The organism is Streptomyces sp. NPDC096013, assembly GCF_044763565.1.
In the GTDB taxonomy this organism is placed as follows: Bacteria; Actinomycetota; Actinomycetes; order Streptomycetales; family Streptomycetaceae; genus Streptomyces.
The window spans coordinates 55,757-112,364 of the sequence record NZ_JBIWGK010000001.1; the positions used below are offsets into that span (position 1 = coordinate 55,757).

The 56,608-nt window shown below is 71.4% G+C and carries 47 protein-coding genes (2 of these 47 cut by a window edge); 26 read left to right on the plus strand and 21 right to left on the minus strand.

The features are described from left to right. A protein-coding gene (locus tag ACIRB1_RS00275; protein WP_328826604.1) for a Fur family transcriptional regulator crosses the window boundary here: on the minus strand, window positions 1–26 show its 5' end (the start). It extends 412 nt beyond the left edge of the window; 26 of the gene's 438 nt are visible here — the first part of the coding sequence; it begins with the start codon at window positions 24–26; its stop codon lies beyond the left edge, outside the window. Window positions 27–369: 343 nt separating this feature from the next. On the opposite strand from ACIRB1_RS00275, the gene mgrA reads away from it, so the two are divergent. The 4 genes from mgrA to ACIRB1_RS00295 all read left to right on the plus strand — a co-directional run bounded on the left by mgrA (window position 370) and on the right by ACIRB1_RS00295 (window position 4,453). Further along, window positions 370–1,413 carry an L-glyceraldehyde 3-phosphate reductase gene (gene mgrA, locus ACIRB1_RS00280; protein WP_352178384.1) on the plus strand — a complete coding sequence of 348 codons (1,044 nt, stop codon included), beginning with the start codon at window positions 370–372 and terminating at the stop codon, window positions 1,411–1,413. A gap of 52 nt (window positions 1,414–1,465) precedes the next feature. After that, the gene (locus ACIRB1_RS00285; protein WP_403463938.1) at window positions 1,466–2,467 is read left to right on the plus strand and encodes a Dyp-type peroxidase; all 1,002 of its coding nucleotides are present in this window, start codon (window positions 1,466–1,468) and stop codon (window positions 2,465–2,467) included. A gap of 192 nt (window positions 2,468–2,659) precedes the next feature. Continuing rightward, window positions 2,660–3,457: an NPP1 family protein gene (locus tag ACIRB1_RS00290; protein ID WP_403464869.1), complete on the plus strand. Its 798-nt coding sequence runs from the start codon at window positions 2,660–2,662 to the stop codon at window positions 3,455–3,457. A 102-nt stretch (window positions 3,458–3,559) separates the two neighbouring features. Next, the gene (locus ACIRB1_RS00295) at window positions 3,560–4,453 is read left to right on the plus strand and encodes an alpha/beta fold hydrolase (RefSeq protein WP_403463939.1); all 894 of its coding nucleotides are present in this window, start codon (window positions 3,560–3,562) and stop codon (window positions 4,451–4,453) included. On the opposite strand, the gene ACIRB1_RS00300 is transcribed toward ACIRB1_RS00295, so the two are convergent. Then, on the minus strand, window positions 4,410–4,916 hold the full coding sequence (locus ACIRB1_RS00300; RefSeq protein ID WP_352178381.1) for a hypothetical protein: 507 nt from the start codon (window positions 4,914–4,916) through the stop codon (window positions 4,410–4,412). The genes ACIRB1_RS00295 and ACIRB1_RS00300 overlap by 44 nt on opposite strands. Before the next feature lie 306 nt (window positions 4,917–5,222). Here ACIRB1_RS00300 and ACIRB1_RS00305 point away from each other — a divergent pair, with 306 nt between their 5' ends. From ACIRB1_RS00305 to ACIRB1_RS00325, 5 genes are all read left to right on the plus strand, one after another. After that, on the plus strand, window positions 5,223–6,593 hold the full coding sequence (locus ACIRB1_RS00305) for a lectin (protein ID WP_403463940.1): 1,371 nt from the start codon (window positions 5,223–5,225) through the stop codon (window positions 6,591–6,593). 54 nt (window positions 6,594–6,647) lie between these two features. Further along, on the plus strand, window positions 6,648–8,870 hold the full coding sequence (locus ACIRB1_RS00310; RefSeq protein WP_403463941.1) for an RICIN domain-containing protein: 2,223 nt from the start codon (window positions 6,648–6,650) through the stop codon (window positions 8,868–8,870). Window positions 8,871–8,896: 26 nt separating this feature from the next. After that, window positions 8,897–10,198, plus strand: coding sequence for a ThuA domain-containing protein (locus tag ACIRB1_RS00315; RefSeq protein WP_403463943.1), 1,302 nt, complete (start codon window positions 8,897–8,899; stop codon window positions 10,196–10,198). Window positions 10,199–10,342: 144 nt separating this feature from the next. After that, complete coding sequence (locus ACIRB1_RS00320) at window positions 10,343–11,056, plus strand: TetR/AcrR family transcriptional regulator (RefSeq protein WP_352178377.1); 714 nt, start codon at window positions 10,343–10,345, stop codon at window positions 11,054–11,056. Continuing rightward, window positions 11,049–11,792: an SDR family oxidoreductase gene (locus tag ACIRB1_RS00325; RefSeq protein ID WP_403463944.1), complete on the plus strand. Its 744-nt coding sequence runs from the start codon at window positions 11,049–11,051 to the stop codon at window positions 11,790–11,792. Before ACIRB1_RS00320 ends, ACIRB1_RS00325 begins: the two co-directional genes overlap by 8 nt. Window positions 11,793–11,832: 40 nt before the next feature. Here ACIRB1_RS00325 and ACIRB1_RS00330 read toward each other — a convergent pair whose 3' ends face one another. From ACIRB1_RS00330 to ACIRB1_RS00345, 4 genes are read right to left on the minus strand one after another with little or no spacing between them, the layout of a single operon-like run. Next, window positions 11,833–13,218 (minus strand): hypothetical protein, encoded by a 1,386-nt coding sequence (locus tag ACIRB1_RS00330; protein WP_403463945.1) that lies wholly within the window; start codon window positions 13,216–13,218, stop codon window positions 11,833–11,835. 36 nt (window positions 13,219–13,254) lie between these two features. Continuing rightward, window positions 13,255–13,725 (minus strand): hypothetical protein, encoded by a 471-nt coding sequence (locus tag ACIRB1_RS00335; protein ID WP_403463946.1) that lies wholly within the window; start codon window positions 13,723–13,725, stop codon window positions 13,255–13,257. Window position 13,726: 1 nt separating this feature from the next. After that, a complete protein-coding gene (locus tag ACIRB1_RS00340) occupies window positions 13,727–14,005 on the minus strand; it encodes a hypothetical protein (RefSeq protein WP_403463947.1) in 279 nt (92 codons plus the stop codon). After that, on the minus strand, window positions 14,002–14,424 hold the full coding sequence (locus tag ACIRB1_RS00345; RefSeq protein ID WP_403463948.1) for a hypothetical protein: 423 nt from the start codon (window positions 14,422–14,424) through the stop codon (window positions 14,002–14,004). Before ACIRB1_RS00345 ends, ACIRB1_RS00340 begins: the two co-directional genes overlap by 4 nt. A 126-nt stretch (window positions 14,425–14,550) precedes the next feature. Between ACIRB1_RS00345 and ACIRB1_RS00350 the strand changes: the two genes are divergently transcribed. From ACIRB1_RS00350 to ACIRB1_RS00360, 3 genes are read left to right on the plus strand one after another with little or no spacing between them, the layout of a single operon-like run. After that, window positions 14,551–15,948 (plus strand): hypothetical protein, encoded by a 1,398-nt coding sequence (locus tag ACIRB1_RS00350; RefSeq protein WP_403463949.1) that lies wholly within the window; start codon window positions 14,551–14,553, stop codon window positions 15,946–15,948. Next, on the plus strand, window positions 15,948–17,207 hold the full coding sequence (locus ACIRB1_RS00355; RefSeq protein WP_403463950.1) for a hypothetical protein: 1,260 nt from the start codon (window positions 15,948–15,950) through the stop codon (window positions 17,205–17,207). The genes ACIRB1_RS00350 and ACIRB1_RS00355 overlap by 1 nt, the downstream gene beginning before the upstream one ends. Window positions 17,208–17,210: 3 nt before the next feature. Further along, window positions 17,211–20,249, plus strand: a complete 3,039-nt coding sequence (locus ACIRB1_RS00360) for a hypothetical protein (protein WP_403463951.1) — start codon at window positions 17,211–17,213, stop codon at window positions 20,247–20,249. Between the two features lie 21 nt (window positions 20,250–20,270). Here the strand turns inward: ACIRB1_RS00360 and ACIRB1_RS00365 are convergent, their stop codons facing one another. Continuing rightward, on the minus strand, window positions 20,271–21,500 hold the full coding sequence (locus ACIRB1_RS00365; protein ID WP_352178368.1) for a SpoIIE family protein phosphatase: 1,230 nt from the start codon (window positions 21,498–21,500) through the stop codon (window positions 20,271–20,273). A 123-nt stretch (window positions 21,501–21,623) separates the two neighbouring features. On the opposite strand from ACIRB1_RS00365, the gene ACIRB1_RS00370 reads away from it, so the two are divergent. Both ACIRB1_RS00370 and ACIRB1_RS00375 read left to right on the plus strand, forming a co-directional pair. Then, window positions 21,624–22,190, plus strand: a complete 567-nt coding sequence (locus ACIRB1_RS00370; RefSeq protein ID WP_403463952.1) for an AAA family ATPase — start codon at window positions 21,624–21,626, stop codon at window positions 22,188–22,190. Then, window positions 22,187–23,050, plus strand: coding sequence for a fructosamine kinase family protein (locus tag ACIRB1_RS00375; RefSeq protein ID WP_403463953.1), 864 nt, complete (start codon window positions 22,187–22,189; stop codon window positions 23,048–23,050). The genes ACIRB1_RS00370 and ACIRB1_RS00375 overlap by 4 nt, the downstream gene beginning before the upstream one ends. Window positions 23,051–23,171: 121 nt before the next feature. Here ACIRB1_RS00375 and ACIRB1_RS00380 read toward each other — a convergent pair whose 3' ends face one another. Beyond that, on the minus strand, window positions 23,172–24,395 hold the full coding sequence (locus tag ACIRB1_RS00380) for a PP2C family protein-serine/threonine phosphatase (RefSeq protein ID WP_403463954.1): 1,224 nt from the start codon (window positions 24,393–24,395) through the stop codon (window positions 23,172–23,174). 231 nt (window positions 24,396–24,626) lie between these two features. Between ACIRB1_RS00380 and ACIRB1_RS00385 the strand changes: the two genes are divergently transcribed. Then, a complete protein-coding gene (locus ACIRB1_RS00385) occupies window positions 24,627–24,980 on the plus strand; it encodes a hypothetical protein (RefSeq protein WP_403463955.1) in 354 nt (117 codons plus the stop codon). A 39-nt stretch (window positions 24,981–25,019) separates the two neighbouring features. Here the strand turns inward: ACIRB1_RS00385 and ACIRB1_RS00390 are convergent, their stop codons facing one another. After that, the gene (locus ACIRB1_RS00390; protein WP_403463956.1) at window positions 25,020–25,904 is read right to left on the minus strand and encodes a LysR substrate-binding domain-containing protein; all 885 of its coding nucleotides are present in this window, start codon (window positions 25,902–25,904) and stop codon (window positions 25,020–25,022) included. Between the two features lie 115 nt (window positions 25,905–26,019). Between ACIRB1_RS00390 and ACIRB1_RS00395 the strand changes: the two genes are divergently transcribed. Then, complete coding sequence (locus ACIRB1_RS00395) at window positions 26,020–26,913, plus strand: MBL fold metallo-hydrolase (protein WP_352178362.1); 894 nt, start codon at window positions 26,020–26,022, stop codon at window positions 26,911–26,913. A gap of 144 nt (window positions 26,914–27,057) precedes the next feature. Here ACIRB1_RS00395 and ACIRB1_RS00400 read toward each other — a convergent pair whose 3' ends face one another. Genes ACIRB1_RS00400 through ACIRB1_RS00410 form a run of 3 tightly spaced genes read right to left on the minus strand, consistent with a single transcriptional unit; the run spans window position 27,058 to window position 30,667 of the window. Continuing rightward, window positions 27,058–28,602 (minus strand): hypothetical protein, encoded by a 1,545-nt coding sequence (locus ACIRB1_RS00400; RefSeq protein ID WP_403463957.1) that lies wholly within the window; start codon window positions 28,600–28,602, stop codon window positions 27,058–27,060. Beyond that, a complete protein-coding gene (locus ACIRB1_RS00405) occupies window positions 28,599–30,023 on the minus strand; it encodes a hypothetical protein (RefSeq protein WP_403463958.1) in 1,425 nt (474 codons plus the stop codon). The genes ACIRB1_RS00400 and ACIRB1_RS00405 overlap by 4 nt, the downstream gene beginning before the upstream one ends. Continuing rightward, the gene (locus ACIRB1_RS00410) at window positions 30,020–30,667 is read right to left on the minus strand and encodes a hypothetical protein (RefSeq protein WP_403463959.1); all 648 of its coding nucleotides are present in this window, start codon (window positions 30,665–30,667) and stop codon (window positions 30,020–30,022) included. The genes ACIRB1_RS00405 and ACIRB1_RS00410 overlap by 4 nt, the downstream gene beginning before the upstream one ends. A gap of 585 nt (window positions 30,668–31,252) precedes the next feature. On the opposite strand from ACIRB1_RS00410, the gene ACIRB1_RS00415 reads away from it, so the two are divergent. Continuing rightward, entirely contained in the window at window positions 31,253–32,047 is a 795-nt protein-coding gene (locus tag ACIRB1_RS00415) for an SDR family NAD(P)-dependent oxidoreductase (protein WP_403463961.1), read from the plus strand. Window positions 32,048–32,196: 149 nt separating this feature from the next. Here ACIRB1_RS00415 and ACIRB1_RS00420 read toward each other — a convergent pair whose 3' ends face one another. After that, on the minus strand, window positions 32,197–33,378 hold the full coding sequence (locus ACIRB1_RS00420) for a cytochrome P450 (RefSeq protein ID WP_403463962.1): 1,182 nt from the start codon (window positions 33,376–33,378) through the stop codon (window positions 32,197–32,199). Between the two features lie 346 nt (window positions 33,379–33,724). Between ACIRB1_RS00420 and ACIRB1_RS00425 the strand changes: the two genes are divergently transcribed. The 3 genes from ACIRB1_RS00425 (at window position 33,725) to ACIRB1_RS00435 (ending at window position 39,544) form a co-directional block, all read left to right on the plus strand. Then, the gene (locus tag ACIRB1_RS00425; RefSeq protein WP_403463963.1) at window positions 33,725–33,949 is read left to right on the plus strand and encodes a hypothetical protein; all 225 of its coding nucleotides are present in this window, start codon (window positions 33,725–33,727) and stop codon (window positions 33,947–33,949) included. Window positions 33,950–34,191: 242 nt separating this feature from the next. After that, window positions 34,192–36,735: a SpoIIE family protein phosphatase gene (locus ACIRB1_RS00430; RefSeq protein WP_403463964.1), complete on the plus strand. Its 2,544-nt coding sequence runs from the start codon at window positions 34,192–34,194 to the stop codon at window positions 36,733–36,735. 76 nt (window positions 36,736–36,811) lie between these two features. Continuing rightward, window positions 36,812–39,544, plus strand: a complete 2,733-nt coding sequence (locus tag ACIRB1_RS00435; RefSeq protein WP_352178355.1) for a SpoIIE family protein phosphatase — start codon at window positions 36,812–36,814, stop codon at window positions 39,542–39,544. Between the two features lie 64 nt (window positions 39,545–39,608). On the opposite strand, the gene ACIRB1_RS00440 is transcribed toward ACIRB1_RS00435, so the two are convergent. Continuing rightward, window positions 39,609–41,096, minus strand: coding sequence for an esterase (locus ACIRB1_RS00440; RefSeq protein WP_352178354.1), 1,488 nt, complete (start codon window positions 41,094–41,096; stop codon window positions 39,609–39,611). A 135-nt stretch (window positions 41,097–41,231) separates the two neighbouring features. After that, window positions 41,232–43,067 (minus strand): glycoside hydrolase family 15 protein, encoded by a 1,836-nt coding sequence (locus tag ACIRB1_RS00445; RefSeq protein WP_403463965.1) that lies wholly within the window; start codon window positions 43,065–43,067, stop codon window positions 41,232–41,234. A 188-nt stretch (window positions 43,068–43,255) separates the two neighbouring features. On the opposite strand from ACIRB1_RS00445, the gene ACIRB1_RS00450 reads away from it, so the two are divergent. The 4 genes from ACIRB1_RS00450 to ACIRB1_RS00465 all read left to right on the plus strand — a co-directional run bounded on the left by ACIRB1_RS00450 (window position 43,256) and on the right by ACIRB1_RS00465 (window position 47,604). After that, window positions 43,256–43,462: a hypothetical protein gene (locus ACIRB1_RS00450; RefSeq protein WP_352178352.1), complete on the plus strand. Its 207-nt coding sequence runs from the start codon at window positions 43,256–43,258 to the stop codon at window positions 43,460–43,462. A 69-nt stretch (window positions 43,463–43,531) separates the two neighbouring features. Next, window positions 43,532–44,935, plus strand: a complete 1,404-nt coding sequence (gene sthA, locus ACIRB1_RS00455; protein WP_352178351.1) for a Si-specific NAD(P)(+) transhydrogenase — start codon at window positions 43,532–43,534, stop codon at window positions 44,933–44,935. A 226-nt stretch (window positions 44,936–45,161) separates the two neighbouring features. After that, the gene (locus ACIRB1_RS00460; RefSeq protein WP_403463966.1) at window positions 45,162–46,634 is read left to right on the plus strand and encodes an APC family permease; all 1,473 of its coding nucleotides are present in this window, start codon (window positions 45,162–45,164) and stop codon (window positions 46,632–46,634) included. Between the two features lie 10 nt (window positions 46,635–46,644). Continuing rightward, the gene (locus ACIRB1_RS00465) at window positions 46,645–47,604 is read left to right on the plus strand and encodes a hypothetical protein (protein ID WP_403463967.1); all 960 of its coding nucleotides are present in this window, start codon (window positions 46,645–46,647) and stop codon (window positions 47,602–47,604) included. Window positions 47,605–47,610: 6 nt separating this feature from the next. Here the strand turns inward: ACIRB1_RS00465 and ACIRB1_RS00470 are convergent, their stop codons facing one another. The 3 genes from ACIRB1_RS00470 to efeU all read right to left on the minus strand — a co-directional run bounded on the left by ACIRB1_RS00470 (window position 47,611) and on the right by efeU (window position 52,342). Further along, window positions 47,611–48,771 (minus strand): HoxN/HupN/NixA family nickel/cobalt transporter, encoded by a 1,161-nt coding sequence (locus ACIRB1_RS00470; RefSeq protein WP_403463968.1) that lies wholly within the window; start codon window positions 48,769–48,771, stop codon window positions 47,611–47,613. 146 nt (window positions 48,772–48,917) lie between these two features. After that, entirely contained in the window at window positions 48,918–50,189 is a 1,272-nt protein-coding gene (efeB, locus tag ACIRB1_RS00475) for an iron uptake transporter deferrochelatase/peroxidase subunit (protein ID WP_352178940.1), read from the minus strand. Window positions 50,190–50,317: 128 nt separating this feature from the next. Continuing rightward, window positions 50,318–52,342 (minus strand): iron uptake transporter permease EfeU, encoded by a 2,025-nt coding sequence (efeU, locus tag ACIRB1_RS00480; protein WP_403463969.1) that lies wholly within the window; start codon window positions 52,340–52,342, stop codon window positions 50,318–50,320. Window positions 52,343–52,609: 267 nt separating this feature from the next. Here efeU and ACIRB1_RS00485 point away from each other — a divergent pair, with 267 nt between their 5' ends. Beyond that, window positions 52,610–53,215 (plus strand): phosphatase PAP2 family protein, encoded by a 606-nt coding sequence (locus ACIRB1_RS00485; RefSeq protein ID WP_403463970.1) that lies wholly within the window; start codon window positions 52,610–52,612, stop codon window positions 53,213–53,215. Beyond that, the gene (locus tag ACIRB1_RS00490) at window positions 53,212–53,898 is read left to right on the plus strand and encodes a phosphatase PAP2 family protein (RefSeq protein ID WP_403463972.1); all 687 of its coding nucleotides are present in this window, start codon (window positions 53,212–53,214) and stop codon (window positions 53,896–53,898) included. The genes ACIRB1_RS00485 and ACIRB1_RS00490 overlap by 4 nt, the downstream gene beginning before the upstream one ends. Before the next feature lie 472 nt (window positions 53,899–54,370). Here ACIRB1_RS00490 and prcB read toward each other — a convergent pair whose 3' ends face one another. The 3 genes from prcB to ACIRB1_RS00505 form a co-directional block, all read right to left on the minus strand. Then, window positions 54,371–55,225 carry a proteasome subunit beta gene (gene prcB / locus ACIRB1_RS00495; RefSeq protein WP_403463973.1) on the minus strand — a complete coding sequence of 285 codons (855 nt, stop codon included), beginning with the start codon at window positions 55,223–55,225 and terminating at the stop codon, window positions 54,371–54,373. Between the two features lie 72 nt (window positions 55,226–55,297). Further along, window positions 55,298–56,245 carry a YbhN family protein gene (locus ACIRB1_RS00500; RefSeq protein WP_403463974.1) on the minus strand — a complete coding sequence of 316 codons (948 nt, stop codon included), beginning with the start codon at window positions 56,243–56,245 and terminating at the stop codon, window positions 55,298–55,300. A gap of 91 nt (window positions 56,246–56,336) precedes the next feature. Continuing rightward, window positions 56,337–56,608 carry the final stretch of a hypothetical protein gene (locus ACIRB1_RS00505; RefSeq protein ID WP_403463975.1) on the minus strand. It continues 1,225 nt past the right edge of the window, so 272 of the gene's 1,497 nt are visible here — the last part of the coding sequence; its start codon lies beyond the right edge, outside the window; its stop codon occupies window positions 56,337–56,339.

The window sequence follows — 56,608 nt, forward strand, 5'->3', positions numbered from 1 at the left end:
GTGGTCGGTGGCTGGGATGCGGTCATGCCGATCAACCTACAGCCATAAACACGAATGATTCAAGAAAACAAACAGTTCAAGTTTGGTGACGTCACGGGGTGGGCGGTGTGGAGCGGTCCCGGGTGGTGCCGGCGACCGCGCGTTCCCGCGATACACCTTTGCGAACCTCGCCGGCGCCGGCTCCTCCGGCCGCACTTGGGCTGCCGGAGGCGGGCGGTGCGGTGAGTGGGCCGCCTGTGGATTCAGTGACGGCGCTGCTGAATCCGATGGCGGGGAACGGTTGGACGCGGAATTCGCGCAGGGGCACAGTAGGCATGTCGGCCACCGCCGGCCGCACCGCCCCCTCATGCACCTCGCGGAGAGCCCCGGATGAACCACGTCGCAGATCCTGAGCGCTACAACGGCACCATGCGCTACCGCCGCACCGGCCGCTCGGGGCTCGACCTGCCCCTGCTGTCGCTGGGCTACTGGCACAACTTCGGTGACGACCGGCCGTTCGAGACGCAGCGGGAGATCGCGCTGCGCGCCTTCGACCTCGGCATCACCCACCACGACCTGGCGAACAACTACGGCCCGCCCTACGGCGCCGCCGAGGCCAACTTCGGCCGGCTGCTGAAGCAGGACCTCGCGCCGTACCGGGACGAGCTGGTGGTCTCCACCAAGGCCGGCTGGGACATGTGGCCCGGTCCGTACGGCCAGGGCGGCGGCTCCCGCAAGTACCTCCTCGCCTCGCTCGACCAGTCGCTGAAGCGCACGGGCCTGGACTACGTGGACATCTTCTACTCCCACCGCCTCGACGCGGGCACCCCGCTCGAGGAGACGATGGGCGCGCTGGACACCGCCGTCCGCCAGGGCAAGGCGCTCTACGTCGGCATCTCGTCCTACGACGCCGAGCGCTCCCGTGAGGCCGCCGCGATCCTCCGTGACCTGGGCACTCCGCTCCTCATCCACCAGCCGTCGTACAACATGCTCAACCGGTGGATCGAGGACGACGGGCTGCTCGATGTCGCGCGGGACGAGGGCTTCGGGGTCATCGGGTTCACCGCGCTGTCGCAGGGGCTGCTGACCGGGCGGTATCTGGACGGCATCCCGGAGGGGTCGCGGGCCTCGCAGGGCACGTCCTTCGACGCGGGCTGGCTGACCGACGACATGGTGCGCCGGCTGCGCGCGCTGAACGACATCGCGGCCCGGCGCGGGCAGACCCTCGCCCAGATGGCGCTCGCCTGGGCGCTGCGCGACGAGCGGGTCACCTCGCTGGTCATCGGCGCGTCCCGCACCGAGCAGCTCGAACAGAACGTGGCCGCGCTGGACAACCTCGACTTCAGCAAGGAGGAGCTGACGGAGATCGACTCGTACGCCGTCGACGGCGGGGTGGATCTGTGGCAGGACGCGCGGACTGGGAAACTCGGCTGACGCTGGAGGTGCCGGCCGGTACCTCCCAGAACACAGCGGAGGCGTGGAGTACATGACAGTTGACGGCTCGGTCGAGGGCACGGACGGCAGCGTCGGCGGCGAGGGAACCATCCCGACCACGCAGGCGGTACTGGAGTCGCTGACCCCCAGCGCGACCTTCCTCGTCGTCACCGTGGAGCCCGGCGGCGAGGACGCGGTGCGCCAACTCCTGGAGGATCTGGCCGGGTTGACGCGGTCCGTCGGGTTCCGCGCGCCGGACGGACGGCTCAGCTGTGTGACCGGTATCGGCTCGGAGGTGTGGGACCGGCTGTTCGGCGGCCCGCGCCCCGCCGAGCTGCACCCGTTCCGCGAACTCGTCGGCGACCGCCACCGTGCCGTCTCCACCCCCGGCGACCTGCTCTTCCACATCAAGGCCGTACGGGCCGACCTGTGCTTCGAGCTGGCCACCGCGATCATGGGCCGGCTGAGTGGCGCGGTCACCGTGCGGGACGAGGTGTCCGGGTTCCAGTACTTCGACGTGCGGGACCTGCTGGGCTTCGTCGACGGCACGGAGAACCCCGTCGGGCAGGTGGCCCGCGAGGCGGTGGTCGTCGGCGGCGAGGACCCGGAGTTCGCGGGCGGCAGCTATGTGATCGTGCAGAAGTACGTCCACGACATGGCGGCCTGGAACGCGCTGCCGGTGGAGCAGCAGGAACGGGTCATCGGGCGCAGCAAGTTGACCAACATGGAGATGGACGACGACGTCAAGCCGGCCGACTCGCACCTCGCGCTGAACGTCATCACCGGCCCGGACGGCACCGAGCGGAAGATCCTCCGCGACAACATGCCGTTCGGCAGCGCGGCCCAGGGCGAGTTCGGCACGTATTTCATCGGGTACGCGCGGACGCCCTCGGTCACCGAGCAGATGCTGCGCAACATGTTCCTGGGCACCGACTCCGCGTCCCACGACCGCATCCTCGACTTCTCCACGGCCGTCACCGGAAGTCTTTTCTACGTCCCTTCGGCGGACTTCCTCGACGACCTTCCGGACCTTCCCGACCGATCGGAGGGGTGACCTCCGCGGACGGCCGACGAGCCGTTTCCGGAGTGCGGCGCGGGGGCGCCGGGGGGCGCGACAGAATTCAGCGATGGGCCAAGATCCGTACACCGCACGGGTGTTGACGTGCACACACCCGCCTGCGAAGGTCTGGACCTGGCGCATCCAGTAGCGCCCCCACAGCCAAGAACTGGAGTCGGCGTGCCTGAACTGACACCCCCCACCGACAGCACCGCCAAGCCCCGGAGCCGGCGCCTTCGCCGCTCCGCCGTCGTCACCGTCCTCGGTGCGCTGGCCCTCGTGGTCGGGCAGGCGACGGCCGCCCAGGCCTCCGTACTGACCGCGCTCCCGCAGAACGCGGACGGCCTGGAGCAGACCTTCTCCCCGGCCTACGACTACGACGGCGACGGCTGCTACGCCACGGCCGCCATCGGCACCGACGGCACCATCAACCCCGGGCTGAAGCTCGGCGGCGACGTCAACGGGCACTGCCACGACCTGGCGCAGCTGAACAACTCCAACACGTACTCCCGCGAGAAGTGCAACAACGGCTGGTGCGCGGTGATGTACGCCAGCTACTTCGAGAAGGACCAGGTCACCCTGGGTCCGGCGGCGATCGGACACACCCACGACTGGGAGCACGTCGTCGTGTGGATCAAGGACAACACGGTGCAGTACGTGTCGGTGTCGCAGCACTCCTCGTACCAGGTGTCGGCGGCCTCGGGGGTGCGTTTCGACGGCACGCACCCCAAGATCGTCTACCACAAGGACGGCATCGGCTCGCACGACTTCCGCTTCGCCAACACGAACGACGAGCCCGCGGAGAACGCCACCGGCAACTGGTTCTACCCGCGCCTGGTGGGCTGGAACGGCTACCCGGCCGGCCTCAAGGACAAGCTGCTGGCCGCCGACTTCGGCTCGGCCACCCTGAAGATCAGGGACGTCGACTTCAACTACGCCCTGTCCATCGCGAAGCCGTCCGGGATCTCCTTCGACCCGAACGCCTGACGGTCGGCCGGGCACCGGCGTCGGCGGGTCACCCGCCGACGCCGGTGTCACACTTCCGCCCCTCGCCGCCCTCTTGAGTGCAGACACTCACGGGAGGCGCTCATGACCAGGACCGAACCGGCCCGGACGACCACACAGCACCTGATCGAACTCTCCGCCGGGCCCGTCGCCTACGAGGACACGGGCGGCGACGGTCCCGTCCTGGTGCTGCTGCACGGGCTGCTGATGGACGCCTCGCTGTGGGAGGCCCCGATCGCGCAACTGGCCGCCGGACACCGGTGCGTGGCCCCCACCCTCCCCCTCGGCGCGCACCGCCACCCGATGCGCGCGGACGCCGATCTGTCGCTGCCCGGGGTGGCCCGGCTCGTCGCCGAACTCCTCGACCGGCTTGACCTGCGGGATGTCACGCTCGTCGGGAACGACACCGGCGGCGCGCTGGCGCAGTTGCTGATGGCCGAGGGGTCCGCGCGCGTGGGCCGGGCGGTGCTGGTCTCCTGCGAGGCGTTCGACAACTTCCCCCCGGGGCTGACGGGCCGCACGCTCGTGCTCGCGGGGCGCCTCTCACCGTGGCTGTTCGGGCAGTTCATGCGGCAGATGCGGGTGCGCGCGCTGCGCCGCCTCCCGCTCGCCTTCGGGTGGCTGACCAAGCGCGGGGACGCGGTCACCGCGCACTGGACGGAGCCGGTCAGGCGGCAGCCGGAGATCCGCCGTGACGCCGTACGGGTGCTGCGCGCGGCGGCGGCGGACGGGCGCCGTCTGCTGGAGCAAACCGCCCTGCGACTCGGCGAGTTCGATCGCCCCGCACTCGTGGTGTGGGCGAGCGAGGACCGGGTGATGCCGCGCGAGCACGGGCGCCGGCTGGCCGAACTCCTGCCTCAGGGAAGGCTGGTGGAGGTGGCCGACGGCTACACGCTGCTCCCGCTGGACCAGCCCGTCCAACTGGCCGGGCTCATCAGCGAGTTCGTACGCGCGACCGCCCCGCCCGCACCGGCCTGATCTGGTGGCCGCGGCGCGGCTTGGGGGCGTCGAGCATGCTGACGCCGTTGTAGTACCGGCCGCGGAGGTAGAACGTCGGCGCGGCGACGAAGGCCACGAAGACGGTGACGACGCTGATCGGGAAGAGGACGGGGAGCGACTGGCCCTCGGGAAGGGTCTTGCCGCCTTCGTGGACGGCGTAGGCGAGGGCGGCGAAGAAGGCGACCAGGCACACGGCCGCGACGACCAGCATGACGGTCGCGAGCCTGCGGGTGGTGGCCTGGTCGCGGACCTCGGCCAGCAGGGACGCCGAGCACTCGGTGCAGGTCAGCTCCACCGTGTGCTTGCCCGACGGGGGCCGCTTGAGCGTGTAGTGCGCGGCGGACCAGGTGATCGTGCGCGTCTTCGGCGTGAGGAGCCCGCCGGTGACCTTGTCGCTGAGTATGTGCCGGACCGCGACCTCTGTCGTCCCCGCTGCGCTCATGGCTCCTCCGACGCACGTTCCGACGATCATCACGAAGCCTGCACAGTGTGACCTGTGGAGCCCGGCCGCTCAATGGTCCTGGTGATTTCTTTTCCTTCGCCTACAACTTCTCAACTCACCGACGCCTCCCGGCACTTATCCGGTCGCACCTCTTGACGGCTTTGGTGCAGACCTTTAGGTTCACCAGCCAGCAGACCTCCCATGGATGCATTCAGCGATCACATATGTGAACACTCGTGTTCACCTCTCACCGCCCCCACAGCCGGCGGCGTCCACCCCCCACCCCAGGACGAAAGGGCCCTCGTCATGCAACGCCTCGCCCTCCGCTGCGCCATCGCGCTCTCCCTCGGCCTCACCGCCGTCGGCACCCTCGCAGCCCCCTCCGCCTCGGCCGCCACCGGCACCATCACCGGCCTCGGCGGCAAGTGTCTCGACGTGGCCGGCGCGAGCTCCGCCGACGGCACCGCCGTACAGATCTACGACTGCAACGGAACGGCCGCCCAGCAGTGGACGGTCGGGTCCGACGGCACCATCAGGGCCCTCGGCAAGTGCCTCGACGTCACCGGCAATTCGACGGCCAACGGCGCCCAGCTCCAGCTGTGGACGTGCGGCGGCAGCGCCAACCAGCAGTGGACGGTCTCCGCCGCGCACGACATCGTGAACCCGGCGGCCAACAAGTGCCTTGACGTCACCGGCAGTTCCACGGCCAACGGCACCCGCACCCAGATCTGGACCTGCACCGGCGCCGCCAACCAGAAGTGGACCGCACCCTCCGGCGGCGGCACGACCCCGCCCACGAACTCCCCGATGGCCGTGGCCCCCTACCTGTACAACGGCTGGGGAAACCCGCCCAGCCCTACGACTGTCATGAACGCGACCGGCGTGAAGTGGTTCACGCTGGCGTTCGTGCTGAGCAACGGCTACTGCAACCCGCAGTGGGACGGCGGACGGGCGCTGACCGGCGGCGTCGACCAGCAGACCATCAACACCGTGCGGGCGGGCGGCGGTGACGTCGTCCCGTCCTTCGGCGGCTACAGCGGCAACAAGCTGGAGAGCTCCTGCTCCAGCGCGGGCGAGCTGGCGGCGGCGTACCAGAAGGTCATCAGCGCCTACTCGCTGAAGGCCATCGACATCGACATCGAGGCCGACGCGTACAGCAACGGGACCGTGCAGCAGCGGACCGTGGACGCGCTGAAGACCGTCAAGGCCAACAACCCGGGCCTCAAGGTGTACGTCACCATCGGCACCGGGCAGAGCGGTCCGGACACGAGCCTCATCAACCGTGCCGCGTCCTCCGGGCTGACCGTGGACGCCTGGACGATCATGCCGTTCGACTTCGGCGGCGCCGGCCAGAACATGGGCACGCTCACCCAGCGGGCCGCCGAGGGCCTGAAGACCGCGCTGAAGAACGCGTACGGCTACAGCGACGACGCTGCCTACCGGGACATGGGCATCTCGTCCATGAACGGCATCACCGACGACAACGAGACCGTCACCACCGCCGACTTCCAGACCATCCTCGGCTACGCGCAGGCGCACCACCTCGCGCGGCTGACGTTCTGGTCGGCCAACCGTGACCGGCCCTGCTCCGGTGCCTACCCGAACGACGACACGTGCTCGGGCGTGAGCCAGAGCAACTGGCAGTTCACCAGCATCTTCGCCCAGTACACCGGCTGACGGACGCCCCCTCCGACCTCGCTGCCCCAACCCCCCATCACCACAGGAGAATCCGTGCTCAGACGGAAGAGACTGTCCGTACGCCATCCCGTGCCGAGAGCGCTCACGGCGATCGCCCTCGTGGCGACCACCGTGACCGGCATCGAGTTCGCCGCGCAGGGCTCGGCGAGCGCGGCGGGCACCGCGGCCGCCGCGATCCCGACCGGCTACACGACCGTGGTCAACAAGGGCAGCGGCAAGTGTGTCGACGCCCGCTCGGCCGCGAGTGCCGACGGCACGGCCGTCCAGCAGTACACGTGCAACGGAAGCACCGCGCAGAACTGGCAGTTGACCGCCACCGACGGCGGCTACTACCGGGTGAACAGCAATCTGAACGGCGCCGAGGCCTGGGACGTCACCGACGTCTCGACCGCCGACTCGGCGCCCGTCCAGCTGTGGACGTACTCCAGCGGTGCCAACCAGCAGTGGCTGCCCGTCGCCGAGGCGAACGGCGCCTACCACTTCGTCAACCGCAACAGCGGGAAGTGTCTGGACGTCCCGAGCGCCTCCACCGCCGACAGCGTGCAGCTCGCGCAGTACACGTGCAACGGCACCGCAGCGCAGTCCTTCACGCTCGGCACGGTCTCGACGAACCCGCCGGGCACCCCGGACTTCGGCCCCAACGTGACGGTGTTCGACCCGTCGATGTCGGCGTCCAGCATCCAGTCCAAGCTGGACTCGGTCTTCAACCAGCAGCAGACCAACCAGTTCGGCTCGGCCCGCCAGGCCCTGCTGTTCAAGCCGGGCACGTACAGCGCGAACGCCAACGTCGGCTTCTACACGCAGGTCGCCGGCCTCGGCCTCTCGCCGGACGACGTAACCATCAACGGCGCGGTGCACGCGGAGGCCGACTGGTTCCAGGGCAACGCGACGCAGAACTTCTGGCGCGACGCCGAGAACCTGTCGGTCAACCCCACGGGCGGCACCGACCGTTGGGCCGTCTCGCAGGCCGCCCCGTACCGGCGCATGCACGTGCGCGGCAACCTGGCGCTGGACGACGGCGGTTGGTCCAGCGGCGGCTTCATCTCGGACACCAAGGTCGACGGCCAGATCCAGTCCGGCTCCCAGCAGCAGTTCCTCACCAGGAACTCCACGATGGGCAGTTGGTCCGGCTCCAACTGGAACATGGTCTTCGTCGGCGACCAGGGCGCACCCGCCCAGTCCTTCCCGACGTACACCAACGTCGCCAGCTCCCCCACGATCCGCGAGAAGCCCTTCCTGTACGTCGACAGCGCGGGCAACTACCAGGTGTTCGTACCGGGGTTGCAGTCCAACGCCGTCGGTACGACGTGGAGCGGGAAGACCCCGGCGGGCAAGTCCCTGCCGATCGACCAGTTCTACATCGTCAAGCCCGGCGCGACCGCGGCGGACATGAACACCGCCCTCGCGGCCGGCAAGAACCTGCTGGTCACCCCGGGCGTCTACCACCTCAACCAGACGCTCAACATCACCCGCCCCGACACCGTCGTGCTGGGCATGGGCCTCGCCACCTTCGTGCCGGACGGCGGGATCACCGCGATCTCGACCGCCGACGTGGACGGCATCGAGCTGGCGGGCCTGCTGATCGACGCGGGCACCACCAACTCCGGGACCCTGGTGCAGATCGGCCCGTCCGGTTCCACCGCTTCCCACGCGTCCGACCCGACGCAGCTGTCCGATGTCTTCGTCCGCATCGGCGGCGCCACCGTCGGCAAGGCCACCAACTCCCTCGTGGTCAACAGCGCCAACACGATCATCGACCACACCTGGATCTGGCGGGCCGACCACGGCAACTCCGGCACGGTCGGCTGGACCACCAACACCGCCGACACCGGACTGATCGTCAACGGCGCCAACGTCACGGCGTACGGCCTCTTCGTCGAGCACTTCCAGAAGACCCAGGTCGTCTGGAACGGCAACGGCGGCCGGACCTACTTCTTCCAGAACGAGATGCCCTACGACCCGCCGAACCAGGCCTCGTGGATGAACGGCAGCGGCAAGGGCTATCCCGCCTACAAAGTCGCCGCCAACGTCACCAGCCATGAGGCGTGGGGACTTGGCAGCTACTGCTACTTCAGCAGCAATTCGAGCGTGGTCGCCGACCACGCCTTCGAGGTGCCGAGCGTGTCCGGGGTCAGGTTCCACGACATGGTGACCGTCTCGCTGGGCGGGGTCGGCACGATCAGCCACATCATCAACAGCACCGGCGGACCGTCCAACTCCACTAACAACGTCGCCTACTTGACCACCTACCCGTAGACCGCACGGAAAGGATCATTCCCCCGATGAACACCACCATCAGATCCGGTTCCACCCGCGTGGTCCTGCGGGTCCTGCTCCTCCTCGCGACGGTGCTGGGCTTCGTGGTGGCACCGCCCGCCGCCCACGCGAGCACCGCGGCAACGCCGTTCAAGGTGCTCGCCCTGTACAGCGGTACGTACGACGCGGCGCACATCGACTTCGAGAAGGAGGCGAACGTCTGGTTCCCGCAGCAGGCCGCGGCGAACGGCTTCACCTACACCTCCAGCACCAACTGGGACCTGCTCGCCAACGGCGGGGTCAACGCCTACCAAGTCGTGCTGTTCCTCGATGACCTGCCGCAGACGTCCGCCCAACGCAGCGGTTTCGAGACGTACATGAGAAACGGCGGCGGCTTCATGGGCTTCCATGTCTCCGCCTTCACCACGGACGCGGCGGGCTGGTCCTGGTACCACAACACGTTCCTCGGCTCGGGGAACTTCGTGTCCAACACCTGGGGTCCGACCGCGGTGACCCTGAAGGTGGAGGACCACTCGATCCCGCCCACCGCCAATCTGCCGGCCACGTTCACCTCGTCGGTCAGCGAGTGGTACAGCTGGTCCAACGACCTGCGGCAGAACCCGGACATCAAGATCCTCGCGTCGATCGACCCGAGCAGCTTCCCGGTCGGCACGGACCCCAACCAGTCCTGGTACAGCGGGTATTACCCCATCATCTGGACCAACACGAAGTACAAGATGCTGTACGCGAACTTCGGCCACAACGCGATGAACTACACGACCAACACCCGCCTGTCGTCGACGTTCGCGAGCCCGACCCAGAACCAGTTCCTGCTGAACGGCCTCAAGTGGCTCGGCGGGGGCGGCACTTCGACGCCTCCGACGGACACCCCGATCTCCGAGACGTCCTGGTACGCCGTGCAGAACGGCGGCAACGGCACCTGCGTCGACGCCCGTTCGGCGGCCACGGCCAACGGCACGGCGATCCAGCAGTACGCCTGCAACGGTACGGCGGCGCAGCAGTACCAGTTCCGCTCCACCGACAGCGGGTACATGGAGATCACCGCGCGCGGCAACCCCGCACAGGTCATCGACGTGACCGACCGCTCGACGGCGGACAACGCGCCGTTGCAGCTGTGGGCCTACTCCGGTGGCACGAACCAGCAGTGGCAGCCCGTGAAGGAGACCAGCGGGCGCTACCACTTCGTCGCCCGGCACAGCGGCAAGTGCCTGACCGCCCCCACGGCGGCGACCAACAGCGTCCAGCTCACCCAACGGACCTGCGACGGCTCCACCGCGCAGTCCTTCCAGCTCGCCGTGCAGTCCTGAGTCCGCACGGCGCCGAGGGGCGCCCCCGCCGTATCCACGAGATACGGCGGGGGCGCCCCTTCGCTTTCTCGTTCCCGCCAGCGTGTTTTCGCCGCTAACAGCAGAATGTTGTCAGCGATACCAATCCCTGTTATCGTCGATTACATGAATACGAGATCGCTGATAATCGAGGCGGCGGCGGAGCTGATCGCCCAGTCGCCGAGCGGCGACGTCTCGACGCGAGCGGTGTGCGAGGCGGCGGGGGTCCAACAGCCCGTGCTGTACCGGCTGTTCGGCGACAAGGACGGGCTGCTCGCGGCGACCGTCGACCACGTCTGGGATCAGTACCTGGAGACGAAGCGGGCCGCCGAGAAGTCCGAGGACCCGCTGCGGGACCTCCGGGCCGGCTGGGACAGCCACACGGCGTTCGCGCTGGCGCACCCCAACGCCTACAAGCTGATGTTCGCCCCGGCGCTCCGTTCCGTGCCCGCCGCGGCCGAGGAGGCGATGCGCATCCTCCGCGGGGACCTCGATCGGCTCGCCGCGCAGGGACGTCTCCGTGTCGCACCCGAGATCGCGGCACGCATGGTCATGGCGGCCAACACCGGGGTGTCCCTGTCCCTCATCACCCGTCCCACGCTGTATCCGGACCCCGGCCTGTCGAGGCTGGTCCGCGACGCGATCCACCAGGCGATCCTGCTCGACCCCGCGGCGGACACCACGGCCGCGGACACCCGCGCCGCGGCCGCGACCACGCTGCTCTCGTCCCTCGACGACCTCACCCCCGAACCGTTCACCTCCGCGGAGTCGGCCCTGCTCGGGCAGTGGCTCACGCAGATCCCCGCCTCCACCACCCGGAAGGGCCCTCACCATGACTGACACCGACACCTCCACCCGCGTCGCCCTGGTCACCGGCGGCTCCGGCGGCATCGGCCGCGCCGTTTCCGAGCGACTGGCCCGCGACGGCATCGCGGTCGGCGTGCACTACGCCGGCAACAAGGCCAGGGCGGACGAGACGGTCGCCGCGATCGTCGCGGCCGGCGGCCGGGCGATCCCGGTCGGCGGTGACGTCGCCGACGAGGACGCGATGGCTGCCGCGTTCGACGCGGTCGAGGCCGCGTTCGGCGGCATCGACGTGGTCGTGAACACCGCCGGGATCATGGCCCTGTCCCCCATCGCCACCATGGACCTCGACGACCTCGACCGCATGCACCGCACCAACATCCGCGGCACGTTCGTCGTCTCCCAGCAGGCGGCCCGCCGGGTGCGCGCGGGCGGCGCGATCATCAACTTCTCGACCACCGTCACCCGCACCAAGTTCCCGACGTACGGCGGCTATGTGGCGAGCAAGGCCGCGGTCGAGGCGATGACCCTGGTACTGGCCCGCGAGCTGCGCGGCAAGGACATCACCGTCAACGCGGTCGCCCCCGGCCCGACCGCCACCCCCCTCTTCCTCGACGGCAAGGACGACACCACGATCGAGAACCTCGCCAAGGCCGCCCCACTGGAACGCCTGGGCACCCCGGACGACATCGCCGAGTCGGTCGCCTTCCTGGCCGGGCCCGCCCGCTGGATCAACGGCCAAGTACTGTTCGCCAACGGCGGGTTGGCGTGACCGTGCGGTGCTCCGTGGTCAAAGTCGGGGAGTCCTGCCCCTAGCCGGACTTCGCGCAGACCTCCAGCAGGACATCCGCCACCTCCCTCATCCGGCGCTTGCGCAGGTCGAGAACCGGGCTCGGGTTCGAGAGGCCGTGGGAGGCGAGCAGGTTCATCAGGGCCCAGATGGTGTCGGGGCGTCCCGCCAAAGGGAGTTCACGGCCGTCGGGGGTGATGACCTTGGCCTCGGTGATGCCCGCGAGGAGGTTCGTGCGGGCCCAGTCGACGTCGTAGGAGACGCCGTTGGGGCTGGCGCTGAGGACTGCCTCCTTCGTGCGGTGGAGGGCGGTCAGGTAGTTCATGGGGACCGTGAGGCGGCGGGCGGCGTCGAACGGTGGTGTGCCGTCCGGGGGTTGGATGCGCAGGACCGTGTCCAGGACGGGGCCGTGGTCCTGGAAGGTGGTCCGGGCGCGCATCTCCAGGAAACGGGCACGCACCAGGACACCGCCCCGGCGCGACCATCCACGGCCGGACGAGCCGAACGTCCCCTCCTCACCCGGGAGTTGGTCCGCGAGTCGGCGGGCTTCCTCGCCCGGTTCGCTCACCGGTGCCGGTGCCTCGGGATGAGTACGGTCCCGCTCGGCGACGGCGGCGTAGCGTGCCGCCGTGTGCGGGTCCAGGCGCCGGAGGTCGATCGTGTCGCCGTTCATCACGACGCCTCCGGCCTCCCGGGAGATGCGCATCTGCCGGAGCTGGCGTTCAACTCGCCGTGTCACGAACGTCGTTCGGCCTTCGAGGTCTGTCACCCGGCAGGTGCGCGTGCCGGCGAGCAGGGCGCTGCGCGGCCAGTGCGGGGTGACCGTTCGCTCGGCCCCCGGAGCGGCGGGGTCGACGAGGACGACCAGGCGGCCCGCCGTGATCGCCGAGAGGCACAGCGACGGCACCCGCCACTCGCCCGTGACCTCGAAGGCGTTGGCCGGTTCCGTGTCCCCGGCTTCGTGCACCCGCAGTCTGAGCCTGATCAGCGGCGTGAACTCGTCCGGGGTGTAGTTGCCGTAGTGGGTCGTGAAGGTCGACTCGCCGTCGGGGCAGTACCGGGACAGTGACGCCTCCAGTACGTCGGCCCGCGTCAACCGCGCCTGCGCGGAGCCCTCTGGGGACTTGGGAGCCCACATCACGAAGGTGTCGTCCTCGTACGAGGTACGGCCACCCTTGACGCGGTGCCCGCGCGTGATCCGGGGGAACATCTGGCGCGTGGCGGTGGTCGCCACGAAGGGGATCAGAACCGTGACGACCAGCCCGATCGCGAACAGGAGCACCGGCCAGCCCCAGCCGGGAGCCTCGCTCCACGCGGAGTACCCGACGAGGAGGAAGAACAGGCCCGCCGAACAGCAGACCGCGGTGAGCAGCAACTGCCCCACAAACACCCTCGTATAGCTCCGCATGCCCCCTCCTTCTCCGTCTCTCCCTCAAGGGCTCGCTCACAAGTCGACGCGGAACCGGCCGCCGGACAGGTCCACCACGGCGTCGAGGCGGCGGCCAACGCGCAGGCCGGGGTGGTGGGTTCGTCGCCAGGTCGTCTCGAACGTCCGCAGTCCCGGCCCGCTGACCCGCAGCCCGACCTCGACGCCGGATTCCTCGCCGCTCCAGTCGACGTCGGTCAGGTCGGTGATCTCGGCGGTCGCCGGTATCCCGACGGCGTCGAGCCGCCGGTTGTGCTCTCTGCCTACGACCGTGTTGCCCCAGAGCCCCAGGCCCACGGGGACGAAGACGATCGTGAACACGGCGCCGATGACCATGAGTTCGGCGTCGGTGAGAACGGCGAAGCCGAGCATGACCGGGCCGCACAGGGTGATCGTCGCGGCGGTGACATACAGGGACGCCGCGTCCCGTCGGCCGACCCGGTCGATCAGCGTGAGCGGCGGATCAGGGCGGGCTCCGTCGTCGGTCATGTCAGTGCTCCGGGTCCGGCCGCCCCGTCGACTCCAGCCGCTCCGCCAGCACTTGGAGATCGGGAAGGCGGTGGGCGTCGTAGAGGAGGGAGTGGCTTCTGCCGTGCTTGGTGGTGATCGTCAGGCGGCGGAGGCGGCCGGTGCGGAACTGGATCCGGGGCTCCTCCCAGACGTGGTAGCGGGCGGCGTCGGTGTAGCCGAACACCTCCAGCACCCGGCCGTCGAAGGAGAGCAGCGCGGAGTCGGTCAACGGCACTTCGAGGAACGGCCCCTGCGTCACGGGGTGACACCGTCGCCCGCGTAGAGGTAGGCGCCGGGGTGGGCCGGGTCCGCCACCAGCAGTACCTGGTCGCCGGTGCGGGGGATGCGCAGCTTCGACACGACCGTCTGAAGGGCGATCCGGTCGGTCCGCCCGGCCGGCTGCACGACCAGGTCCACGACCGGGTCGTGGTTGACCAGTTGGCCCGTGTCGCCGATCGACACGACGACGGCGGTGATGGTCGGCGCTCCGGCGGCGAGCAACTGCTGTACCGCGAGGCCCGAGTTGTAGGCGCCGATCGACTGCTGAACCCTGGCGAAGTCCTCGTTGCCGAGGAACGCGCGGGTCGTCCGGCCGTAGAAACCCTTGCCGCTGGCCACTTGGCCCGCGATCTCGGCGGCCCGCTCCTCGCGGCTCTTGCGACGCCCGAAGATTCCCATGACGAGTGCTCCTTCTGTGGGGGCGGATGCCCGTGTCTCCCGCTGTCCCTGTGGACGTTAGGCGGCCCGGAACGCCTACCGATCCCAGGTTCGCCCGCCCGAACTCGGACGACGTACCCTCCTGACATGCCGTTTCCGAGCCAGCCGACGGGCGAGCGCCGACCGCGTGCCATGGTCATCGACGGCGCGTGGCGTGCGCTCGGCCCCGGGCTCGAATCGCTCAGCGGCCCCGGCGGCGCCCCACTGACCCGGACGGTCAAACTGATCCTGCTGCCGTTGGTCGTCAGGCCGGCCCTGCACACCGACCTCGCCGCCGACTTCCTCGCACCGGAACCGGCCGCGCGTCTCGACGCGCTGATACGGGAGTCCGGCGCGCGGCTCGTCGCGACGGCACAGTGGTTCACCTTGCTGAAGCGGACCCGCCGGGCACTGGGCATCGTCGCGGGCCACCCCCAGGATCTGTACTTCCAGCGGTGCTTCGAACTGGCCGCCGAACATGGCGAACCCGGCCCGACTGCGGGCGCGTTGGCCAGAGCGGTCGTCGAGGAGGTCGCGGACGCGGACGGCGGCCGTACGGTGGACGCGCTGAAGCGGTATCTGGCAGGTGCGGCCGAATTTGCCCGGCTGGAGCGGGAGTTGGCGGTCGCGTGGGATGGCCGGGTGTCGACTCCGGTCGGTGGTACGTCCATTGCGGTCGCGCTGGCAGGTGAGGTTCTGGAGGCCTGTGGCGGGACGGAGGAGCCACGGGACTCACCGGCTTATGCGTCGATGGTGGCGGCGGGACACGGTGCTCTGGTCGGACGGACCTTGTGGGCACAGGCGGACGGGGTCTGGGGGCGTGCGGATCTCCCGGCCCATCTCGGCCTGAGCGAAAGGCGGTTGCCGCCGCTTCCGGAGGTCGGCCGGGGTGCCTCGACGGCCACGCTGCCGGCGCCGCTGGACCGCACGCTCTTCGAGCGGCTCTTCGTCGTGCTCCAATCGTCGTCCCGGCGCGAGGAGTTGTCCACCGTGCCGGAACTCGTCGGGCGCGAGGTCGGCCGCAGCTGCGCTCCGCTCGGTCTGTACGACGAGAGCCTGCGCGTCGCCGTCGTCCTCGGCGGCCGACTCGCCGTGGATCTCGACCCGTTGGGCATCGCGGCGCCCGCACCGGGTCTCACCTCGGCACACCGGGCCGTCAACAGCCGCTGGCGCAGGGAGGCTTCGGTCCTGCGCGCCCGCCGGATGACCGTCTCACCGCACCCCGATCCGGACGCAGGTGCCCTGGACGCGCTCGCCCAGGATCTCCGGACACCGTGGACCGCGTACATGCGGCGGCTCTGGGTGCGGTTGCACGGGCGCGACGTCCGGGACGCCGCGCTCGCGGATGCGGGGGCGGCCTGGGCCGTGCTCGACGGGGTCGCCCGCTCCGTGATGATGGACCATCGAGCCCGGGTGCGGGCGGCGTTGCGGACGTTGTCGGCGGGGTCGGTGGGGTCGGTGGCGGCGCCCGACCTTGAATGTGCGGCCGAGTCGAGGAGCGCGTGATGGCGCCGGGGGCCGGCGAGGGCGAGGTCGTTGTCTCGTGCGGGGAGGACGGCACGGTCCGCGTCGTCGGGGGTCCTGCCGCCGCCTCCGACGTCACCCGTGCGGTTCTCGATGTCGCGGGGGCTGTTCTCGCCTGGCCCGTTCTCGGGGGCGCGGAGTTGCCCACGGCCGAGATCCATGACGCGGCGCGGGCGCAACAGTGGCTGTGGGCGGTCTACGGCGAACAGGTCGCCGCTGCCGTACACGCCTGTGCGGTGGGCGAGTTGGCGCACGTGCGGGTGCCCGCGGAGCCGACCCCGCTCGCGGGCAGCGCCGCCCGGCTCGGTTTCGGGCACTGGTCGGCGCGGTGGTGGCCCGCGTCTCAGCTGGACGGAATCCCCGCGCTCCAACCGGACGTGCTCGGGCTGGAGTTGGCCGCGCTGACCCACACGTGCCAGCAGTTGTTCGACACGGATGACGATCAACCCGACGACTGCGTGGCCGAGTTGGTCGGGGACCACGAGGCCGCCCTCGACGCGTTGATCCAGTGGTGGCACTCCACACCGCCGTCGAGCGGCACGGCACTGCGACTGGAGAGCGTTCTGCGAACGGTCGACGACGCGGCGGACGGCGCCGGGTTGGACGGGGAGGCGCTGCGCCACCTCCGCGCGGCCCTGGACCGGCCCCGCCCGGACGGCACCCGGGTCGAGGCCATCGCGCTGTTCGCACGGCACGACGACTACGCCCTCGCCGCCGGCGAACCCCTCGTCACGGGCGGCCGGGTGATCGCCCGGGGCGTGGGCATCAACGACTGGCGGCGCTACCCGCCCGGCTTCGTCGACGCCTCGGAGGCCGCCGTGTCCTGGACCGCCCGCGCACTCGGCGCGCGACGGCAGATCGAGGTCGAGGTCGTCGCGCACATCGCGGCGCCGGTCGCCGAGGTGCCCCTCGCCGCCGAGGTCCGGGTGAACGACGGTCCCCGGAGCCGAGTGCCCCTCTCCCGCCGGGTCGACGTGTGGTCCGGCCGGGCCGACCTGGACGTTCCGGCCGGGGAGACCGAGCCGCGCATCGAACTCGGCGTGCTCCTGCCCGGGTTCGACCCGGGTCCGGGTCCCGAAGGCGGCGCCGACCGCGAGGCGATCCGAACCCTGGCCCGGCGACGCCTCGCGACAGCGGCGGCGGCAGCTCAGCCCGAACCACTCGACTCGCCTCCGCACAACGGCACTTCGGCACCTTTCCTCGCCGAGATCGCCGCCGCCACCACCGACGAGGACTACTGACGGATGCCGGACGAGAGAGCCCGCGCGGTGGGCGACGGAGTGGGCCGCGCGACGAGCGATGAGGCGGATCGCACCACCGACAGCGGCGTGGACCACACCACCGACACAGGCGTGGACCGCACCACCGGCAACGACGCGGACCACACCCCGGACGACGGGGTGACGCGGCTCTACGGAGAACCCTTCGACAGCGGTTTCGCCCGCGCCGAGCGACTCCAGCTGGCCGCCGACCTCACCACCGCGATAACCGTCTACGAGGAACTGCTCGCCCTGGCCGAGTCCATCGAGGACTCCCCTGACGTCCAGTTCCTCCGGGCACATCTCCTCTCGGACATCGCGAGCGTCCGCCTCACCGCGACGGACCTGGCAGGCGCGGAGGACGCCAACCAGCGTTCCCGCGCCCTGCTCGACGGCATCGCATCGGCACCGATGGGCCCGCGCGGGCGTCAGCTGTGGCTGGAGATGCTGCTGCGGACGCTGATCGCCGGGTCCGACCTCCTGCGCACGACCGGACGGCTGGACGAAGCGCTGGCCTGTCTCGACGAAGCGGCGCTCAGGCTGCCCGAGTTCGACGACCCCGACGGGCTGCGTACCTCCGAACTCGGCCTGAACCGCGTGCACTTGCTGATGGACCGGGGTGAGTGGGGAGCCGCCGAGGACCAGGCATCGGCGCTGCTGTCGACCACGCCGACGACTGCGGTGGAGACCGTCCCGCGGCTGCTGGTCGCCCTCGGGCTGATCTGCTCCTCCACCGGGCGGTTCGAAGCGGCCGAGGACTACTTCGCCCGCGCGGAGGGCCACTTCCGGGCGATCGGCGACACCGGCGGCGAGCGGACGCTGCTCGCGCACCGGGCGTACGCGGCGATGCACCGGGGCGAACTGGGTCTGGCGGAGCGGTTGTTCGCGGAGGCGTCGGCGTTCTTCGAGCGGCAGCGGTGGTTCGGTGACCTGGCGGTGTGCGAGCAGGCCCGCGCCTTTCTCGCCGGGCGGCGCGGGGACGCCCTCGGCGCGGAGGACCTGCTGGCGGCGAGCCTGGCCCGGTTCGAGCGGCTCGGTGCCTCGATCGCCGCCGCGCACACGATGCTGCTGGGCGCCCAACACGCTTACGACCGGGGCGACATCGACGAGATGAAGCGGCTGGCCCAGAGCGCCCGTGACGTGTACCAGGAGCGGGAGGTGTACGAGCGGTGCGCGCAGGTCGACCTCATGCTCGCGCGCACCCTTGAGGACAACCTCGGCCGGACCGACCACGGCGACCACGAACGGCAATCCGTCGACACCGCGCTCTCCCTCGCCCTGCCCGCCGCTCTGACCCTGGAGGCGGCGCGCTACGACTTCGCGACCGCCCACGCCCGCAGCCAGTGGCTCCAACTGGCGGACGAGGCGATGCGGTTGGTGTTCCGCCTCGCCATCCGCCGCCAGGACCAGGGTCTCCTCTTCGAACTGGCCGAACACCGCTGCGCCGGCGCCTCGTTGGCCCTGGACCGCCCCTCGCCCGCCCACCCGGCCGACGACGCGACGTCGGTCTTCCCCGGCGCGGCCATGAAGTCGTACGGACCGCCCGGGCACGCCGAGGGCACGACGACGCTCGGCGGTGTCGCGGCGGAGGCCGCCGTCTCGGCCGGGCTGCGGGTCGCGCCGCCGCCGAAGGTGCGGATGTCGGCGCAGTCGGGTCCGGGCCGGGTCGCGCTCCAGGAGTACATCGCCGCGGCCGAGTTCAGGTACCGCCGGCGGATCGTGCACGAGGAGGAGGTGCCGTTCTGGATCACCGACGACATGACGAGCCGTCCGGTGGTCCAGGTCCGGCTGGCCGACGCCGGGGATCTGTTCATGACCTGGACGTGGGCGGGCGGGGCCCGGGGTTTCGGCACCGGTCACGGTCCCGGCGCCGAAGTCGACCAGGCGGTACGGGAGTTGGCGGACGCGCTGCCGGGGGCGGACGACGGCGCCGAGGGCATGCGGCGTGCCTTCGACACGGGCGCGCTGACCGAACGCGGAAGGGAACGCCGGCTCGCGCGGGCGCTGGCCGAGGCGCTGTGGCCGGAGCAACTCACCGCGCAGCTGCGCCAGGTGGCGGAGCGCGCGGGCCGTCCTCTCGTACGCATCCAGCCCTCGCCCCGGGTCGCCCAGGTCCCCTGGGAGCTGCTCGCCGTCGACGCCGGCACCGACGTGCGGCTCATCGACCTCGCGGACGTCGTGACCACCGCACCGGCGTCCCTGCGGCCACGGACCCCGGCGACCGGCCGGCCGCGGGGTGCGGGCGCGGGCCCGGTCGTCCTCGTCCTCGACCCCCGCGTCCCAGGCTTCCGCGCCGACTCCGCTCTCGGCTCGGTCCTGGGGCCTCCCGGCTCGGACCCGGAGCTGTCGGCGCTGGTCCGGACCCGCCTCGACGCGGGTCCCGTCGTACCGTCCGTGGCCGCCCCGGCCGAGGCCTTCCGCCGCACCGATCTGGACCGGGAGTGGCTGAGCGACGTGCTGCGCGAGGGCGCGCGCAGGCTGCTGTACGTCGGCCATGTGAGCGGTGCGCCGGTCGAGGGCGGTCAGAGCGAGGACGGCACCCTGCACCTGTGCTGCGCCGCGGGCGCCACCGGCCTCGCCGAACCTGTCCGTACCCACCGTCCGCTCTCCGCCAAGGACCTCTTGCTGGGCTCGCTGCCGCTGCGCGCGGACGGTGAGCCCGGTGCGCGGATCTGGCCGGCACCGCCCCGGGTCGCCCTCATCGGCTGTGAGAGCGGCGGCGATCTGCGGTTCGCCGAGTCGTTCGGCCTGGCGACGGCGATGCTGCACAACGGCGCCGAACTGGTCACCGCCACCCGCTGGGTCCTGCCGACCAGCTTCGCCTTCCACCGGCTGGCCCAACTACCCGAGTCCGTACGCCCGTTGACGGAGGCGATCGTCGCCGTCGACACCGCGCACGAGCACGAGGACCCGGTACTGAGCCTCGGCGGCTGGCAGCGCGAGCAGCTGGACCGCTGGCGCGCGGAGGGCCGTATCGAGCACGCGCCGCTGCTGTGGGCGGCGATGACCTCCATCGTCGTCTGACCCGCCCCCGCGCACCGCGGGTCAGAGCCGGACGATGATCAGGACCGTGTCGTCGGTGGCGCCCCCGTGCGGGAGGAGTTCGAGGAGTACGGCGTCGGCGAGGGCTTCGGGGTCGGTGCCGAGGTGGCGGAGGAGGGAGTCGGCGAGGCGGTTGAGGCCGGTGTCGATGTCCTCGCGGCGGCGTTCGACGAGGCCGTCGGTGTAGAGGACGAGGGTGGAGCCGCGGGAGAACGTGGTGGTGGCCTGGGGTCGGCGTATCGGGTCGGGGCGGGCGTCGAGGGGCGGGTCGGTGGCCCGGTCGAGGAATTCGACGCGGCCGTCGGGATGGACCAGGACGGGTGGTGGGTGTCCGGCGCTGCTGTAGGTGATGGTGAGGCGGTCGAAGTCGACGAACGTGGTGACGGCCGTGGCGGACTCGGCGCCGTCGACCACGTGGGCGTAGCGGCCCAGGACGTCGAGGGCCTCGGCGGGGCCGGCCGCGACGCGTGAGGCGGCGGTCAGCGCGCTGCGCAGCTGGCCCATGACGCCGGCGGCGGCCAGGCCGTGTCCGACGACGTCGCCGACGGAGACGCCGATGCGGTTGCCGCCGACCAGGTCGACGACGTCGTACCAGTCGCCGCAGACGTTCAGGGAGCCGACCGCGGGCCGGTAGCGGACGGCGATCTGGTGGTGGGCGCGCTGGCGGCGGGTGGGGAGCATCGCGTCCTGGAGGGCGAGGGCGACCTCGCGTTCGCGGGCGTGGGCGCTGCGCAGCCGTTCGTTGACGTCCTGGAGTTCGCGGGCGCGGGTGTACAGGTCGGCCTCCAGGACACGGGTGCGGCCGCTGCCGGAGTCGGCGCGGGCCCGGATCAGTTCGGTGACGTCCTCGACCCGGTGGACGAGGAGGACGACCTTGCCGTCCTGACCGAGCACGGGGGCGTTGACCGGGCTCCAGTAGCGCTGCTCCCAGTGTCCGGGGCGGGCCGTCGACTCGACGTCGTAGCGCTGCAGGGCCATGGCGTCGCGTTCGCCGGTGGACAGGACGCGGCGCAGTGAGGTCTCCAGGTTGCGCATGCCGGTGGCGGCCGGGTCGTTCGGGTTGTCGGGGAAGACGTCGAAGAGGAAGCGGCCGACGACCTGCTCGCGGGTGCGGCCGGACATGCGGAGGAATTCCTCGTTGGCGTCCGCGTACACCAGGTCGGGGGTCAGCAGGGCCACCATGCCGGGCAGCCCTTGGAACACCGCCGCGTAGTCGATCTCCGCGTCCGCCATGGCCCTGCCACCAATCGCCGCTATCACACCATTTTCCTACGATATAGGCAGAATGGATGCGCCCCAGGGGGCACTTTGCGATCACCCGGTCACTCAGTGCCACACGGTGGATAGGCTGCCCTGGTGACCACGCCTTCCTCTCCCACCCGGCTGATCGTCCTGCGCGGCAACAGCGCCTCCGGCAAGAGTGCGGTCGCCACCGGTCTGCGCGAGCGGTACGGCCGGGGGATCGCCCTGGTCCGCCAGGACGTCCTGCGGCGCGAGGTGCTGCGCGAGCGCGACCTCCCCGGCGGCGCGAACATCGGCCTGATCGACCTGACCGTCCGGCACGCCCTCGCGCACGGCTTCCACACCGTGCTGGAAGGCATCCTCCAGTCCCCTCACTACGGCGAGATGCTGGCCGGGCTCCTCGCCGACCACCCCGGCCGCACGCACTGCTACTACCTCGACGTGCCGTTCGAGGAGACCCTGGCCCGGCACGCCACGAAGCCCATCGCCGACGAGGTCACCGAGGAGCAACTCCGGCGGTGGTACATGCCGTTGGACCTGCTGCCCGGCGGTGTGGAGTCGATGGTCCCGGCGACGAGTCCGCTGGAGGCGACGGTCGACCGGGTGCTGCACGAGTCCGGTCTCTGTGCCTCACCGTGCGCTCACGTGCGCCCGCTCTCCGCCCGTACGCCGGCGCCGTGATCGACGGCGAGAGTGCGGGTGGCGCGGCTGCCCGGCTCACCGGGGGCGTGGTGACCGGTGAGCGCCCGTTGTCCGGGACGGTAGCCGAAGTCACCCTGGAAGATGGGCAGTTGGTGGTGGTCAAGGGCGACGATGCCCCGGGCGCGGTGGCTGCCGAGGCGGCGGGGCTGCGGTGGCTGGCTCAGGCCGGTGCGGTGCGTGTCCCCGCGGTGCGCGGGGTGGACGAACGCTGGCTGGTCACCGACCTCGTCCGCACCGGGCCGGCGAGTGCGCGGGCCGCCGTCCGGTTCGGCCGCGACCTGGCCGCGCTGCACGCCTCGGGCGCACCCGCGTTCGGGGCACCCCCGCCCGGCGGTCCCGCGGACGCGTACATCGGGCTCGCGCCGATGCGCAACGTACCCGCCGACGACTGGCCCAACTGGTACGCCGGGCAACGGGTGTTGCCCTATCTGCGGCGCGCGGTCGACGCGGGCACGCTGCGGCCCGCCGAGGCGTCCGTGGTGGAGGCGGTCTGCGAACGGCTGCCCCAACTCGCCGGTCCCGCCGAGCCACCCGCGCGACTGCACGGTGACCTCTGGAACGGCAACGTGCTCTGGGGCGCCGACGGCCACGTCCGGCTGATCGACCCGGCCGCCCACGGCGGCCACCGGGAGACCGACCTCGCGATGCTGCACCTCTTCGGCTGCCCCCATCTGTCCGACATCCTGGCCGGCTACCAGGAGGCGGCACCACTCGCCCCCGGCTGGACCGACCGCATCGGGCTGCACCAGCTGTTTCCCCTGCTGGTGCATGTGGTGCTGTTCGGACGGGGATACGCCGAGCGGGCGGTGGCCGCGGCGCGGGAGGCGCTTTCGGGGTGACGCCGCCCGCGACCGCGAACGTCGGACAGGGGTGCCGACGTAGTGGTCGAAAGCAGTGGTCGAACGACCGGTACTCCTGCGTCAGCGGACGACCGGTTCGATGCGCACCGGGCCCGAGTCGCTAAGCCGGGTTCCTCGGTCGGAGGCGGGCGGCGATCGCGGCCACGTCGTCCTCCGCCTCCTGGACGTGGAGGCGCAGCACGATGTCGTCGAGGAGGCGGGAGACCCCCTGGCCGGGGTGGAGGCGGAGCCGGGCCAGCCGGGCCAGGGAGACGTCGATGTCCTCGTCGCGGCGCTCGACCAGGCCGTCGGTGAACATGACGAGGGTGTCCTCGGGGGTGAGGGTGAGCGTGGTCATCTCGAAGTCGGCGAGGCCCGTGCCGAGGGGCGGCCCGACGGGGACGGGGATGAGTTCACCGGCGCCGTCGCGGTGGAAGACGGCGGGCGGGAGATGGCCGACGCTCGCGAAGGCCGCCGTGCCGCGCTCGGGGTCGAGGAGGGCGAGGAGGCAGGTCGCGGGGCGGCGGTTGTGCTCCTCGGACATGGCGGTGTCCATCTGGCGCAGGATGCGGTGGGGCGGCAGGTCCGTGGAGGCGACGTAGCGCAGCATCGAGCGGTACGCGTTCATGTCGACGGCCGCGTCCAGACCGTGGCCCATGACGTCCCCGATGACGAGGAGAGTGCGGCCGTAGTGCAGTCGTACGGCCTCGAACCAGTCGCCGCCGACGAGGGTGCCGGTGCCCGCGGGGAGGTAGCGGGTGGCCATGTCGACGTTGGGGTGGGGGCGGCTGGGTTCGGTGAGCAGGACCTGCTGGAGGTTGAGGGCGGTGGTGCGCAGGCGGTGGTGTTCGACGGCGTGGTGCAGATGGGCGGCGGTGAGGCGGGCCGCGTAGTGCACGGCGGCGGCCTCGGCGTCGGTGAAGGTGCGGCCGGCCCGGATCGCGAGGAGGGCGCCGTAGACCTTGCCCCAGGCGGTCAGCGGTACGGAGAGGGCGGCGATGACGCCGTGGTCGTTCGTGGTGAACGACGTGGTGATGGGATGGCCCGCGTCCAGGGCGCGGACCATGACGTCCTCGCGGGGCGCGGTGCGGAGGCTGTCCAGCAGTTCCTTGTGACCCTCGGCCGCCATCGGGTGGAGCATGCCGTGCGGGGCCGGGCGTGCCTCGTCCTGCGCGAACAGGTCCACGGCCGCGGCGTCGCACAGCCCGTCGACCAGGAACCGCGCGCACTCCGCCGCGGTCCTGCGTTCGTCGAGCGTCGATCCGATGGCCGAGACGGCCCGCTCCGCCAGCACGAACCGATCCGCCGAACCCACCTCTGTCCCGTCAACCCCGTCGTCGTCCACACCCGTCCCTTTCTGCCGCCCCCATCCCAACACCCGCGCGGGCGTTCGGGCGGTAGCGACCCGTGGTGCGGTGGGATCGGTTGGGGCGAGGGCCGGCCCCCAGGGGTGCGAAACTCCGTGGCCTGGTGGCTGGTGTCGCCGATATGGTCCGGTCCGATCCCTTGATCCGATCCCCTGCCCCCTCCGCAGAGAACGGCAGGGAACGGCAGAGAACGGCAGAGAGCGAATCCGATGATGAACCGGCGCCCCACGACCACCCTCTGGCGCCCGACCGGCCCCAAGGAGCTGGACCTGGTCCGTGCTCTGGACTGGCGTGCCTGGCCGCCCCGGCTGCCGGAGCAGCCGATCTTCTACCCGGTCCTGAACGAGGACTACGCGATCAGGATCGCGCGGGACTGGAACGTCAGGCACGACGGCGCCGGTTTCGTGACGCGCTTCGACGTGGACGCGGAGTTCGTGGTCCGCTACCCCGTCCAGCAGGCGGGCGGCCGGACGATCCTGGAGCTGTGGGTCCCGGCCGAGGAGCTGGACGAGTTCAACGCGCACATCGTCGGGGAGATCCGGGTGGTGCACGAGTTCCGGTGAACCCGGGGGTGTCTGTCGTCCTCCGGCGTCGTCCGGTCCTCAGCCCACGCGGTCCGGCGCGGTGTCGCGATGCACGCTCTCGGCGATCCGGACGAACGACCGGATCAGCGGGCCGGTGTCGGTGGCGCGCCACGCGATGACGAACCGGCTCGGCGCCATGTCGGTCAGCGGTACCACCGTCAGCCCCTCCGGCAGGTCGTGCCCGAGCGGCATCAGCCCGACGGTTCCGTTCCAGAGCACCGACTGGAGGCACTCGTGAGCCGTCCGTACGACGGGCCCGTCGCGGCGTCGGCCGCCGTCCGCCGAGCCCGTCCAGTAGGCGTGCCAGACCGGGTCCGTGCCGTCCGGGAAGCGGAACCAGCGGCGCCCGGCGAGGTCGGCCAGCAGCAGGCTGTCCCGCTGCGCGAGGGGGTCGTCCGCACGGAGGACCACACCGACGCGTTCCGAGCGCAGGGTGCGGGTGGCGATGCCGGTGTCGTCGAAGGGTGCCCTGGTCAGCGCCACGTCCACGAGGCCGGCCCGTAGTCCGGCGGTCGGATCGGTCAGGTCCGACTCACGGATCAGGATGCGTGCGGCGGGATGGTGTTCGCGGTACGCGGCGGCCAGCCGGGTCCCGAACCGCTCCGCGCTGTCGGCGAGGGTGCCCACGGTCAGCGTGACCGGTCCGGCCAGTTCGGCCACCCGCTCCCGCATCCGGTCGGCCCGCGCCAGCAGCGCGCACGCCTCCTCGTGCAGCAGGTCTCCGGCCGGGGTCAGCGCGACCCCCGTCGGTGAACGGAGCAGCAGGACGCAGCCGAGGTCGGCCTCCAGCTGTCTGATCGCCCGGCTCAGCGGCGGCTGGGTCATCCGCAGCCGTGCGGCGGCCCGGCCGAAGTGGAGTTCCTCGGCGACCGCCACGAAGTAGCGCAGCGTGCGTAGCTCCATGACCGGCGATGATACCGAGCCGGTATCGGCCGTACAGGATCGGTCTTGGACACCTTCGGGGGTCCGGCGGTGGAGTGGTGGGCGGACGAGACCGCCCTACCGCTGAGGAGTCACCATGGCCGACCCCGTGTCGCACGACCCCGTCGTGCACATCACCGACGTCCGGGAACTGGACCGCGACGTGGTGGTCGTACCCGACGGGCGGGTGCAGTTGGTGCCGAACATCGGGGTCATCGGCGGCCGGGACGCGGTGCTCGTCGTGGAGACGGGGCTGGGGCCGCGGAACGCCGAGAAGGTGCTGGAGTTCGCGGCCGAGTACGCCAAGGGCCGCAGGATCTATCTCACGACGACCCACTTCCACCCTGAACACGCCTTCGGGGCGCAGACGTTCACGGGCGAGGCGACGTTCCTCGTGAACCGCGCGCAGGCCGAGGACCTGAAGGTGAAGGGCGCGGGCTACCTCGACATGTTCCGGGGGCTCGGCGCACCGGTCGCCCGGCAGCTCGAAGGGGTCGTCCTGCCGGAACCCGACCTCGTCTACGATGACGCCTACGACCTCGAACTCGGCGGCCGGGTCGTGCAGTTGAGGGCCACCGGCCGGGCGCACAGCAAAGGCGACCAGGTGGTACGGGTGCCGGACGCGGGCGTGCTGTTCACCGGGGATCTGGTGGAGGCGGGACAGTTCGCGATCTTCCCGTGGTTCCCGCCGTACGACACCGATGTCTCCGGTACGCGCTGGATCGCGGTGATGGAGCGGCTCGCGGGTGAGGGGGCGCGGGTCGTCGTACCGGGCCACGGTGGCGTCGGCGGGCCGGAGTTGCTCGCGGACGTCCGTGACTATCTGCGGCTGCTGCGGGACGAGACCTGGGTGCGGCGCGACTCCGCGATGAGTGAGGCGACGATCGTCGAGGAGGTCAGGGCGCTGATGGTCGAGCGGCATCCGGAGTGGGCCGAACGGGACTGGATCGACAAGGGCGTCGGCTGCCTGTGTGCCGAACACCCGGCGTGAGACTGAGAAGGGGAGACGTCCCACGTCAACCGCATCCTCGCCAGCATCGGCGCGTGGGACCGGGCCCGGCGGTGAACGTCGCATACGACGCCGGGCTGGCACGGCGGCCTGAGGCGACCGTCGGTTGCTCTCAGGCCGGTGCGGTCATGAAGTCGTCGATGAGCGCGGGGCCGTGCAACTCCCCGTCGGCGGCCGGCCTGTCGGCCAGGACAGGGTGACGAAGCGGTCCGTGTGGGTGGTGGGGTCGAGGCGTACGACGGCCACCGCCTTGTCGTAGGGGTTGCCCTGGTTGTCGAGGCAGATCCAGCCGCTGGCGCCCTCGACGCGTCCGGTGCCGTGCAGTTGCAGCCAGGCGTCGCGGACCGCGTCGGTGGAGGGGACGGCGTGGCCCCCGACGGCCTCGTCGCGGATGCCCTGGATGGCGGTCGAGGCCGAGTCGTAGGTGATGATGGCGCGGGAGTCGGCCAGGTCCACCGGGCCCACGGAGCCGGTGAGTTGATGGTGCGTCAGCTGTTCCAGCGCCCTGAATGCCTCGGGTGAGCCGCCCGTCGCCGGGGTGTGCGGGCCGGTCCAGGCGTCCGGGTGCGAGGAGGCGGTGAACTCCAGCGTGACACCCTGGCGCAGGGTGTCCCACTCCAACTGGCCGTCCAGCGGCAGGGCGTTGGCGGCCGGGCCCGTGATGACGGTGTAGGAGCGGGCGTGACAGCCGCGGTGGCCGAGTTCGTTGAGGAACTGGCGCAGTTGGACCGGCCGGCCCGCGAAGTAGATCTCCTTGGCCGGGGATTCGCAGATGTTGGCGACGATCTGCCGGAAGTCGTTCGAGGTCGTGCCCGACACGTTGATGTCCTGCGGGGACCGGTACTGCTCGGGGGCCAGTGGCGCTCCCGTGGTCCGGGCCTCGAACACCTTCCGGAGGCTGGTGATGTAGTTGTCGTCGTCCCGTGCGTCCTCCACCAGGACCGTCTGCCGCGCCGCGACACCCCGGTCGGCGTGGGCGAGGGCGGAGGCCTGGTCGGTGTTGCTGGGGTTGACCCGCACCAACCCCTCGTAGGCGTGCGGGTGTTGCGGTGTGTTGGCGATGTCGTCGGCGGAGAGTGCGCCGCCGACGACGGGGATCTTCCGGTCGTTCGTCAGATAGTCGATGGTCCGCTCGGTGGTGGGGATGCTGATGTCGAAGCCGAAGACGGCGCGCAGCCGGTGGGTGGGCGAGGCCGCCATGTCCGCGAGCCGGCCGGCCACGCGGCGCCAATGGAGGCCCCCCACACCGGGGTTGGCCAGCACCAGGCGGATCGCGGGTGCCCGCTGGTTGTTCTGGTGGTTGGCGCGGTACTGGGCGAAGTAGGCGCCCTGCACCTCCCACAGGATGTGCTTGCGGTCGACCGCGCTCGTCGGTCCCGCGACGTCCATCGGGACCATCAGCGCGATGGTGGCGTACGGGTCACCGGACCTGGCCACCCTGTCGTTCTCGGCCTTGACGCGGGCGGACACCTGGTCCAGGGCGGGGTCGAAGCTCACGCTGCCGTCGGTGACGCCGACGCACTCATGCCCGGGCGACTCCTCGTGCACCCCGGCGCCGCAGGAGTCGTCGTAGTAGGCGCGGCAGCCGTAGAAGGAGCCCAGGGACACGACGAGGAGGAACGCCACGAACAGGGCCCGGCAGGTCAGGCGGCCCGGCCTGCGGAACGTCATCGTCCGGTTCCTTCCGGCACGGTCAGGTGCGGGGCCTGGACGCCCTCGCGCAGTCGCGCGGACCAGTGCCGGAGGGCCTGCCGGAAGGTGTCGCTGGGCTCGTGCTCGTACAACGTGCGCAACGCGGACTCCACTTGGTCGATACGGTCGGGGCAGGGGGCGTTCAGCGGGTCCGACTGCTCCCACAGGGCCTCCACCAGCCGCGCCACGGCCCGGTGAACGACCTCGCTGCGGGTGGCCGAAGCGTCCTGACGGCAGCCACCGCAAGGCTCGTCGACGGGTACGGCCTCGAACCCCGCCGGCGGATGCGGGGCGGCACAGACGATGTTCACGGCCGCCAGCCACGCGGCCGGTGTGCTGCGGGCGAGGGCGTCGTGCAGGGAGCGGACGACCTCGTCGGTGCGCCCCAGGGCGAGGGTGTGGTGCAGATACGCGGCCGGGACCGGCCCCGCCCCGCCGTCCGGTGCGTAGCCGCTCCGCAGGTGCAGATGGATCCCGCGCCAGCCCTCCGGTGCGGTCATTGTCCGCAGGCGGTGGAGGAGCAGCAGTCGCAGGGCGGGGTCGGCGACGAAGGGCACGGAGCCGTCGGTGCCAGGCCACGACACGGGTGCCCCGCAGACGCCCTCCAGCAGTTCGAGCGCCTCCCGCACCCGCCCCTCCAGGGTGTCCCCGGGGTACAGCCCGCTCCACAGCCGACGCGCGGCGGCGGCGTCCAGCGCCGAGGCCAGCAACGCCAGTCGCGAACGCTGAGCGGGCTCGGGCAACAGGGCGGCCAGCAGCCTGTCCGCCGTGGAGCCGCCCCCGTCGTCCGCCACGACGGCGTCGAGCAGCGAGGCCGCCGGGTGCGCGTCGGGCGCGCGGTCGGGGGCCAGGGCGTCCGCTGCCCCGGCGAGGGTGCGGGCACTGCCCGCCCGGCCGCCGGCGAACCGGTCGATCAGCAGCGGCAGATACGGCGGCCGGTCCGCGGTACCGAGGACCCGGTCGATGTCACCGCGCTCCAGCGTGGGCAGGCCCAACCGCAGTACGCCGTCGGCCAGTTGCCCGAGGGCGGCGGACGGGTCGCCGACCTGGCGCAGGGCGCGATGGGCGCTGGCGTCACCGAGCCGGGCGGCCACCACGACCGGGCCCATCGCGTCCCTGTCGGTGCCCTCGCGCCGCAGCGGTCCGAGGAGGCGGGCGCCGAGCGGTGCGTGGGTGTTGTCGAGGAGGATCAGGGGCGGGGGCACCTCGTTCCCGCGGCGCAGGGGGCCGTAGTGGTGGGTGATGTCCGCGAGGAAGGCGCCGATGAGGCTCGCCTCCAGGGGAAGCCGGTCGCCGCCCGGGCGACGGAAGTCCCGTACGAATCCGAAGAGTTTCTGTACGGCGTCGCCCTGCTCGTGCCTCAGGTGGTCGTCCCACCAGCGCAGTGCGCCGCGGTTCACCGCGACGCCGACAGGAGGGGCACGGAGGTCCTGAGCGCGGCCCGGCCCGCGCCCTCCAGGGGGCCGAGACCGGACGCGCCGGCGGGAAGGTTCCGTTCGAGGGCCTGGATCCACTCGGCGAGCCGTACCCGGCGCTCCCCCTGGCCGTCGCCGTTCCGGCCGATGACCTCGCGGAGGCGCTGCTCGGCGCGGCGCAAATCCTGCGGCGACACCGTGTCGGCGGCGGTGGACGTCTCGTCGGCGCGCCAGGCCGTCACCGCCAGCAGGCCAAGGGACAGCCGGGGAAAACGCAGGGGCTGCATGGTCCTGCGGACGCGCAGGCCGAGTTTGTACGACAGCAGGTAGAGCAGGTCGGTGAGGTGCGAGCCGTCCGGGCGGGCATCCGGCAGACCGGCGAGGAACGGGTCCCCGAATCCCGGCGCCGCGAGGTCCGCGCGCACCAGCGGAACGAGGGGGGCGTAGGCGGCGGACAGGGCCGCGAGCGCGCTGGTCCTGCCGCTGCACCGGCCGCCGACGAGTTCGATGACGGCGACGGCGCCGGGGGTTGCCACCCGGGGATGTCGGCCGCCGTTTTGGTCAAAGCCGACGAGGCCGGGCACCAACCCGTCGAACAACGGGTCCATCCCGTAGAGCCGTTCACGCACTGTTCCTTCGCCCCCTCGCGCCGGTGCCGTGCGGCCTCGGCGCCGAAGGACTGAAGGTAGGGGCAGAGCGGGGGAAAAATCCGTGTCATCCCCGATGTGACGGCTTCTGCGCTTCTTCCGCAGATGAAGCGGCGAATGACGGCGGTTTCCTGATCGTTCCCGACACCCGGCACGCTGCCGCCGTGTACATGCCCATGCCCGCCACGGGATCCGGAACAGGCGATCCAGGGCGGGCTGTGGTCATGGCTGCGCGTGCTGCGCGAAAGGTACGGGTCAGCCGCGGCGCAGCATCATGACGACGGCGACTATGACGATGATCAGGACGACGGTACCGAGACCGATGTACACGGCTATCTCTTTTCCTTCGGGAAGCGGCGCCCATCGGTGCCGCAGAGTCCGAGTGCCCCCGACTTCGCGTTTCAGCCCGCCCCGACGCCAGGATTGGAAAAAGACCCGGGAATCCGTCCTGACCCGGGTACCCGTCCGAACCGGCCGGGGTGGCGGGCCGATGGCACCGGCGCCAGGCTGGCAGGGGACGTACCGGCAGGCAGGGCAGGCAGACGGCGACAAGGGACTGGTTCCACGATGCAGATCGATCTGACGGGACGCACCGCCCTGGTGACGGGCTCGACGCAGGGCATCGGCGCGGCCGTCGCCGCCGGACTCGCCCGTTCCGGTGCCCGGGTGGGTGTGAACGGCCGGGACGAGCGGCGGGTCGCGGAGGCCGTGGAGCGGCTGAAGGCGGAGGTGCCGGGTGCGGACTTCGTCCCGGTGGCCGCCGACGTGACGGACGAGGAGGGCGCGCGGCGCGCCCTGGAGGCGCTGCCGCGGGTGGACATCCTCGTCAACAATCTGGGCATCTTCGGCTCGGCCGACCCCTTGGAGATCAGCGACGAGGAGTGGCGGCGCTACTTCGAGGTGAACGTGCTGGCCGCGATCCGGCTGACCCGGACGTACCTGCCGGGCATGACCGGGCGCGGCTGGGGCCGCGTCCAGTACATCGCCAGCGACTCGGCGGTGGTCATCCCGGCCGAGATGATCCACTACGGCATGTCCAAGACCGCGCTCCTCGCCGTCGGCCGCGGCTTCGCGAAGCAGGCTGCGGGCACCGGCGTGACGGTCAACTCGGTGATCGCCGGTCCCACCCACACCGGGGGCGTCGAGGACTTCGTCTACGAACTCGTCGACCGCGACCTGCCCTGGGACGAGGCCCAGCGCGAGTTCATGCGCGAGCACCGGCCGCAGTCGCTGCTGCAACGGCTGATCGAGCCCGAGGAGATCGCGCACATGGTCGTCTACCTCAGCTCCGACCAGGCCTCGGCCACGACGGGCGGCGCCCTGCGCGTCGACGGGGGTTACATCGACTCGATCCTGCCCTGACAAGGCGCGGGGCTGGGCGCCAACACCCGGCGAGCGAGGGGCAGTTCACCGGGCACCGCCCCAGGACACGTCTCCCCTGCTTCTCCGGCGGCTTCCCCTGCCCCGCCCAGGGCCTGGCAAGGGCCACCGGTGCACCTCCCGCCGCCGCGTCAGGCCGTGGCGTCCCACAGGACGTGCAGGGTCGGCGGCTTGCGGAACACCAGGCCGTGCGGGGCGGTCGGGTGGTCCGGGTCGAGGCGCAGGGCCGGGAGGCGGTCGAGGAGGTGCCGGAGGGCGATGCGGGTCTCCAGCCGGGCCAGGTGGGCGGCGAGGCAGTAGTGCGGGCCGTGGGCGAAGGCGAGTTGGAGGCGGGCGTTCTCGCGGCGGACGTCGAAGCGGTCGGGGTCGGGGAAGACGGCCGGGTCGCGGTTGGCGCCGGTGAGGGAGACGGTGACCAGGTCGCCCGCGCGGATCGTGGCGTCACCGAGGACGGTGTCGCGGGTGGCGTAGCGGTCCACGACGGCGGCACCGGGTTCGAGGCGCAGCGACTCCTCGATCGCGCCGTCCAGCAGGTTCATGTCGGCCTGGACGAGGGCGAGTTGGTCGGGGTGACGGAGGAGGTGCAGCAGCGCGTTGGTGATCATCGCCTCGGTGGTCTCGATGCCGCCGAACATCAACACGGCGGCGTTGGAGGCCACTTCGGGCACGGTGAGCTGTCCGGCGGCGGAGACGAGGAGTGAGGCCGCGGTCCGGTCGGCGACGGTGGCTTCGACGGAGGCGCGGAGTTCGGCGTAGGCCCGGGTGCCGGCGGCTCCTGCCTCGTGTCCCGCGGTGATGTCCGAGACCGACCGTACGATCGCGTCGTACCAGGTGAGGACCGTGTCCGGGGTGGTGCCGGTGAGGCCGAGCGCCTCGGTGACGACGGCGACCGCGAGCGGGCCCGCGAAGGCGCGGCGCAGTTCGCCGGTGCCGGCCGGGTGCAGCGCGGTGACGAGGCGGTCGGTCTCGCGCTCGATGAACGAGGCGAAGCCGTCGTGCACTTCGCGCGGGCGGAAGGGGGCGGTGAAGGGTTCGCGGTGGCGGGCGTGCTGTTCTCCGTCGAGGGAGAGCATGCTCGGGCCGACGACCTGGGCGGTGGAGAAGCGCGGGTCGTCCACGGTGTAGGTGGCCGCGTCCCGCATCACCCCCAGCGCGAGGTCGCGCCGGGTGACCAGCCAGCCGTTCAACTCGGGCAGCCAGGACACGGGTTCACTCTCCCGGAGCCGCGCCAGCCGCGCGTGCGGGTCCCGGGCGAGTTCGGCGAGCGTCGTCCCCGCGCCGAGCGGGAAGGAGGCGGCGGCGACGGTACTCATCGCGCTCCATGTCGGGGCAGGGGGAACTTGGCCATGAGCGAGGCTAACAATCGCGGTGGGGGCGGGGTGAGCGGGGTCGGGGCCGGGGCCGGGCTGACGCCGATCTCCGGCGGTCCGGTGCCGGCCGGGCCGGCGCCGAGGGCGCCGATCCGCGGGGTGTGGCCGGTGCTCCGGTGGGCGCGCGGTCAGGATCGGTGAGGGCAACAGATCGAATTCGCCCCGCGAGGGGCGTAGTTTGCGCCATCCTGAACGGCACGGGGCGGGGACCGACCATTGACGCGGGTCGGACTCAACTCCCCTGTTCCGCCTGCCCACTCCACGCGTCGTTCCGAAAGGGCACCGTCCCATGGCCACACCCCAGTCCGCCGGGAGGCCGCTCGCCGTGCACGAGCGCACCGGCCGGACGACGCACGACCGCCGTACGGCGACCGGCGGGTCCGGCGTCGTAGGACCGCGGACGACCGGCCACGGGCACACCGACCGCGCGGGGGCCGACGGCCTCCCCGGCAGGACCGCTGTCGGCGGACCCGGTCACCGCTCCGGCACCGGTCCGCACGCCTTCGTCGCCTGACCCGCGAGAAGCCCCCGGCACCCGCGCCGAGGGACCTTCGTCGTGAGCCGGCGACACCGCACCGCATCCAGCACCCCGACATCGACCCTTGAGTCACTCTTGATCACTTCATCAGACGCCGGGGGCCCGGCGATACCCGCGCCTCACCAGTCCGTCGCGTCCGCCCAGGTGACCCCGGCCACGTCCTGGCGCATTCTTGCTGTGTCACCCACCCGGTGCCACAGGGACGAGGTAGGGCCCCAATGACTGGGAGTGCCGAGCGCGAGAAGGGGACGCCCGGACGGCTCTCCGAGCTGCTCATCGACGCCTCGACGGAGGCGATCGACGCGGCCGGCGGCCACTCGGGAGGCGTCTACCTGCGGTCGAGCACGCCCGGACTGCTGCGCCTCGCCGTGCTGGCGGGGCTGCCGGGGCCGCTGTTCCGCCCCTGGGGCCGACTGCACGCCGACAGCAAGTTCCCCGTCGCCGACGCCTACCGCCTCGGCGTCCACGTGGTCCTGCCGAACGCCACGGAGTGCATGCGCCGCTACCCCCAGTTCGCCGCGAGCCTGCCCTTCCAGTTCGGGTCCCTGTACGTCCCGGTCATCAGCGGCTCCACGACCTACGGCGTGCTGACCGTGCTGCGCCCCTCCGCCCCGGACGCCACCGAGGTGCTGTCCGGCCTGGACCGGATGACCCGGCTGGCCGAGGAGCTGGGCGCGGCGCTGCGGGAGCTGGAGGACGAGCACAAGGACGAGGACGGGCCGTGCGTCGCCTGGGACGGCGAGGCCGTGTGCGTCCAGGCGACGGCCACCTACCGCCCCGAGGGCCGGATGGCGCGGTTCGTCTGGGACCCGGTGACGGCGGCCGTGACCGGGGACGGTGCCCTGCACGCGCTGCTGGGCGTGGAGCCCGCGACGGCGCTGGACAGCGCGCAGGCGATCGCGGACGTCGTGGCACCGGGCGACACCTACCAGGTCATGGCCGCGCTGCGGGCCACGGCCGCCGGAAAGCCGCCGCCGCTGCCCCTGCGGGTGCGGGCGGCGGACGGCTCGGTCCGGCTGCTGGACCTGTGGACACCCGCCACCGGCCCGGTGCCGCCCGGCGGCGGCCCTCCGGTCAGCGGCGTCGTCCTCGACCCGGGTGCCTCGTCGACGTACGACAGCGCGGCCGACCTGCTCCCGGACGGGGTGTTCCGCCTCGACCGGATGGGCCTGGTCACCTACGCCAATCCGCGCGCCGCCCAGCTGCTGGGCCGGGACCGGCGGGAGCTGCTGGGCCGCCCCCTGTGGGAGGGCGTGCCCTGGCTGAACCAGATCGGCTGCGAGGACCAGCTGCGCGGCGCCCTGCTGTCGCTGGAGCCGGTGCACTTCCACGTCCGGCGCCCCGACGACCCGGAGCAGCAGAAGGAACCGTACGAGGGCGACTGGCTGGCGATGGCCGTCCACCCGGGCCGGGACGGGCTGACCTGCACCGTCGCCCCGTCGAACCGCGTGACGGGGCCGCCGCTGCCACTGACGCCCGCGCACACCGACGGGAACGGCGAGACGGCGGCAGGAGTCACTTCGCTGGCCCCGCTGTACCGGCCGATCGTGCTCGCCATCGCGCTCACCGAGGCGGTCACCGCCCGACAGGTGTCGGCGGTCGTGATGAAGGAGCTGCTGCCCGCGTTCGGCGGCCGTCGCCTCGCGATCTACCTGCTCCAGGAGCGGCACCTGTACCTGGCCTGGGAGAACGGCTTCCCGCAGGGTTTCCTCACCCCCTTCGACGGCGTCGGCCTCGACACGAGACTCCCCGGCGTCGAGACCCTCACCAGCGGACGCCCGCTCTTCTTCGACTCCATGCAGCAGCTCGCGGAGGCCTACCCGGGCATCCCCCTGGACGCCGAGGAGGGCGCCCGCGCGTTCCTGCCGCTGATCGCGTCCGGCCGTCCGGTCGGCTCCTGCATCCTCGGCTTCGACCGCTCCCGCAGCTTCAGCACCGAGGAACGCGCGGTGCTCACCGCACTCGCCGGCCTGATCGCCCACGCGATGGAGAAGGCCCAGCGCTACGACTCGGAGGCCGCCCTCGCCCGCGGCCTCCAGCAGGCCCTCCTCCCCCGCCGGCTCTCCGCGCACCCGCAGGTGGAGACCGCGGGGCGCTATCTGCCGGGTACCCAGGGCATGGAGGTGGGCGGCGACTGGTACGACGTCGTCGAGGCGGGCGACGGTCTCGCCCTGGTCATCGGCGACGTCCAGGGACACGGCGTGCAGGCCGCCGCCACGATGGGCCAACTCCGCAGTGCGGTCCGGGCGTTCGCGCTCGGGGACCGCCCGCCGGACGAGGTGATGAGCGGCACGAACCATCTCCTGATCGACCTCGATCCGGGCCAGTTCGCGAGCTGCTGCTATCTCCGGCTGGACCCGGCGAGCGGGCTGGTCCGGGTCGCCCGGGCCGGGCATCCGCCGCCGCTGATCCGTACCCCGGACGGCCGCACCCGGGTCTGGGACATCCCCGGAGGCGTGGTCCTCGGGGTGGACCCGCACGCCCAGTACCCGGTCGCGGAGTTGCGGCTGGAGCCGGACACCATCCTCGCGCTCTACACCGACGGTCTCGTCGAGCGCCCCGGTGTCGACATCGACGACGGCATCGCCGCCCTGCGGGTCGCCCTCGCAAAAGCCGCCGGGCCCGCCGCACGGACCGGCGGACGGTCCCTGGCCGGTGTCGCCGACCGGCTCACCACGGCGGCCCGGCACGCGGCCGACCGCCCCGACGACATCGCGCTGCTGCTCGCCGCCCGGCGCGCCAAGCCCGGACGGCACCCGTGACCCGCGGCGGGCCACGGCCTGTCACCGCCTGTGACGCCCCTCGCCTCCTGAGGTCGGGCAGTGTAGACATGGGCACATGGTCCGCCTGACGGTTCGGCCAAGGGCCCGGCCGACCCCCCGCCCCGACGGTCTGCGCGCACAGCGCCCCTACGACCGTGCCCGCGGGGCGCGCCGACACCGGCGCGCCCCGCTGAGCGGGAGGCTGGGCAGCCGCAGCGTCGCCGGGCAGGTGTTCATGCTCCAGGTGGTGATCGTGCTGCTGCTGGTCGTGTCGGCCGTGGTGGCGCAGGTCCTCCAGGTGCGGCGCGACAGCACGCAGGAAGCCCGCAACCGGTCGGTGGCCGTGGCCGAGACCTTCGCCAACGCGCCGGGCACGGTCGCCGCCCTGCGCAGCCCTCACCCGACGGCGATTCTCCAGCCGCGCGCCGAGGCCGCCCGCAAGGCGTCCAAGGTGGACTTCATCGTGGTGCTGAACACCGACGGCATCCGCTACACCCATCCCAAGCCGGACCGCATCGGCAAGAAGTTCGTCGGGGACATCGCCCCCGCGCTGGCCGGGCACGTCGTCACCGAGGAACTCACCGGCACCATCGGACCGCTGGTGCAGGCCGTCGTTCCCGTCCGGGACCCCGCCGGCACGGTCGTGGGCCTGGTGTCGGCAGGGGTGACGAAGGCGAACGTCGGGGGCGCCGCCGACCAGCAGCTGCCGCTCCTGCTGACCGCGGCGGCAGCGGCACTGCTCCTCGCCACCGGCGGCACGGCCCTGGTCAGCAGACGCCTGCAACACCAGACGCACGGCCTGGGCCCGCACGAGATGACCCGGATGTACGAGCACCACGACGCGGTGCTGCACGCCGTGCGGGAGGGCGTGATCATCGTCGGCGGCGAGGGCCGGCTGCTGCTCGCCAACGACGAGGCGCGTCAGCTCCTCGACCTGCCCGAGAACGCCGAGGGACTGCTGATCGCCGACCTCGGACTCGACGCCGACATGACCGCGCTGCTGGCCTCCGCGCGGGTCGCGACGGACGAGGTGCACCGGGTCGGCGACCGGCTGCTCGCCGTCAACCAGCGCCCCACCGACCTCCAGGGCGGCCCGGCCGGCAGCGTCACCACCCTCCGCGACTCCACCGAACTGCGCGCCCTCTCCGGCCGCGCCGAGATCGCCCGCGAACGCCTCAACATGCTCTACGACGCCGGAGTGGGCATCGGCACCAGCCTGGACGTCACCCGCACCGCCGAGGAACTCGCCGAACTGGCCGTCCCCCGCTTCGCGGACTTCGTCACGGTCGACCTCTACGAGGCGGTCCTGAGCGGCGAGGAACCGCAGCCCGGCACCGAGTTGCGCCGCACGGCCTCCAGCGGGGTCCGGGACGACGTCCCGCTCTACCCCGTCGGCAAGCAGATCCAGTTCGTCGCCTCCTCCCCGCAGGCCCGCAGCCTCGACACCGGCGAGGCCGTCGTCGAACCCCGGCTCAGCGACGCCCCCGGCTGGCTCACCCAGGACCCCGAACGCACCGCGCAGGTCGTCGAGTACGGCATCCACTCGCTGATCACCGTGCCGCTGCGGGCCGGTGCCCTCATCCTCGGCGTGGTCAACTTCTGGCGCGCCGACAAGCCGGAGCCCTTCGACAGCGAAGAACTCGCCCTCGCCGAGGAGCTGGTCGCCCGCGCGGCCGTCTCCATCGACAACTCCCGCCGCTACACCCGCGAACACGGCATGGCGGTCACCCTCCAGCGCAGCCTGCTCCCCCGCCGTCTGCCCGAACAGACCGCGCTGGACGTCGCCTACCGCTATCTGCCGGCGAAGGCCGGGGTCGGCGGCGACTGGTTCGACGTCCTGCCCCTGTCCGGTGCCCGGGTCGCGCTGGTCGTCGGCGATGTGGTGGGCCACGGTCTGCACGCCGCGGCCACCATGGGGCGGCTGCGCACGGCGGTGCACAACTTCTCCGCGCTCGACCTTCCCTCGGACGAACTCCTGGGCCTGCTGGACGAATTGGTCGGCCGGATCGACCAGGACGAGACGACCGAGGACACTGTCGCCCCGGTCACCGGCGCGACCTGCCTGTACGCGATCTACGACCCGGTGACCCTGCGCTGCACCGTCGCCCGCGCCGGCCATCCGCCGCCCGCGCTCATCCGGCCGGACGGCACCGTCGAGTTCCCCGACGTCCCGGCAGGACCCCCGCTCGGCCTGGGCGGACTCCCTTTCGAGACGGCCGAGTTGGAGCTGGCCGAGGGCACCCGGCTGGTCCTGTACACGGACGGCCTGGTCGAGGACCGCGAGCGGGACATCGACGTCGGCCTGGAGATGCTGCGCACCGCGCTCACCCACTCCGGCGACTCCCCCGAGGACACCTGCCGGGCCGTCCTGGACTCGGAGTTGTCGGTACGGCCCAGCGACGACATCGCCCTGATCGTCGCCCGCACCCGCGCACTCGGAGCCGACCGCATCGCCGAATGGCGCGTCCCGTCCGACCCGGCGGCCGTCTCCGACATGCGCTCCTCGGTCACCCGTCAGCTCACCCACTGGGGCCTGGACGAGCTGACGTTCACCACCGAACTCATCCTCAGCGAACTGGTCACCAACGCCATCCGCTACGGCAACGACCCCGTCCGCGTACGCCTGTTGCGCGACCGCACCCTGATCTGCGAGGTCTACGACGGCAGTACGACCTCGCCGCATCTGCGGTACGCGGCGATGACGGACGAGGGCGGCCGGGGCCTGTTCCTGGTCGCCCAGCTGTCCGAGCGCTGGGGCACCCGGTACACCCCCGCGGGAAAGGTCATCTGGGCCGAACAGGCGCTGTGAGCAGCCCTGTTCACGGGAAACGCCCGCACCGGCCACCGAGCCGGTACGGGCGCCGCCCTACCCCCTACTCGTCGATCGCCGCCCCGAAGCGCGCGCCCTTCGGCGCGCCGCCGAGGTCCGCCGCGCCGTACAGCGAGGAGCCGTCGGCGAGCAGTCCGCCCGGACCGGCGGGGAGCAACCACACATAGCCGTCACCGGAGTTCTCGCCCGCCGCGGAGGCGACCAGTTCGGAGCGGCCGTCCGCGTCCGTGTCGGCCAGCCGGACCTGGGAGCCCCAGGCGTCGTCGGCCTCGGCGGTGCCGGGGATGCCGGCGGTGTTCTGGTCGAAGGACTGGGCGCCGGTCGCGGTCACGCCGTCCCGCGAACCGCGCAACAGCCATACGGCGCCCGCGTCCCGGACGGTGCCGATGTCCTCGCCGGGCGCGCCGACGGCGATGTCCGCGTAGCCGTCGCCGTTGACGTCACCGACGGAGAGGTCGTTGCCCCAGGCGTCGCCGTGCTCCCCCGCGCCGGGCACGCCCGGGGAGTTCTGCGACCACCAGTCCGCGGGGCCGGTGGTGCCCGCCGAACTGCCGTAGTACACGGCGATCTTGCCGCCGTCGTCCCCCTCGGCCTGGTCGTCGGCGCTGCTGAGCTGGCCGACGACGAGGTCGTCGTAGCCGTCGCCGTTGATGTCGCCGGACGCGGTGCCGAGGCCGCCGTTCAGATCCTGACGGTACGTCAACTTCGTGTCGCCGCCCGCGTAGAGGGCCGACCAGCCCCGCTCGTAGCCGTCGTCGGGGCTGTAGCCCGAGATGACCAGGTCGGCGAAGCCGTTGCGGTCGTAGTCGCCGGTGGTGAGGTAGGCGGGCTGGATGCGGTGGCCGCCCGGCTGGGTGGTCGTGTTCAGGGTGCCCATCAGATGCAGGATGTCGGTGTGGAAGGCGAACAGCTGGGCGCCGTCGTTGTCGAGGACGGCCATCTCGTCGGCGTCGGTGGCGCCGGTGAAGCGGGCCGCCGCCAGGGCCTGTCCGAAGCGGGCGTCCGCGGTGGGCTTGGTGGAGGCGAAGGAGGTGTTCGCCTCGGCGCCCAGGCCGGCCTTAGAGCCGAAGAGGACGGTGACGCGCCCGGCGTTCTCGGCGCTGCCCTCGTCCTTGCCCGGGGCGCCGATGAGGGCGTCGTCGTAGCCGTCGCCGTTGACGTCACCGGTGGCGATGGCCTGGCCGAAGGAGTCGTAGGCCACCGAGGCGCCGGGGACGCCGGGGGTGGACTGGCTGATGACGGCGGTGTGGCCCTTGGGGACCGTGGTGTTGGTGGCGATGCCGTTCGGGGCGCCGTACTGGACGGTGACGTAGCCGGCGCCCTGCTTGCCGTCGACGGTGCCGTCCGGGGCGCCGATGAGGACGTCGTCGTAGCCGTCGCCGTTGAAGTCGCTGTTGCGGTCGACGGCGCTGGTTCCGCCGGGGACGCCCGCGTAGCTGGCCGGTGCGGCGACGATGCCGGCGCCGGCCAGGAGCAGGAAGGTCGCGGACGCGACGGCGGCGGAGACCTTCTTGCGTGAGCCGTTCTTCATGGTGTGTTCCCCCGTGTTTCATAAGTGGTGCGGTCAGGGGGTTCGACACGAGACACGGCGCGGGAGTTGTGGTGCCCGGGTGTGCTGTGACACCTCGGTGACGATTGTTGCGGGACCCGGACGGGCGCGGACCGGTCAGCCCAGGGCGCGGTCCAGGTTGAACGCGGCGCTGATCAGGGCGAGATGGGTGAACGCCTGGGGGAAATTGCCCTGTTCCTCGCCGGTGCGGCCGATCTCCTCGGCGTACAGGCCGAGATGGTTGGCGTAGGTGAGCATCTTCTCGAAGGCGAGACGAGCCTCGTCGACGCGGCCGGCGCGGACCATGGCCTCGACGTACCAGAAGGAGCAGATCGAGAACGTGCCCTCGTCGCCGCGCAGGCCGTCGGGGCTGGCCTGCGGGTTGTAGCGGTAGACGAGGGAGTCGGAGACCAGTTCCTCGGTCAACGCGTCCAGCGTGGACAGCCACTTGGGGTCGGTGGGGGCGATGAACTTCGCCAGCGGCATCATCAGCAGGGCGGCGTCGAGGACGTCGCTGCCCTCGTACTGGACGAAGGCCTGGCGCTTGACCGACCAGCCGCGGTCCATGATGCGGCGGTAGATGGTGTCGCGGCACTTCAGCCAGTGCGGAAGGTCGGCGGGCAGGCCGCGGCGGTTGGCGAGGCGGATCGCCCGCTCGATCGCGACCCAGCACATCAGGCGTGAGTAGAGGAAGTTCTTGCGGCCGCCGCGGGTCTCCCAGACGCCCTCGTCGGGCTGGTCCCAGTTCGCGCAGACCCAGTCGACGAGGGCGCACACGTCGTCCCACTGGGCGCTGGAGATGGGCTGGGCCCACTTGTCGTAGAGGTAGATGGAGTCGATCAGGGCGCCGTAGATGTCGAGTTGGAGCTGATCGGCCGCCGCGTTCCCGACCCGGACCGGAGCGGATTTCTGGTGGCCCTCCAGGTGCGGGAGTTCGCGTTCGGTGAGTTCGGTGCGGCCGTCGATGCCGTACATGATCTGGAGCGGGCCCGACGGGTTGCCGTCACCGGGGCTGATGTAGCGGGTCACGAACTTCATGAACGCCTCGGCCTCACCGGTGAAGCCGAGGCGGAGCAGCGCGTAGACGCAGAAGGCGGCGTCGCGGATCCAGACGTAGCGGTAGTCCCAGTTGCGCTCGCCGCCGAGCTGTTCGGGGAGGCTGGTGGTGGGGGCGGCGACGATCGCGCCGGTCGGGGCGTACGTCAGCAGCTTGAGGGTGAGAGCGGAGCGGTGGACCATCTCGCGCCAGCGGCCCCGGTAGCGGGACTGGGAGATCCAGCGCCGCCAGTAGGCGACCGTCGCCGCGAACTCGTCCTCGGCCTCCTGGCGGGCGCAGGGGCGGGAGGTCACCTCCCCGTCGACCTGGTCGAGGGCGAACACCTCGGACTCGCCCTCGTCGAGCTTGAAGTCGGCCCACACGTCGACGTCGTCGCACTCCAGGGGCACGGTCGCGGTAAGCGCGAGGGACTTGTCGGCGGACTCGAAGAGCGCGACACCGGCGACCATCCGCGCGGTGTGCGGGCTGGCGCCGTAGTCGAACCTCGGGGCGACCCGCGTCCGAAACGGCACCGAGCCGCGCACGCACACCACACGCCGGATCAGCCGGTGCCGGGCGGACTCGTCCGCCTCCCCCGTCACCGGCATGAAGTCCTGGACCTCGCCGACGCCGTCCTCGGTGAAAAAGCGAGTGATCAGGACGTTGGTGTCGGGGAAGTAGAACTGTTTGGTACGGGCCGGGACGGAGGCCGCCAGCTCGAAGGAGCCGCCGCGCTCGGCGTCGAGGATCGCGGCGAAGACGCTGGGGGCGTCGAAGGACGGGCAGCAGTACCAGTCGATCGTGCCGTTCGTCCCCACCAGCGCCACGCTCCGCAGATCACCGATCAGTCCGTGCTCGGCGATGGGCAGATATCCGGGTCCGGTGGGGGTGTCCTGCTGGGGCGGGGTCTCGACCATCGCGGCAGCCTCCCTGGTTCCGGCCCGCGCGGGCCGGTTCCAGCTTAGGTTCAGGTTGTCGATCGGCCACTCTTCCGGATGCGCGCCGGGATCGGGCGGGGAATCGTGGGAGTGGGACCCACGGCACTCGGACGATGCCGGTGAGCCGCCCGGTCCTGTGAGGCTCCGGTCCTGAGGAGGAGGCCCCCATGTCGATGTCAGAGTCGGACGCGTCCGTCCCGCCCGAGGATCGCGCCACCCCGGACGACCTGCTGCACACCCGTACCGGAACCGAGGTGGCGCCGGAGGACCTGGTGCTGGCGGCCGGGCGGGACGTGACGCCGGAGAATCTGGAGTGGGCCCGGCGGAAGATCGCGGCGGAGGGGGCGGCCGCACTCGACAAACTGCTGCCTTAGGCGTCCTGTCGACACCTGGTTACCCGTTCACCCTTTCGGAGACGGCACCCCGGCTGACAGACTCCGGAGGTGCCCGACTTCGACATGCTTGTCATCGGTTCAGGACCGGGTGGCCAGAAGGCCGCCATCGCCGCGGCCAAGCTCGGCCGCCGGGTCGCCGTCGTCGACCGCCCCGACATGGTCGGCGGGGTCTCCATCCACACGGGGACCATCCCGTCCAAGACGCTGCGCGAGGCGGTGCTGTATCTCACCGGCCTCACCCAGCGCGATCTGTACGGCCAGAGCTACCGCCTCAAGGACGACATCACCGTCGGCGACCTCACCGCGCGCACGCAGCACGTGGTCAGCCGTGAAGTCGACGTCATCCGCAACCAGTTGTCCCGCAACCAGGTCTCCCTGTTCGCCGGCACGGGCCGCTTCGTCGACCCGCACACCGTCGCGCTGACCGAAGTCACCGGCCACGAGAGGCTGTTGACCGCGGAGCACATCGTCATCGCCACCGGCACCCGCCCCGCGCGCCCGGACACCGTCGAGTTCGACGGCCGCACCATCATGGACTCGGACAACGTCCTGGACCTGCCCAAGGTCCCGCGGTCCATGGTCATCGTCGGCGCGGGCGTGATCGGCATGGAGTACGCCTCGATGTTCGCGGCGCTCGGCAGCAAGATCACCGTGGTGGAGAAGCGCGCCGGGATGCTCGACTTCTGCGACCTGGAGGTCATCGAGTCGCTCAAATACCACCTGCGGGACCTCGCCGTCACCTTCCGCTTCGGCGAGACCGTGGCCGCCGTCGAGCGGCACGCCAACGGCACGCTGACCGTGCTGGAGAGCGGCAAGAAGATCCCGGCCGACGCGGTGATGTACTCTGCGGGCCGGCAGGGTCTCACCGACGAACTCGACCTGGACAAGGCCGGGTTGTCCGCCGACCGGCGCGGCCGGATCGACGTCGACGAGAACTTCCGTACCGCCGTGCCGCACATCTACGCCGTCGGCGACGTCATCGGCTTCCCGGCCCTCGCGGCGACCTCGATGGAACAGGGCCGTACGGCGGCGTACCACGCCTGCGGTGAGCCGGTGCACCGGATCGACGACCGGCAGCCGATCGGGATCTACACCATCCCGGAGATCAGTTTCATCGGGAAGACGGAGGACCAACTCACCGAGGAGTGCGTGCCGTTCGAGGTGGGGATCTCCCGCTACCGCGAACTCGCGCGCGGCCAGATCATCGGCGACTCGCACGGCATGCTCAAGCTGCTGGTCTCCCCCACGGACCGGACCCTGCTCGGCGTGCACTGCTTCGGCACCGGCGCGACGGAACTCATTCACATCGGCCAGTCGGTGATGGGCTGCGGCGGCACGGTCGACTATCTCGTGGACGCGGTCTTCAACTACCCGACTCTCGCTGAGTCTTACAAGGTCGCCGCCCTCGACGCGACGAACAAACTGCGGCAGATCGACCGACTCGGCGACTGACCGTTCACAGGAGATTACCGGCTGGTCAATCTTGAAAGGTCAAGAGGTACGGCTATCATCACACCCACACACGGTGTGACCGTCCGCCGACGCAGCGGTTGAAACGGGTATCCACCCCTTCCCTCGTGTTGTTCCGACCGGTCGCCGACCCGAGGCCATCCCTCTCCGGGTCCGGGGCCGGTCCGCTCAATCCCCCACGTCATGCACGACGGAAAGCAGCGCATCCATGAGCAACATCAGGGGCAGAGGGTTGCAGGCCAATGCCCTCGGTACGTTCGACACCGTGGTGATGGCCGTGGCGGGCAGCGCCCCGGCGTACTCGCTGGCCGCGACCACCGCGGTCCTGGTCGGCGCGGTCGGCCTGGCCAGTCCGGCGGCCCTCCTCTACTGCGCGATACCGATGCTGGGCATCGCGCTCGCCTTCAGCTATCTCGGCCGTATCGACGTGAACGCGGGGGCGAGTTACTCCTGGGTGGGCCGCACCCTGCACCCCTTTCTCGGCTTCATCAGCGGCTGGGCCCTGGTGGTCTCCGCGACCATCTTCATGGTCGCCGGGTCACTGCCCGCCGGATCGATGACGCTGTCCCTCTTCGATCAAAGTCTCGCGGACGACACGGCGTTGTCGACGGTGGTCGGTGCCGGCTGGTTCATCCTCATGCTGCTGGTGGTGCTCGGCGGGGCCCGGCTCACGGTCCGCGCCCAACTCCTCATGTCCGGCGTGGAGTTGGGAATCCTGGCACTGTTCGCCGTGCTCGCCCTCGCGCACCACGACAACGCCCGTGCCTTCGACTGGTCCTGGCTGGGCTTCAGTCACTTCGACGGAGTGTCCGGCTTCGCGTCCGGCGCGCTCATCGCCGCGTTCTACTACTGGGGCTGGGACGTCACCAGCAACCTCAGCGAGGAGACCCGCAACAGCCGTCGTACGACCGGACTCGCGGGCCTGATCGGCGTCGGCATCGTGTTCCTGCTCTTCGAGGTGTTCACCATCGCGGTGAACATCATCCTGACCTCGCGGCAGATCGAGAGCAACAACGCCAATGTGCTGGCCGTGCTCGGCGACGAGGTCTGGCCCGGGTGGGGCGGCAAGCTGCTGATCGTGTCGGTGATGCTGTCGACCATCGCCACCCTGGAGACGACCCTGATCCAGGTCACGCGCTCGCTGTTCGCGATGGGCCGGGACCGCACGATGCCGGCCGCGCTCGGCCGGGTGCACCGCACGTGGAACACGCCCTGGGTGGCGATCACCGTGGTCGGTGGGGTGGCGCTGGCGATGTTCATCGCGTCCAACGCGCTCGGTTCGGTGGGCGAGATCCTCCGCGACGCGATCTCGGCGATCGGTCTGCAGATCGCCGTGTACTACGGCCTGGCGGGTCTCGCAGTCGTCGTCGCCTACCGCAGGATGCTGTTCAGGTCCGCGGCGAACTTCCTCTTCGGCGGGCTCTGGCCGCTGTTCGGCGCGCTGTTCATGTTCTGGATCTTCGTCGAGTCGCTGGGCGACCTGAGCGACGCGGCAATCGCCATCGGCATCGGCGGCCTGGCCGTGGGGCTGATCCCGATGCTCTGGTACTGGAGGCAGGGCAGCGACTACTACCGGCCCTCGCGCCTCGACGCGACGCACACCGTCGAGACGGACTACGTCCCCGACGACTTCGTGCCCGAACAGTCCCGGGTCCATCAGGGTCTCCCGACCGATTTCTGAGGGGCACCCGATGGCGCGAGACCGTTTCACCCCCGACTTCGACCCCGACTGCGGGGACGCGCCCCTCAGTTCGACCCGCCACGACATCGTCATCGGCCGCTGGCAGGGCCTGCGGGACCTGCTGCGCACCACCGGCGCGCACTGGCTCGGCCGGGGCCACCGGGTGCGGACGCTCGCCCAGGCCTGCGCGAGCAGTTCGACTGTCGAGTCATGGCTCGCCGCCGAACCGCACAGCGCCGACGCGCTCACCCTGCGGGCGGCGACGGAGACGGCGCGGGCGTTCAACGTGGCCATCGCGGCGGGCCGGGGCGTGCCGATCGACCGGAACCGTATCGACTCCGCCGTGATGGCCTGCCTCCAGGCGGCGGAGTCGTACCCGGACGACCCCACCCCCTGGATCTCCCTGATCTCCGTCGCCCGCCTCTATCCGTCGGGCGTGCGACGCCAGGAACTCGCCCGCTGGTGGGACGAGTTGCACCGGCGCGACCCGTACAGCGTCGAGGGCCATCTCCAGGTCCTCCACTACTACTCGTCCCGCTGGCACGGCAGCCACGGCCTGATGTACGACTTCGCCCGCGACGCGGCGGGCGTCGCACCGCCCGGCTGCGCCCTGCCGGTCCTGGTGCAGTACGCGCGCGTCGAGGAGTACCGCTACGCCCTCGACGCCGCGAAGGGCCGGCAGGCGGCGGTCGGTCTCGGCCAGCACTGGACCCACGACGGCGCCGTCAGCGACGTCCGCCGCACCTGGCAACGCTGGATCGCCGCCCGCGAGGACGGCCCCGTCCCACCCGGCGAACTCCGCGACCTCAACTACCTCGCCCACGCGGCATGTCACGCGGGCACGGCGGACATCGCGGCGACGGTGCTGGGGATGATGGGGCGGCGGGCGACGCCCACTCCGTGGTCGTACACGGGGGATGCGGAGAAGCAGATCGTGAAGTGGCGGAAGGACCTCGGGGTGCGGGCCTGACGGACCCTATTCGGCGGGCTGTTCCGCCGGTTGGGCCAGGCTCGCCGTCCACTTGGCCTCGATGCGGCCGAACTTCCAGACCAGGAGGGCGACGATCCAGGTCACGAAGAAGAGGCCGACGATGACGAAGCCGATGATGTTGAGGTCGAGGCCCGCGACCCAGTCCCAGAAGAAGCCGTGGAGATCGAGCTTCTCCGCGAACAGGCCCAGGAGTTCGACCGTGCCGATGATCAGGGCGACCGCGACGGACAGGCCGGTGATCGTGAGGTTGTAGTAGACCTTGCGGACCGGCTTGGAGAAGGCCCAGCCGTAGGCGAAGTTCATGAACGTGCCGTCGATCGTGTCGAGCAGCGACATACCGGCGGCGAACAGGACCGGCAGGCACAGGATCGCGTACCAGGGCAGCCCGGACGCGGCGCCCGACCCTGCCAGCACCAGCAGCGCGATCTCCGTCGCCGTGTCGAAGCCGAGGCCGAACAGCAGGCCCAGCGGGTACATCTGCCAGGACTTGGTGATCGACTTCATGAAGCGGCCGAGGATGCGGTTCATGAAGCCGCGGTTGTTGAGCTGTTCCTCCAGGGCGGCCTCGTCGTAGTGCCCGGAGCGCATCTCGCGGAACACCTTCCAGATCCCGGCCAGGATGACGAGGTTGATGCCGGCGATGACGTAGAGGAAGGTGCCCGAGACGGTCGTACCGATGAGGCCGGTGACGTCGTGGAGCTTCGAGTTGTCGTCGCGGACCGGGTTGGCAAGGGCCTTGACGCCGAGGGAGAGCAGGAGGGTCAGGCCGAAGACGACGCTGGAGTGGCCGAGCGAGAACCAGAAGCCGACCGACAGCGGACGCTTGCCCTCGCTCATCAGCTTGCGGGTCGTGTTGTCGATCGCCGCGATGTGGTCCGCGTCGAAGGCGTGCCGCATGCCGAGCGTGTACGCGGTCACCCCCATGCCGATGCCGAAGGACTTCTCGCCGACGCTGTAGTGCCCCGGCGCGACGATCCACACGAGCGTGAACCAGCCGATCACGTGCAGCCCCAGCACGAACGCGGCCATCCCGCCGACCCGGGTCCACTCCTGCCGCGTCATGGACGTACGGACGCGGTACCAGAGCGAGGGCTTCGCACCGGCTGTGGCGGGGAGGGTCGGCGTGGATTCGGGGGCGGCCGTCATCGGGGAGGGTCTTCCTTCGGGTACGGGTATGGCTGCGCGGTTGCTGTGAGCAACCTTGTGCCATCCTCCCGTACCTGCAACCCGTTCGCAGTAACGGTCGGTAAAGTCCACGGCAGGTCTTGCCCAAAGGAGGGGAAAGTGACTGGTCAGACCGCCATCATTCCCCGTCCGAGCCAGTCCTTGGCGTCCCTCGCACCCGGCAGCGCGTAGAAGTAGCCGCCGCCCGTCGGGGAGATGTAGTCGACGAGCGGCTCGTCGATCAGCCTCGTCTGGGTCGCCTCGAACTGCCGGCGTACGTCCTGCTGGTAGCAGCAGAAGACCAGGCCCATGTCGAGGTTGCCCACGGCGTCGATGCCCCGGTCGTAGTTGTAGCCGCGGCGCAGGATGCGCGAGGAGTCCGTGGCGGCGGTGCGCGGGTTGGCGAGGCGGATGTGGGCGTCGAGCGGGATCGCCGTGCCCTTGGGGTCCTTGGCGTAGTGCGGGATGTCGGTCTCCTTGGCACCGTCCAGCGGCGCTCCGGTGTCCTTGCGGCGGCCGAACATCAGCTCCTGCTCGGTCAGCGAGACCCGGTCCCAGAACTCGACGAGCATGCGGATGATCCGTATCACCTGGTAGCTGCCGCCGCTCGCCCAGGCGGGCTCACCCTGACCGTCGCCGACCCAGATCAGCCGGTCGGTCTCACGGGTGGACTTCACGTCCGGGTTGGCTATGCCGTCCTTGAAGCCGAGCAGGTTGCGCTGGGCGCCGGTGGGACGCGGGGTGTTCTGGAAGCCGTCGATGCGCCACTTGATCTGCATGCCGCCCCGGGTGTGCCGGGTGAGGTCGCGCAGCGCGTGCAGCACCGTGTCCTGGCGTGCGCCGCACACCTGGAGCGACAGGTCGCCGTGGCACTCGGCGGCGCGCAGGTTGTCGTTGGGGAACGTCTTCATCGGCGTCAGCCGGCTCGGCTTCGCCTTCGCCAGTCCGTAGCGGTCGTCGAAGAGGGACGCGCCCACGCCGACGGTGACCGTGAGGGCGTCGGCGGGTACGTCCGGTCCGAGGATGCCGTTGTCGGCGGGCGGCGCGCCGACGCCGAGGTCGGCGGGGGTGCCGCCGGAGGTGAGGAGGCGGGCCCGTTCGGTGATCGTGCGCAGCAGGTCGGTCAGTTCGGCCCGGTTGTCGGCGATGACGTCGAGGGAGACGAAGGTCGCGGCGGCCGGGGCGGGGGTGAGGATGCCGGCCTGGTGGGTGCCGTGGAAGGGGATCCTGCCGGCGTCCGTCGTGTCCGCCGCCTGCGCCTGCGCGCTGCCACCGGTCTCGGCGAGCGCGAACGCCCCGCCCGCCAGCACCGCCCCGGCGGCCCCGGCACCGAGCGCCGTCCGGACGAAGGAACGACGACCGGCTCCGGCGGGACAGCGAGGAGTTTCGGCGGACGGCATCGGAGGGGTCCTTTCCATGCGGTTGTTCTGGGTGGGGCGGTTGCTGTGGAGGCCGGGGGTGCTGTCGGCGCCCCGCGTGTCATCGGTGGCGCGCGCGTGGTCGGCGCCCCGCGTGTTCTCGCCGCTCATCAGGCCGACTTCCTGATCTCCAGGAGGTCCGGTACGGGTGCCAGCGCCTCCAGCAACTGCCCGGTCGCGCCGTCGAGTCGGGCCTTCGCCGTGCCGTCCAGCTGCTCGACCGGCGTCCAACTCCCGCCCTGGTGCGCCGAGTCGAGCAGCTTCTGCAACCGGGCGATGTCCGCGTCGACGCCGGGGAGCAGTTGCGGGGACTCCTTGGTCAGGAGCGGCTTGAGCACGGTGAGCAGCTCGCGGGTGCCCGCGAGGTTGCTGTCGACGGTCGCGAGGTTGGTGCCGCTGCCCTCGTCGGTGTCGCCGGTCAGCTCGAACTGGAGGGCGTTCTCCAGGATTTCGTGGGCCCGCAGGGGCAGGTCACCGGGGTCGAAGTCCTGGGTGGGGAACGCCTTGCGCAACCCCACGACAGCGGCGGCGAGTTGCCGCGCGGGCGCCTTCAACTCGCCCGCGGACTGCCCGTGCCACAGGCCGTACTCGATGCGGTGGAACCCGGCGAAGTCCTTGTCCTGGACTCCCCCGGCCAGCCCATCGGCCCGGCCGTTGATCCGCTGGTCGAAGTCCTCGAAGGTGCCGTAGGCCGCGCCGAGGGAGGAGTAGGTGCGGTGCGCGGTGAGCCAGTCGGTGCGTGCCGTGGCGAGGTGGTTGCCGGAGATGTCGTCGCTGAGCCGGCGGGTCTGGGTGACGAGCGTGGCGAGGCCCTGGTCGACGTACGCCTTGTAGGCCTTGAGGGGTGCGGCGAGGTCGTTCTCGGAGACGGGGACGACCGCCTTCACCGCGCCTCCCCCGCCGCTGACGTGGACCGTGGCGGAGGTGACGGCCTTCGCGCCGGTGGGCACGCAGCGCCAGGCGTACGAGCCGCCCACGACGGTGGCGACGAGGTCCCGGGTGGTGCCGGGAGCGAGGCCCTCGACCTCGCCGTAGACCGCGCTGGTCGCCGGGTCGATGAGGTAGACCTCGGCGGTCTTGTCGCCGGTGTTGTGCATCTGGAAGGTCTGGCGCCCGGTGTCGGGCGCGGTGAAGCCCTTGCCGCACTCGCTCTCGGAGACGGCCACCGTCTCCCCACCCGCGGGTTTGGGGCGGGAGACGGCTACGACGAGACCGGCCACGACGGCGGGTACGGCGACCACGGCGACCGGGAGCAGCCAGACGGGACGGCGGCGCGGGGCCGGGGCGGGTTCGCGCGCCTCGGGGGCCGCGGGCTCGGCCGGCTTGGTCTTCACCCCGCGCACGAACAGGGGCATCACGACGGCGAGGTAGCCGAGGTAGCCCACCACCTGGAGCCAGGTCATCGTGGGCATCAGGTTGAGGACGCCCTGGATGAGGGTGCTGTACCAGGAGCCCGCGTCGACGCTGCCGCTGAGGTCGAAGGCGTAGGCGGTCCGGCCGGGGAGGATGCCGCCTTCCTGGAGGTCGCGCAGGCCGTAGCCGAGGACGCCGGCCGCGATGACGATGAGGACGGCGCCGGTGGTGGTGAAGAACTTCGTGAGGTTGATCCTCAGGACCCGGCGGTACAGGCCCCAGCACAGGGCCGCCGCGAGGACGAGACCGACGGCGGCGCCGGTCAGGGGGCCGGAGGACTCGCCGGCCGCGCGGGCGGTGGTCCACAGGAACAGGGCCGTCTCCAGGCCCTCGCGGCCCACCGCGAGGAACGAGGTGAGCATCAGCATGCCCGCGCCCATGGTGAGCGCGCCGGTCACCTTCGCCTTGATCTCACCGGAGAAGGTGCGGGCCGAGCGGCGCATCCAGAAGACCATCGCGGTGACGAACGCGACGGCGATCACGCTGAGGAAGCCGCCGAAGGCCTCCTGGGCGGTGGCGGAGAGGTTCGCCGCGGTGAAGGTGAGGACGGCGCCGAAGCTCATCGCCAGGGCGATCGCGGCGAGGACGCCCGTCCACACCTGAGGGAGGCGGGACTTGGCCTCGGCGCGGACGAGGGTGGCGATCAGGATCGAGACGATGAGTCCCGCCTCAAGTCCCTCCCGCAGCCCGATCAGAAAACTCGGAAACGCGTCGTCCCACATCGGGTGCGGCCCCTCCTGGTTAGTGCAGGCAAACCTTACTTCGCGGACCATCATGACTACATGCGTGTAGTCGATCAGTCATGAAGTGGCAACGAGCGGGCAAAACCGCGGAACTCTCCCCTCGCGTTCATCGTCTACAGTTGAGTAGACCGTCTACAGATTTGTAGTCACACCGGCGAAGGGGTTCACGACGATGACCACACTCTTGGACCCGGCGCCCCCGCTCGCCACAGCCGCGGCGGGCGCGCTCGGTGGGGAGGTGTGCGGATGATCCTCGTCGCCTTCCAGGGGTCGTCGATCGACGGCGAGGCCTACACGGACGTGGTCGACTCCGCCCACCACGCGCCCGGTTGGCTGGACAGCGCGGTGTCGGCGTGGTCGACGTACGGGCTCGCGCTGTTCGCCGTGCTGATGGTCGTGGGCTGGTGGCGGGCGCGCCGGGTCGGCGCGGAGGCGGCCGTGACCGCGTTGGCCGTGCCGGTGGTCGTGGTCACCGCGTACGGCATCGACTCGCTGCTCAAGTCGACGGTGCGAGAGAGCAGGCCCTGCCAGAGTCTGCGCGTGGCGACGCTGGAGGCGTGCCCGGCGCCGGGCGACTGGTCCTTCCCCAGCAACCACGCGACGATCGCCGCCGCGGCGGCGGTCGCCCTGTTCTTCGTCTCCCGCCGCCTCGGCGCGATCGCCGCCGTGGCCGCGCTCGCGATGGCGCTCTCCCGGGTCTGGGTCGGGGTCCACTATCCGCACGACGTCGTCGCGGGCGTGGCGGTCGGCGCGCTCCTGGGGTTCGGCGCGATGGCGCTGCTCGGGCGGCGGCCGGAATCCCTGGCCCGGCGGCTCACGGCCGGCCGGCTTCGACCCCTGCTGGTGTCATGAAACGCAAGGACATCTCCGAGCTGGCGGGCAGCGTGGGCCTGGGCGCCTGGACCGCGTTCGGCGTGCTGGCCATGGTCGTGATCGGCCACGACGGCGCCCCGCTGTTCGGGGACGAGGACGCCCTGTCCTGGTCCGTCGCCCACCGCCCGGGCATCGCGCCGGCGCTCGCCCGGGGCCTGACCGCCACCGGCTCGGGCGTCATCCCGTACGCGCTGGTGATCCTCGCCGCCCTCCTCACCGGCCGCACCGCACGCCAGCGCCTCCTCGCCGCGACCCTGGCCCTGACCTGCCTCGCCGGCGGCCAGGGCCTGCGCTACGGCCTGATGTCCCTGATCGCGCGCCCGCGCCCGGCGCTGAGCAACTGGGCTGGGAACGCCTCGGGCTGGTCCTTCCCCTCAGGCCACACCACCACAGCGGCGCTCACCGCCGGGCTGGTGATCCTCGCGATATGCGTGCGCTCCCCGCACGGGAGAACCCCGCTCTGCCTGGCCGTCGGCTGCTGGGGCCTGCTGGTCGGGCTGACCCGGGTGTATCTGGGCGTGCACTGGTTCACGGACGTCATCGGCGGCTGGCTGTTCGCCGTCGGCTGGCTCGGGGTGTGCCTGTGCGCGGCGGCCTGGTGGGTGCCGACGCGCCTGATATCCGAGGGGGCCGAACTGCCCGGGGAACGCGCCCACTTGTAGCCGCGCTCAGCCGAGGACGGCGGCCGGCGACGGGTGCCTGACGGCTGTCGGTCGGAGCCGCACCGCACGGCGCCCGGGACGCCGAGTAGCGGTACCGGATCGTCGCCTTCCTCGGGGTGGGCCTGCCTGCCGCCGCGCTCCGGCTCGGCGCCCTCGACCCGCTCGTCCCGCTCCACCTCGTGGCCGGCGCCCACCACGACGCGGTCATGCCGAGCGGAGGGGAGATTTCCGTGTGGTCCCGGCCGGGTGATCGTCGCCCCGCTGGAGAGCGACGGCCGGCGGGCCAACGAGGTCTCGGCCGCCCTCCTCGCCGGCTACGGCCCCTTCACCTGGAGCGCGACGGCCCGCACGTCCCTGGAGCACGCGATCATCTGCGAGGCCGTAGCGGACCTGATCATAAACACCCCGGCCATCAACACCCTGGCCTTCTACCCCGGCCCCGCCGCCTCCGCATCCGCCAGCGCCGCGCCGCTCAGGGCGCGACGGTCGGACCGTCCGGGTGGCTGCTGCGGTGGTCGACCATCTCCCGGGTCAGTGCCTCGGTCTCCGACTCCGGGAGCCGCTCGAAACCGTCCTCGGTGATCACCGAGACGATGGGAAAGATACGGCGGTTGATGTCGGGGCCGCCGGTGGCCGAGTCGTCGTCGGCCGCGTCGTACAGCGCCTGAAGCGCGGTCAGGGCCGCGTCGCGCCGGGTCATGCCCGGGTGGAACAGCTTCTTCAGGGCGCCCCTGGCGTACGGGGAACCGGAGCCCTCGGCGTGGAAGTCCGGCTTCTCGTAGGTGCCGCCGACGACGTCGAAGGTGAAGATGCGGCCCTTGGCGCCCTCGGGTGCCGCGGGGTCGTAGCCGACCAGGAGCGGTACGACGGCGAGGCCCTGCATGGCCTGGCCGAGGTTCTGGCGGAGCAGGCCCGCCAGGCGGGTGGCCTTCGCGTTGAGGGTCATCGGGATGCCCTCGATCTTCTCGAAGTGCGTCAGCTCGACCTGGTACAGCTTCACCATGTCGACGGCCAGCCCGACCGTGCCGGCGAAGGCGACCGCGGTGTGGTCGTCCGCCGGGTGCACCTTCTCCAGGTCGCGCTGTGCGATGACGTTGCCCATGGTGGCCCTGCGGTCGCCGGCGATCAGTACGCCGTCGCGGTAGGTGAGCGCCAACACCGTGGTGCCGTGCGGGAATCGGTCGGCTCCGGCGCGGACACCGTCCGGGAAGGGGCGGCGGGTGGGCAGTACCGCGGGCCGGTGCGCGGCCAGGAACTCGGTGAAGGACGAGGTGCCGGGGGTGAAGAACTCGTCCGGCAGTCGGCCGCTGCTGTCGTTCTCCGCCATGCGACTCCCCCTCGTCCGTGGACAGATATCGGAGTCCTACCTGAACCCGTCGCGGGGGAAACGCGGTCGAGGTCAGAGCGACTTGCGCCGGACCAGCATCCCGAGCACCAGCAGGCCCGGGACCAGCGGCAGCCACACGGTCAGCAGCCGGTACCCGATGACGACGGAAGCCGCGGCGGACGCCGTGGTCCCCGACTCGGTGAGCGCGAAGACCAGGGCGGCGTCGAGCGACCCGATGCCGCCCGGCGTGGGCAACAGGGCCGCGGCGCTGCTGGCGGCGAGGTACAGGAGGGCCACCCGGGCCGGGGACAGCGGGAGTTCGACGGCCTGCGTGACACAGATCAGCACCAGGGAGTGCAGCGCGGCGAAGGCCAGCGAGCCGCCCCACAGGGCGACCGCCCGGTGCGGCCGGGCGTGCACGGCCCGGATGTCGGCCAGGACGGTGCCGAGCGCGCGCCGGCACCGGGGCCACAGCGGGCAGTTGAGCAGCACGGTCACGAGCACGACGACCGCGAGGACTACGCCCACCACGCCCAGGGAGACGGGCGGGAGGCGCAGCACACCGGGACAGACCGCGGCGAGAACGCCGATGAGCACGATCCGGACCACCACACCGGCGGTCGCCTTGACGGCGAGGGCGCTGGCCGAGCGGCCGACCGGCAGGCCGCAGCGCATGAGGAACCGCAGGTTGACGGCACCGGCGCCGAGCCCTGCGGGAAGTACGTGGTTGGCGGCCGACGCGGCGAGCTGCGCGGCCACCAGCCGTCCCCCGGGCAGCCGTTGGGGCACCGCGCCCTGCTGGGCCAGCGCCGACGACACCCACGTCCCGAGCGCGGCGGTCGCCGCCACCAGCATCCACCCCTGGTCGGCACCGGCCAGCCGCCCGGCCCCGCTCGCGAGCACGGGCCAGTGCTGCCGCACCAGGAAGACTACGGTCACGAGGACGACCAGCGTCAGCGCGGCCTGCCAGTAGGCACGCTTGCGGGTGGGCGTGGGAGTGAGAGCGGGCGGGGCCGTCATGCGCGACCGCCGTTCGCCGTGGCGGGGGCGATGCCGTAGCAGCGGCTGAGGTGCCCGTGCGTGCGCGCCGGGGCGGTGGCGGACCCTGCCGTCATCCGCGATCACCACCCTCCGTGCCCGGGGCGACGCGGAGGTCCAGGCCGCCGTAGCGGTGGGCGGGCCAGTCGTGCGCGTAGGCGGGCGGGCGGCTGCCGGCCGGCGAGATGTCGGCGACGGGCATGCGGTGGGCCGTGCGGTCGAGGGCTGTCCGGGACGTGTTGCCGTTGTGACCGCCGAGGGCGGCGGAGGCGCAGCCCGTGTAGTAGGCGATCGGGATGGCGTCCTGGCCGGTGAGCAGGCAGGGTCTGCTGACGCCGAGGCGGT

What these genes read in the sequence shown, in the direction of transcription:
- mgrA (WP_352178384.1), top strand. Translation starts at nt 370, where the DNA reads ATGAACCACGTCGCAGATCCTGAGCGCTACAACGGCACCATGCGCTAC.
- ACIRB1_RS00285 (WP_403463938.1), top strand. Translation starts at nt 1,466, where the DNA reads ATGACAGTTGACGGCTCGGTCGAGGGCACGGACGGCAGCGTCGGCGGC.
- ACIRB1_RS00295 (WP_403463939.1), top strand. Translation starts at nt 3,560, where the DNA reads ATGACCAGGACCGAACCGGCCCGGACGACCACACAGCACCTGATCGAA.
- ACIRB1_RS00300 (WP_352178381.1), bottom strand. Translation starts at nt 4,916, where the DNA reads ATGAGCGCAGCGGGGACGACAGAGGTCGCGGTCCGGCACATACTCAGC.
- ACIRB1_RS00305 (WP_403463940.1), top strand. Translation starts at nt 5,223, where the DNA reads ATGCAACGCCTCGCCCTCCGCTGCGCCATCGCGCTCTCCCTCGGCCTC.
- ACIRB1_RS00315 (WP_403463943.1), top strand. Translation starts at nt 8,897, where the DNA reads ATGAACACCACCATCAGATCCGGTTCCACCCGCGTGGTCCTGCGGGTC.
- ACIRB1_RS00320 (WP_352178377.1), top strand. Translation starts at nt 10,343, where the DNA reads ATGAATACGAGATCGCTGATAATCGAGGCGGCGGCGGAGCTGATCGCC.
- ACIRB1_RS00325 (WP_403463944.1), top strand. Translation starts at nt 11,049, where the DNA reads ATGACTGACACCGACACCTCCACCCGCGTCGCCCTGGTCACCGGCGGC.
- ACIRB1_RS00330 (WP_403463945.1), bottom strand. Translation starts at nt 13,218, where the DNA reads ATGCGGAGCTATACGAGGGTGTTTGTGGGGCAGTTGCTGCTCACCGCG.
- ACIRB1_RS00335 (WP_403463946.1), bottom strand. Translation starts at nt 13,725, where the DNA reads ATGACCGACGACGGAGCCCGCCCTGATCCGCCGCTCACGCTGATCGAC.
- ACIRB1_RS00345 (WP_403463948.1), bottom strand. Translation starts at nt 14,424, where the DNA reads ATGGGAATCTTCGGGCGTCGCAAGAGCCGCGAGGAGCGGGCCGCCGAG.
- ACIRB1_RS00350 (WP_403463949.1), top strand. Translation starts at nt 14,551, where the DNA reads ATGCCGTTTCCGAGCCAGCCGACGGGCGAGCGCCGACCGCGTGCCATG.
- ACIRB1_RS00355 (WP_403463950.1), top strand. Translation starts at nt 15,948, where the DNA reads ATGGCGCCGGGGGCCGGCGAGGGCGAGGTCGTTGTCTCGTGCGGGGAG.
- ACIRB1_RS00360 (WP_403463951.1), top strand. Translation starts at nt 17,211, where the DNA reads ATGCCGGACGAGAGAGCCCGCGCGGTGGGCGACGGAGTGGGCCGCGCG.
- ACIRB1_RS00365 (WP_352178368.1), bottom strand. Translation starts at nt 21,500, where the DNA reads ATGGCGGACGCGGAGATCGACTACGCGGCGGTGTTCCAAGGGCTGCCC.
- ACIRB1_RS00385 (WP_403463955.1), top strand. Translation starts at nt 24,627, where the DNA reads ATGATGAACCGGCGCCCCACGACCACCCTCTGGCGCCCGACCGGCCCC.
- ACIRB1_RS00390 (WP_403463956.1), bottom strand. Translation starts at nt 25,904, where the DNA reads ATGGAGCTACGCACGCTGCGCTACTTCGTGGCGGTCGCCGAGGAACTC.
- ACIRB1_RS00395 (WP_352178362.1), top strand. Translation starts at nt 26,020, where the DNA reads ATGGCCGACCCCGTGTCGCACGACCCCGTCGTGCACATCACCGACGTC.
- ACIRB1_RS00400 (WP_403463957.1), bottom strand. Translation starts at nt 28,602, where the DNA reads ATGACGTTCCGCAGGCCGGGCCGCCTGACCTGCCGGGCCCTGTTCGTG.
- ACIRB1_RS00415 (WP_403463961.1), top strand. Translation starts at nt 31,253, where the DNA reads ATGCAGATCGATCTGACGGGACGCACCGCCCTGGTGACGGGCTCGACG.
- ACIRB1_RS00420 (WP_403463962.1), bottom strand. Translation starts at nt 33,378, where the DNA reads ATGAGTACCGTCGCCGCCGCCTCCTTCCCGCTCGGCGCGGGGACGACG.
- ACIRB1_RS00425 (WP_403463963.1), top strand. Translation starts at nt 33,725, where the DNA reads ATGGCCACACCCCAGTCCGCCGGGAGGCCGCTCGCCGTGCACGAGCGC.
- ACIRB1_RS00430 (WP_403463964.1), top strand. Translation starts at nt 34,192, where the DNA reads ATGACTGGGAGTGCCGAGCGCGAGAAGGGGACGCCCGGACGGCTCTCC.
- ACIRB1_RS00435 (WP_352178355.1), top strand. Translation starts at nt 36,812, where the DNA reads ATGGTCCGCCTGACGGTTCGGCCAAGGGCCCGGCCGACCCCCCGCCCC.
- ACIRB1_RS00440 (WP_352178354.1), bottom strand. Translation starts at nt 41,096, where the DNA reads ATGAAGAACGGCTCACGCAAGAAGGTCTCCGCCGCCGTCGCGTCCGCG.
- ACIRB1_RS00445 (WP_403463965.1), bottom strand. Translation starts at nt 43,067, where the DNA reads ATGGTCGAGACCCCGCCCCAGCAGGACACCCCCACCGGACCCGGATAT.
- ACIRB1_RS00450 (WP_352178352.1), top strand. Translation starts at nt 43,256, where the DNA reads ATGTCGATGTCAGAGTCGGACGCGTCCGTCCCGCCCGAGGATCGCGCC.
- ACIRB1_RS00460 (WP_403463966.1), top strand. Translation starts at nt 45,162, where the DNA reads ATGAGCAACATCAGGGGCAGAGGGTTGCAGGCCAATGCCCTCGGTACG.
- ACIRB1_RS00465 (WP_403463967.1), top strand. Translation starts at nt 46,645, where the DNA reads ATGGCGCGAGACCGTTTCACCCCCGACTTCGACCCCGACTGCGGGGAC.
- ACIRB1_RS00470 (WP_403463968.1), bottom strand. Translation starts at nt 48,771, where the DNA reads ATGACGGCCGCCCCCGAATCCACGCCGACCCTCCCCGCCACAGCCGGT.
- efeB (WP_352178940.1), bottom strand. Translation starts at nt 50,189, where the DNA reads ATGCCGTCCGCCGAAACTCCTCGCTGTCCCGCCGGAGCCGGTCGTCGT.
- efeU (WP_403463969.1), bottom strand. Translation starts at nt 52,342, where the DNA reads ATGTGGGACGACGCGTTTCCGAGTTTTCTGATCGGGCTGCGGGAGGGA.
- ACIRB1_RS00485 (WP_403463970.1), top strand. Translation starts at nt 52,610, where the DNA reads ATGATCCTCGTCGCCTTCCAGGGGTCGTCGATCGACGGCGAGGCCTAC.
- ACIRB1_RS00490 (WP_403463972.1), top strand. Translation starts at nt 53,212, where the DNA reads ATGAAACGCAAGGACATCTCCGAGCTGGCGGGCAGCGTGGGCCTGGGC.
- prcB (WP_403463973.1), bottom strand. Translation starts at nt 55,225, where the DNA reads ATGGCGGAGAACGACAGCAGCGGCCGACTGCCGGACGAGTTCTTCACC.
- ACIRB1_RS00500 (WP_403463974.1), bottom strand. Translation starts at nt 56,245, where the DNA reads ATGACGGCCCCGCCCGCTCTCACTCCCACGCCCACCCGCAAGCGTGCC.